The following is a 57063-nucleotide window of genomic DNA, read 5'->3' on the forward strand; positions in this document are numbered from 1 at the left end:
AGCTGCCTTGGTCATGGATGTGAAAGCCATGTACGCCAGTTGGTAAGCCTTTCAGGTTGGGTTTTACCACTAAACCCTTTGGGCTGTCTGATAATGTAATTGTGCCAACACTCATCCCCACACCTGCTTCGCTGATGGCGTTGATAGTGACAGTTTTTTCATCTGCATGTGCATTGATGCTAGCTAGTAGCAATGTGATCATTAGTGCGTGGCGTATTTTCATGGCGCTTAACTCCTTAATAAATGAATGGTATTAATTGCGAATGCTCATGCTTGGTATAACAATTGGTCAACGAGATGCGTATGTGGTTCACCAATTAAGAAAAATTGGCTTAATTGATGTATTTGGGTTGTGCTATCAAGACGCTGACTGCTAGCATGTAAGGCTTATGGAAAAACATCTTCACGATCACGACGAACACCATGATCATGGTGGTCATAAGCATGATAGCCACAGCCATGACCACCATGCACACAAGCATGACCACGATAACACGCTTGTATGGGTGTTATTGCTGACACTGGCTTTTGCCTTTGTTGAAGCGATTGGCGGCTGGTTCACAGGTTCGCTGGCCTTGCTGGGCGATGCTGGGCATATGTTTTCAGATTCAGCAGCGCTGGGGCTTGCTGCCCTTGGGGCTTGGTTGGCACGTAAACCAGCATCACAAAAGCATAGTTTTGGCCTCATGCGTTCTGAAGTTATCGTTGCCTTTTTAAACAGCATCTTCATGCTGGTGGTTGTAGTGGCCATTGTTTACGAAGCAATAGAGCGCATACAGACCCCGCAGCCTGTGCACGGCGGTGAAGTGATATTGATTGCACTAATCGGTTTAATCATCAATCTAGTGGTTGCCAGCAAACTGCACGGGCACCAAGAAACCATGAACCACCGTGCAGCCATGTTGCATGTGCTGGGCGATTTGCTTGGCTCAGTCGCTGCGATTGTCGCCGGTGGCGTGATCTACTTTACTGGCTGGTTGTTGATTGACCCGATACTTTCTATTTTCATCTCTTTGTTGATTCTGGTTTCTACCATACGCCTCTTGCGCGAGGCCTTGCATGTGCTGATGGAGGGCGTGCCAGCCCATATCAACCTGCAAGAAGTCACGCTGACCTTATCTCGATTACCGCATGTGCAAGAAATCCACAGCATTCATATCTGGAGTCTTTCTTCTGAAGTCACCGCGCTATCGGCCCATGTGGTGCTTGAAGATATGCACGCCTGGCACCCAGTATTAACCAATATTCGTGAGCTGCTGCACGAGCGTTTTGATATTGACCATGTGACCTTACAGCCTGAAACTGTCTCCGCACTTAAGCAGGGCGAAGTGGCTTGTTGGCTCACGAAAAAGCCAGATACTCCATTATCAGATTAAATCCCTATGCAGAGTTTTGACCTCAACTGTCGGCTATGCCCGCGGCTCAGTAATTTTTTAGATCAAGTAAAAATAGAGCAACCTACGTATTTTGCAAGACCAGTACCACCCTTTGGTAGCGCTAATCCCCAATTGCTGATTGTCGGTCTCGCACCTGGCATGCACGGAGCCAATAGAACTGGTCGCCCATTTACAGGTGACTATGCTGGTGTCTTGCTCTACGAAACCTTGCATAAATATGGTTTCGCCACAGCGCCAGTGTCAGTTTCCAGTGATGATGGATTGGAATTGATCAACTGCCGTATTACCAACGCAGTTAAATGCCTGCCGCCAGAAAACAAGCCTACAGGGCAAGAAATCAGCACCTGTAATCATTATCTGGCGAACGAAATCAAGGCATTACCAAGCAATACTTATATTCTGGCATTGGGCAATGTCGCCCACTTGGCCGTGCTCAAAGCCTTGCAATTGAAAGTCGGCCACTATAAATTTGGTCATGCAGCCCGCCATCAATTGCCTGATGGCCAAGTGCTTTACGACAGCTATCATTGCAGCCGTTACAATACCAATACCAGACGCCTGTCCGAGCCTATGTTTCATGAGGTGTTTGCAAGTATCAGGCAGGAACTGGCTCTCAACTAACCATTAGGAGATCAACATGCCTTATGTCGATATTAAAATTGCAGGCTCATTGAGCCGTGAGCAAAAAGCCGAAATCGCCCAAGAAATCACTGCAACCTTGCAGCGAGTCGCCCATAAACCGCCTTCATATACCTACATCACATTTAATGAGGTGGCTTACGAAGACTGGGCAATTGCAGGTGAATTGCTGGACGGCAAGTAAGCAATAAATGGATTGATAGTCATGTGTTGGTCATGTAAGATGACCAACTATAATTTTGTCTTTCTGGAGCCAAAAAATGAGTCAATTCAATATTGCTGAGGCTAAAGCGCAATTTTCCACCTTGGTTAAAAAGGCCATGATGGGTGAAGAGATCATTATTGCCAAAGACAACAAGCCATTGTTAAGGTTTTCGCCGATTGTGCCAGACGCGCCTAAACAGCCAGTTCCTGGCACTGGAAAACAAGATATTCTCTTTATTGCAGATGATTTTAATGCAATCCCAGAAGGGTTCGAGGATTACATTTAATGCGTTTGTTGCTCGATACTCATGTTTTTTTATGGTGGGTATATGACGATCCTAAGCTGTCTCAAACCGCAAGAGATGTGATTTTAGATAGTGCTAATACAAAATATGTCAGCGCAGTCACAGCCTGGGAGTTGGCAATAAAAGCTGGGCAAGGCAAATTAAAGCTGAATCAATCGGTGGCTGACTTTTATATTAAATACACCAATCAAAATTACTTTGAAACCATTCCGCTTGGTTTAAATCACTTGTTTATGGTTGAACGTTTGCCATCACATCATAAAGACCCGTTTGATCGATTACTGGTTGTGCAAGCGCAGGCGGAAAAGTTAAAAATTGTATCTGCAGATAATGCTTTAGATGCATATGAGATTGAGCGACTTTGGTGATATCCGAGTTGATATATCCAGATTAAAGAATATAAGTTTTGACTGCTATGTTTGATCCCAAGCCTATCCTGAAGACCTTGCCTAACTTGCCTGGCGTTTATCGCATGATCAACGCCACGGATGAAGTAATTTATGTCGGCAAGGCAAAAGACCTCAAAAAGCGGGTCTCGTCATACTTCAATAAGAATTTACCCAGTCCGCGTACGCGCATGATGGTGTCGCATATCGTCAAGATTGAGACGACGGTCACGCGCTCTGAATCTGAAGCGCTGTTGCTCGAGAATAACCTCATCAAGAGCTTTATGCCGCGTTACAACGTGCTGTTTCGCGATGATAAGTCTTACCCTTATATTGTTTTGTCTGGCGATGATTTCCCGCGAATTGCTTTTCATCGGGGTACGCAGCGTAAGGGCAGCACTTATTTTGGCCCATTCCCCAATACAAACTCGGTCAGGGAAAGTATTCAGCTTTTACAAAAAGTCTTTCGACTGCGCACCTGTGAAAACACCGTGTTTGCCAATCGGTCACGGCCCTGTTTGCTCTACCAGATTGAGCGCTGCACTGGGCCTTGCGTTGGCCATATTTCAGAAGAAAATTATCGTCACGATGTGAACCAAGCCACACTGTTCCTGCAAGGCAAAGAGCAGCAGGTGATGGAAGAGCTGGAAGAGCAGATGATGACCTCTGCTCAAGACCAGAACTACGAGTTGGCAGCCGTCTATCGCGACCGCATGCAGAGCCTGCGCCAAGTGCAGGCTAAACAGTTCGTCAGCGATTTCAGCCTGAGTGATGCTGATGTGATTGCTTGTGCCGAAGCGCAAGGGCAGCACTGCGTGAATCTGGTGATGATCCGCGGTGGCAGGCAGTTGGGCGACAAAAGCTTCTTCCCAAAAAATGCAGATGGCTGTGAAGTCGAAGCTTTGCTAGAGGCTTTTCTGGAGCAATATTATGTTGCGCAAAATCTGCCGCCTGTGATTATTGTCGGCGTGCCGATTGAAACAACGGCACTGGAAGAGGTTTTCACCGAGTTGGCGGGCAGAAAAGTACGTATAAACACCAACCCCATCAGTGATAAGCGTGTGTGGCTCAAAATGGCGCAGACCAATGCCGAGTTAGCATTGCAGCAACGTGCATCGCAACAGGCAAACCAGCAAGCCCGATTGCTTGCCCTGCGCGAAGCGCTGGATTTGAGCGATAGCACCGAACGTATTGAGTGTTTTGACATCAGCCACACCATGGGTGAAGCCACTGTGGCCTCTTGCGTGGTATTTGATAAAGGTGCCATGCAGAATTCAGAATACCGTCGCTACAACATCACTGGCATCACCCCAGGCGACGATTACGCCGCGATGCGTGATGCGCTCACCAGGCGCTACAAGAAGATCGCAGCAGGCGAGGGCAAAGTGCCCGACCTCATCTTTATCGACGGCGGCAAAGGCCAGCTTGGCGTCGCGGTAGAAGTCATGCGTGAAGTGGGTTTACCTGATATTCTCTTGGTCGGTATCGCCAAAGGCGAAGAACGCAGGCCCGGCCTTGAGCAGATGTTTTTCGCCGATAGAGAAACGCCAGTTGGTCTTAAGAAAGATAACCCTGGCTTGCACTTGCTGCAGCAGATTCGCGATGAAGCGCATCGCTTTGCGATTACAGGGCACAGGGCAAGGCGTGGCAAGGCACGCATGCATTCATCACTGCAAGATATTGCAGGCATAGGCGTTAAACGCAGGCAAAAAATCCTCACGCATTTTGGTGGCTTGGATGGCGTTAAAAATGCGAGTGTTGATGAGCTTGCGCAAGTAGAAGGTGTTAGCCAGATGTTGGCCGAAAAAATTTACCAGGAGCTTCATTAATGCTGTGGAATATCCCCAACAGCCTCACCGTATTGCGTATCTTCTTGATACCTGTATTCGTGGGGATTTTCTACCTGCCAGCCAGCGTGATTGAGCCGCATTGGATCAATTTTTCGGCAACATTAGTCTTTGCCCTTGCTGCGATTACTGATTGGCTTGATGGTTATCTTGCGCGCAGGCTTAACCAAACCTCTGCTTTCGGTGCTTTTCTTGACCCCGTGGCTGACAAATTGATGGTGGCTGCTGCATTGATTGTATTGGTTGAGCTTGGACGTACTGGCGCGATTACCGCCCTCATCATCATCGGCCGTGAAATTGCCATCAGCGCACTGCGTGAATGGATGGCAGGTACGGGTGATAAAGGTAGCGTAGCTGTCGCGACAATAGGTAAAGTGAAAACGGCGTTGCAGATGCTGGCGATATTGTTTTTGCTATATTCCGACCCAGTTGCCAATATAAATATTTATTTAATTGGTAAAGTGCTGATAGTGATTGCGGCATTTTTAACATTGCTGTCAATGGCTTACTATCTTAAAGCCGCCTGGCCGCGCATCAACCTGAAATAAGAAGCCAAAGTTAGCCTTGACACATGGCTGAAAATCCTTAGAATAGCGCCTTCTTTCGATGCGGGAATAGCTCAGTTGGTAGAGCGATACCTTGCCAAGGTATAGGTCGCGAGTTCGAGTCTCGTTTCCCGCTCCATACAAAATAAAGGGAAGGCACTATTCAAGTTGCTTTCCCTTTATTGCTTTAAACCAGTACCTGCACTTTCGGTAAAACGGTTCTGGCGCGATAGCAAAATGGTTATGCCGCGGCCTGCAAAGCCGTTTACGCCGGTTCGATTCCGGCTCGCGCCTCCAAAAATTCAAATCATCCCACATCAATAATCTCAAAACCCCTGTATTAAATCCAAATTCAGCTTATTGTTCGAATCACATCGCATCAACTCATTAAATTGTTTTATATTCGCTACTTTGCAGCAATCTGTTATTGCAATAGTCACATTTATCAACAGCCGCAATAAGTTAATAAATAAGGATGGAATAAAATGTTTGATAATGTTTTTGCGTTTTTTGAACAGTTACTTACAAACTTCACTTGGACAAGACTAACATTTACAATTGTTGTCCTATTTTTAGTTGGTAGTACATTCATTGGATATGAGTCTTATACACATCATTTCGCCTTAAATCGCATAAGCGAAGAAGCTAAGATTCTTGACCAGCTTGTAGCTATTTCTGAAAAAATAGATGCTAAAGATAAAGAAGTCTTAATTGACCAATCTTTTAGGTCTCTTGCAACAGCATACAACATTGAGCTTTCGCCAAATTCGTATTCAGATTCTGCAATACCACATAATTTAATTCCCCCCATTTCAGATCAGCTAAGCAGATCGTTATATGTTGCACTGCCTTGGTTCATGTTGAGTATATTTTTTGCCTTTACTATGACGGGAGACAAAGGCAACGCTATAGCAGGAGTCATCGTATTCGCTATAATTTTTATAGCGTTAGGAAATTGCCTTCCTGAATTTTCTCAGACATGGATAAATAAGTGGCTTTACCCTTGGGGCTCAATGCTAATTACAATTGCTTTAATTATGATTTGGGATAGAAGGAATAAAATTAGAATGTCTCAGGGAGCACATAGTTAATTATGATGCCAACAAAGAGTGTGATTGTATGGATAATTGTGGCAATTCCAGTTTTTATAATTGCTGCTCTGACAGGCATGATCTGGGCTATAAAATCTATTGGAATTTAGGATGGGAATACAATAAGAAATCGTACCTCTGGGTTAACTTCTGTGGGTTACTAAAATATCTAAAACTCTCGCTATCTATTGTCTTAATTTAATCATGTGGGCGGGGCTGACCTCCATACTCCCCAACTAAAACTGTTTCATGTAAAGTGCTTGCAAGCTTTGCTACCAAACAACTTAGCCGTAGTAAATTTAGTTGTTTAATAGTCACAATGTTGCTGGATTCAATCGTAGAGTTGAAAAGGGTTGTAGGTAAATAATGGGTGAAAATCGTTTTGATAAGTTCGTGGAATGGATTTTCTCCAAGGCGCCTTATGAGCTCAGCGCTATCGATGCTGCTGACAAATTTCACAAAAGCATGCGCACTACGGCCAAGTGTTGTTATATCGCTTCTGTGCGATTGCAGCGTCAGGCAAAACTCTCGTATTTCACTGCTGGGTTTCTTACCGTTGGCTTAATACTGATTCCCCTTATCCAGAATTCAAATTTCCAGATTGCCTTTGCGCCTAGTGTGCTGCATATGATGCAAATCTTTCTGGGCACTGCTGTTCTGGTCTATCTAGTGATGATTGCTTTGTCTAAATGTGATGTAAGGGCGAGGCAGTTTCAAGAATGTGAAGCCAAGATCAAAGCGTTGATTCAAGCGTTTAATAAAGAGCGTTCTTTGGGCTTTGAGCCTTTAACGCCAGCGCGGCTTGATGAGTTTCAGGCGCACTATGTTGCGATATTGGCTGAGCTTGAGAGCCATCACCCTAATGACTATCGATTCGCTACCTTAGAGATGTTTCGCGATTACTACATTACAGGCCTGCCAAGGCTGAAGCTCTATGCTAGCGCCCATATCATCAGGACTTTTGTCTTTATTATTCCTATTGTGTTGATGCTGATAGAAGTTATTTTTATCGCGGATATGCTGGGTGCAACGCAGGTGATTACGCCACATCTGGGCGCTAAAGTAATAGATACCAGGTTGAGCCACGCATTAAGTGAACTGCCTGCTGACGCACCTTAATGCGCTTGCTTGGCGGCTTTTTGCGGAATGAGCAATATGCAGGCAACGATCACTACTAATAGCGCGATAGAAGCTGAGTAGCGACTTAACTCTAAACCACCTTTGCTGAGCGGCTTATCAAGAAAATCGCCAACCACTGCGCCAAGTGGGCGAGTGAGAATAAAGGCAGCCCAGAAGAGTGCTGTGCGTGAAATAGTTGTCCAGTAATAGGCGGCTGCAATAGCCACTAACATCGCACTAAACACCATTGCCCCACCAACGTAGCCCAAGCCAGCGGTGTCGGCTGTCCAATCCCCCAACGCAGTGCCCAGTGTCTGTGAGAACATGATGGTGACCCAGTAAAATATCTCAGACTGACGAGAGCTGATGCTGCTGACGGCGATTGTGCCTAATGTTCTATACCAAATCAGCAGGGAAGCTATGAGTAGCGTAAACAAAATAGCGGTGCCGCCAGCATAGCCAATGCCCAGTGAGCGCGTGGCACAGTCTGCCAGGGTTGTGCCCACAGTGGTGGTGGCAATAATCGTTAGCCAATAAAGAAATACATGGAATTTCTTGGCCGAAACCTGGGCAGTGACTGCAATGGCAAAAATGACTGCAAATATGCCAGTGCTTACCAGATAGCCAAGATCCATAGACATCGAGACTGCATCACCACCAGTTTCACCAAGGGTAGTCGCCAGTATTTTCACTATCCAGAAAATCAGCGTGACCTCTGGTACTTTGCTTAATGCTTCTTGGTTTGTCATATTGGTTTTTCTAAGTTGATTCACTGCCTAGGTGCTTTGCGTACTATTTTCCGCCAAGCGCTTTTTCAATCTTTTGGTCGGTTTTATATTGGCTGAGCGCATACACAGACCATATTGCAGCGGGAATCCAGCCTATCAATGTAATCTGTAAAATCAGGCAGATGATGCCAGCGAAGGGGCGGCCAATGGTGAAAAATTGAAACCAGGGGAGCAGGATGGCAAGTAAAAGACGCATGAATTTTCCTCAAATATTGGTGTGTTTAAGTGTAACTAATCTTAGTCATTAGCGAACCCAATAGTGATTATATTCATTTCATCTTTTTATATAAATCCTTGGATTTTTTATTGGTGGCCGTCCAGCTTTCAAGCCATTTACCGAATTGATCGGCAGGCATGGGTTTGCTGATGAAATATCCTTGGCCAAAGTCACAACCCAAGCCTTCTAACGCCGTCCATACATTCTGGTTTTCTATACCCTCAGCGACGACTTTCAAGCCAAGGTTATGCCCGAGGTCAACTGTAGAACGGATGATGTTCACATCGGCTTTATCATTCTCCATATTGAGCACGAAAGATTTATCGATTTTTAGCTCGCTGACGGGCAGGTTTTTCAGGTAGCTGAGAGATGAATAGCCTGTACCAAAGTCATCAATGGATAATTTGAGCCCCATATCCGAAAGCACATTGAGTGTATTCAATGCGCGCTTGGGGTCGTCCATAATGCTGCTCTCTGTGATCTCGAGCGAGATGGCGTGGTTGGACAGCTTATTTGCCGTCAACATTTCCTGGATTTTATTAGGTAGCAAGTGATCAACCAGATCGCGCGCTGACAGGTTGATGGCAATAACAGGCGCGGGCAGATGGTGCTCATGCTGCCATTCGCCACTGAATCTGGCGACTTCAGCCAGCATCCACATACTGATTTTATTGATATTGCCGCTTTGTTCTGCAAAGGGGATGAAGCTATCAGGGTAAATCAGGCCTTTTTGCGGGTGATTCCATCTAATCAAAGCTTCTGCGCCAATTACGTGGCCTGTGCCTAAGTCGATTTTTGGTTGCAGGTAAAGCGCCAGTTGATTGGTCTCTACGGCTGATTTGAGCTCGCTGGCAAAAGTCAGGCTTTGCTGGCTGCTTACATCATGGTTGCTATCGTAGATCAAAGCACCTGCGCCGCTAGACTTAGTGGCATACATCGCCATTTCAGCGCGGCTCAACAGCAATTCAGCAGTGTCTGCATGCTCAGGGTAGCTGGCAACGCCTATGCCTGCACTTAAATCAATGGATTGGTCGTTCACCTCAATGGGTTTTTCCAGCAATTGCAAAATGCTCTTTGCAGTTTCTAAGGCTGCTTCAGCGCTGGTGTTTGGCAACAATATTGAAAACTCATCGCCACCAAATCTGGCCACCAGGTAATGCGTGGCATGCATGTTGGCTTTTAATCTTTCGGCAATTTTTTTCAGCAGTTGGTCGCCAGCTCTATGCCCGATGACGTTATTGATCTGTTTGAATCTGTTCAAGTCCATGACCAGAACAGATAAAGGTTTATTGGTATTTGCACCTTCGGCGATGGCTTGTGCAATCGATTGAATGAATGACGCGCGATTAGGTAAATCTGTTAGCTCATCCCAATACGCAAGTTTTGTGATGTGCTGCTCACGTATCGCAATCGCCTCGCGCATGCGGTTTAGTGCACGCCCCAGATTACCTATTTCATCTTTCCGTTTAACTTCTACCACTGTGGAGTAATCACCTTGCTCCAATTTCTCTGCACTTTTTGCCAGCTCAGTGAGCGGTTGGGTAATGCGTTTTGACGTGATCAAACTGCCAATCACAAAGACTATCGCGCCGAGTATGGTCAATATCAGCAGTTTAAATTGCAGTGCCCGGTAAGGCTCGGTTGCTTCACTAATAGAGCGTTGTAAAACGGCCACCATTGATTGGTCACCATGCGCGAATATATTTACAATACGGCTGCCGTAAGTGGATTCACTGACTTCAATTTCGGTGTTCATCGAGTTGCTCGGCAGCGCGCGGGGCATGCTCTGGGTGAGATCAAGCAAGGATGACCTGCCCAGCGTTGAGGTTTCTGACCGCCAGACATCGTCCTTATCTTTAATCAGGAAAGACACATCCAGCAGTGTCAAATTGCGTAAACGCATGGCCAGATTGTTATCAATCACAAAGCCCATGACCACCCAGCCGATGACTACTGGTGCTTTGACTGGCACAACCACCAATTGGTACGGGCGGTTGTTGAGCACGACGATTTCATTGGCATCGCCCTGTGAGCGAGCATTCATGAGGAGCTGTGAAATCTTGCTGTTATCCTCATTCATAGCATCTTCGCCAGCTGAGGCCACTTGCTCCCCATCATTATTAAAAAACATGGCGATATTGGCATTGATGCGGGATTGATGGTTAGCCAAGGCAGAGTTGATGGTTTCAATATCTTTACTGCTCACAGCCTGCCTGAAACCATAATCAGAGGCCAGAATACGTGCACTCAGGCTCAGGCTTTCTGCATTTTGATCCAGCAAATTATGGAAAATCTGCTCACCTACCTGCAATTGCTCGTTGATCGATGCGCGCGCGTTGGTGCCTATGCTATGACGAATAGCGATGAAGCCGATGAATTGAATCACCAGAATCAAAGTGAGAAAAACAAAAGTAATCCGCTTTTTTAAGCTATTGAATTGCATTGGGTCTGGGTCATTAAATTATTTGCTGATGATGAGTGCATTGGCTTGTATCTCTAGCTTAACGGCAGCCTGCTCGGAGCCTTTAACGCTGATGGTTTGCATATCCGTATAATTTTCTTTGGCGACTGCGTAATGCCATGTTTTAAGTTGATAACTGCCATTAGGTAAATCTGCCAATTTCGCTTTGCCATTCACATCCGTTTTCGTGAAATAAGGCGTATCGACAATATTCACATAGGCAATCATCTGGTCATGGATGTTGCAGCCAAGTACGGCAATGCCCGCTTTATCAAAGGTCACTGGCGCTGCGGGCACCCCTGCATATAGCTTGAGCTCAAATGTTTTGGCAGGGGAGAATGAATACACATGGTGCCTTACCGTATCGTTATTAGGGAAAGTAACACTGGCGCCTGTTTGAACCACCGTGACTAGCGGGATGAATCTACGACCTTTTTGCGCAATCATTGCAGTCGCGGCTGGTGTGGCAGTTTGTTTATTGGCTGGCTCGGCATATACCACAGCATCTTGCAGTGGGTTGCCAGCCATGTCCGTGACCGTAACGTTGATTTCGCCTGCGCAAGATAGGCTACTTGCCAGCAATATCCCTAACGTGCAGATGAGCCCAAAGGCTCCTCGGGGCTCAATCATGAAATAGTGGTTTGTGGGCTTGTTCATCAGTATCTTAAGGTTTGATTGTGTCGCCAGTCGCTGGGGTAGGCCCTGTCACAATGTCACGCTTCATTGGGGCTAATAGTTTCAGCATTTCATTTTTCTCGCGTGTGCCAACATGGCGGTTTAATGATTCACGTAAATCTTCTACCATCAGCTCAAACTCTGCTTGGGTAATGCCTGATTGCGAATGGGCTTTTTTCATCGTCTCGCCATCGTAAGTGCAAGGCCCACCGCTAATCACACAAAGCTGATTCACAATGCTTTGCTTCAGGGTTTTGAGCTTGATGCCTTCAAACGAGCGCTTGGTTTTTGGGTCTGTGGATACTTGGTTAATCGTCTCATCTACGACCACCGTAATGACAGGTAATCCACCCATGCGTTCAAAAAGAGAGGTTTGGGGTGGCTGGCTTGCGCAACCTTGCATCCATGCAATTGTCATCAGTAACGTTGAAGCTAAAAATAGCTTGGATATTGTTTTATTAACCAACATTTGAAATCCTTATAGTATTACGCAATATCATTTGCATGATATTTGCTATGTATTTAACGTAGCTAAAACCTTACATTTTTATAGTAGCAATAAGTGTTCTTAAACGGCTATTTTTAACAAATTTGAAGCTCATTAAAGAATATATTAAGGATACATATGGTCAAGTTTTTTACAAATTACATTACTCCAATATTGGTCGTACTTTGTGGCTTATTCATTACATCTACGTCCCAAGCGGGAGACAGGCTGCTTGCGACAGGCGGCGTCACGCAAATTGAAGGCGCAGCTGGGGGCGGTCTTGTTCCTTGGGCACTCATTTCTGGTTATGCGACACAAGACCAAATTGGTGGCTCAGCCTTTTTTACTAAAGCCAGAACAGACGGCGGTTTTGATTTACAGAGTGGTGGAGTGAGTGTGGGTTTCAACAACCGCGTTGAAATTTCGGCAAGCCAGATGCGCTTTGGCTTGAGTAATACCGTGCCAGGTCAGCATATCAATTTGACTACGCTAGGTGCAAAAGTCAGGCTATTTGGTGATGCTGTTTATGATCAAGATAATTGGATTCCCCAAGTCTCAGCAGGTATTCAATTCAAACATAATGAAGACTTTAATTCAGTACCCAAAGCCATAGGTGCAGTAAAAGCAGATGGTGTTGATGGTTATATTGCGGCTACCAAACTGTTTTTAGGCGCAGTGTATGGCAGAAATTTATTAGTCAACGGCACCCTGCAAGCGACTAAAGCTAACCAGTTTGGCTTGCTAGGTTTTGGCGGTGACAAAAATGATGATTATCTGCTGGAGCCTGCTGGTTCGATTGCATTAATGCTGACCGACAAAGTGTTTCTAGGCGCTGAATATCGCGCCAAGCCAGATAACCTCAGTGCATTCAAAGAGCAAGACGCCAAAGATATTTTTGTGGCTTGGTTCCCTAATAAATATCTAGGTATTACTACTGCCTATGTTGATCTAGGCAACATCGCCAACAAACCAGACCAAACGGCTTGGTATATATCAGGCCAGATTTCTTACTAAGGAAACTCTGCTTAAGCCTGACTTCGTCGCTATGCTTCGTTACTCACACAAAATTTCTCCTTACATATTACATATATGCCGCGTCAAAATTTTGTGTTCGTACCTCGCCTAGCTTAGAACTCAGACTTAATCAGAACCTCCTTAACTTGAGTCATAAAAGCCTGAAGATTACTTATTTAGGTTTATACGCCAAACAGAAATCTTTCCAGCAGCGAATCTTAAGTAGTAAAAAACCGTCACAAAGGTTAAAATACGCCCCGCTAATCAATTGGCGCTTAGCTCTAAGCGCTATCTTTTTTTAAGATTGCCCGGGTGGTGAAATTGGTAGACACAAGAGACTTAAAATCTCTCGCCTCACAAGGCGTGCCGGTTCGATTCCGGCCCCGGGCACCAATAAAATCAAGGCTTTCAGCCACTTCAAGAAGTTCCTGAATTTCGGCATTGCCAATCAAGTCACAATGGAATAATTTTCTCGTTTGCTTTCTGTTTTATTTTCTGATTAAGTCGGGTTTTAATAAGAAAAACAACATATGCGCTTACAAGGGAGGGTTACCCACTGGAATGACGACAAGGGATTTGGCTTTGTATATCCCATTGGCGGTGGGCAAAAAGCATTTGTTCATATAAAAGCATTCTCACAAAGTTCATACAGGCCTGTGGATGGCGACTTGATTTCGTATGATCTATCTAGCGATCAAAAAGGTCGTTACGTTGCAAAAGATGTTCGGTTCGCTGGTGGGGATGCGAAGCTGACTCGCGCTTATAAGTTAAAGCCCTTTGGAACCATATTTGTCTCTATGTTCTTTATTTCACTGGCCATAGCAACGATGGTATTTCACCTTCCACTTACCTTGATTGGACTTTATCTCGTTACAAGTATCGTCACTTATATTGTTTACGCAATAGACAAATCAGCTGCGCAAGATGGCAGAAGAAGAACTCCCGAAAGCACTTTGCATTTATTGAGTTTTGTTGGAGGTTGGCCTGGCGCTCTTCTTGCACAAAAGAAGCTACACCACAAATCTAGGAAGATGGAATTCCAAGTCGGCTATTGGCTTACTGTCATTGCCAACTGTTGGGGTTTGGGCTGGATGCTGACAACAAAAGCTGGTTATGACTTTCTAGGATATATTGCCAAAATGATCCCGTAAGAAGGTGCCAGTCATTTTAATTGGCGGCTAGTCGCTGCCAATCCTGCACTTTCTCACGGGACGGGAATATTGCCTCAGCTCACTGCTAATTATTTATTAGTAGTAGGAACGCTTTTCTCATTAGTCCGACGATCCTTACCAGAAAAGTCTTTAGGTTCGATATCTTTATCTCTTCTGTCTTGTTTGAGAGCTCGAAAGTTCGACAAATTTAATGCCCAAGGACTAACTTGTTGTTTCTTTGCATTTGTATTCATAACTAACTCCTTATAAACGTTGTGAAGAGACTAATACATGGTTCTAATAATAAGAAACTCCCGAAAACTTCGATGTAGGGAGCTTTCTTGATATCGTGTAAGAATTATCTTAAACCTAAAAATAAAAAATTGCTTAAATATTAAACAAATAAGCATATTTTAAAGTAATAGAGAAGCATATGATTTTGACTCATATCGACCTTCAAAGAGTGTCAACAGCATAAGCCTATAATGACTTATAGAGAGCCACGTCATGTCGTCGCTTATCTTGCAAATGGGAACCCCAAGGCCAGATAATTTCGCCTGATGGCGCCCCTTAATTCAAACGCTAGTTCTATTCAGAAAGGGTATCGAATGCCACACGTTTTAATCATTCATGAAGTCGAGTCATATCAGCCATGGAAGCTGGTTTTTGACCGAGCCGCGGACATTAGAAAGCGCGCAGGAGAAATTAGTTATCAATTGCTGGCAGATCAGGATGATGCAAACAATATTATTCACTTTTCTGAATGGAATTCGCTTGATAACGCTAAGCGTTTTTTCGAGTCTCCAGAGCTGGTGAAAATAAGGGAAGAAGCTGGCGTAAAGATGCCAGCTTTTCTTTATTTACAAGAGATAGAGCATGGAGTGCTCTAACTTTCGCTTAGGCTCATCAAAAACGAAAGATTGATTGCAACTCATTAAAGCTAAGCTTGTTCTAACTTCACAGAACTCGATTTTTTATGTCTTGTAACAAAACCGATAGCAGCAAAGCCAAGCAGCAGCATTGCTAGGTTACTCGGCTCAGGTACGGCTGATGTTAGTAAGAGCTGGTCTTGTTTATATAAAGAGTCAGCATATTTCAACTGATAAGCGCCAGTAGCCGTCCAAGTACCTGATGTGATGTTGTTGATGAAGCCGATGGCAAGGCTCTCTGCTGCTGCATTGTTGTATGGGAATGAGGCGGATGCGCCTGGTAGATAAAATGAGCCGCTGCCACTAGAGAGGCTGAGCGTGGTTGAGGTTTCTTCTGCAATTTCCCATACTGCTAGTTGAATGGCTAAGGCATAGTTGTTAGCGGCGGTTTTGTCAGCTGTGCCATACGTACTCAAGGTGCTCAGATAGGTATCACGCAGGCCGAGAAATGTGGGCATTGTGTTGCTCACGAGCAGGTCTATAGCTTCTATACGACTTGCGCTAAATCCAGCGCTGGATAAACCTGCCGTGACTGCAAAGCTGGTATCCCAACCACCGCCGATGCCTTTTTGCAGACAAAAACTGAAAGTTTGACCGCCAAGTGCAGAAATATCCCAAATACTGAGTACGCCCCAGTTGTAAGCGCTTGTGGCTCCGCTCTCTGTGACGTTGGTGTAACTTGAATAGGCCTCGCGGTCGGTAGCTGGGTCAGGCCAGCTAACCGTGGTGGATGCGTTTGCTGTGGATGTCATCGCTGCAAACAGCATGAAGCCTACAGCTAATAATTGGGAAATATGCTGCGTGATGACTGCTAGATTATTGTTAGTGTTTGGGCTAGCCAGCTGATTATTCATGGATCACTTTAATTGTTGGTTGATTACTCTGCATTTTTGCTATGCGTTATAAATATGCGCAAAAGGCCGATGTAAGCAGAATGCATGCCAAACGATTGTTGAGATCGATGGTTTAACCCAAGCCGCCAGTCATACTGTGAAAAAATAAGTTTTGAAAGATCGCGAGATAAAAGTTAGAAAGTCTTGGAAATGCGCGCATGTGCTCAGTAACTGAGCGCTAAAAGCTAAATGGCACTTAGCCGAATTATTTGGTGGAGTCACAAAAAATAAATTAAACGATTAGATTCAGTCAGCTTTTTTATATTGCGTGACTCCTTTATCATCGAGCCAGCATGTCACAACACAAACCACTGACCAAAGCACAAAAAGCCGCTGCCATTCTCAGGCTGCAAGATTACCTGTCGACCTTTCCACTTGCCCGCTCGCTCAAGCGTAAGATTCATTTCAATTTAGGGCCTACCAATTCAGGTAAAACGCATGAGGCGCTGGAGGTGTTGGCTCGCGCAGCTTCTGGTGTTTACCTTGCGCCATTACGTTTATTGGCGATGGAGATTCGTGATCGTTTGATGGATGCAGGCGTGCCTTGCAACCTGATCACGGGCGAAGAGCGCAATATCATCCCCGGTGCCCAGCACACAGCTTGTACAGTGGAGATGCTGAACTCTAGTCATCAGGTAGAAGTGGCGATTATTGATGAAATCCAGATGCTGCAGGATGAAAGCCGTGGCTACGCATGGACAGCTGCGCTGGTTGGCGCGCCAGCAAATGATGTGTTTGTCTGTGGTTCAAACGCAGTCACCGAGCCTTGCTTAAGGTTGATAGATTCGCTAGGTGAGGACTATGACATCACCTACATGGAGCGTAAAACACCACTGATATTGGAAACCGAGGGATTGAGCGGTGCACATTACAATCGGCAACGCTTGAGAAAACACTTACGTAAAGGCGATGCCGTGATTGCCTTTACGCGTAAAGATGTACTTACCTTAAGTGCCAGATTCAGGCTGTGGGGCTTTGGCGTTGCGAGTATTTATGGTGCGTTATCGCCTGAAGTGCGGCGTACGGAAGCCCGCAGATTCAGTAGTGGAGAGGCTGATATATTGGTAGCGACTGATGCTATCGGCATGGGGCTGAATTTGCCGATACGCCGCGTGGTATTTTCAGCGATTGATAAGTTCGATGGCGTTGCCAGCCGCATGCTGAATGCGACTGAGGTGCGCCAGATCGCAGGCCGAGCAGGGCGCTATGGCATTTACCCTACAGGCTATGTCAGCACGTTTGAGAATGATGAGCTGGTGCATATTGAACACATGCTGAGCACTTCGGATATTGCCACATTGACTAAGTTACCGATTTCGCTGAATCCATTTCACGTAGAAACCTTGTCGCACATGCTCAATACCGAGCGTATAGGCGAATTGCTGGAGTTTTTTGCCAGCAGTATTGCTATAGATAGCCCGCTATTCCAGATTGCAGGTATGCAAGGGCAGGTGGCACAAGGTCATTTAATTGAGGCACATGCGCCTGATCTCAGCCTTGAGGATAAATTCAGGTTTGCTTGCGCGCCAGTCTCTTTGGATAAAACACATGAGCGCGATTACTTCGTGAGTTGCCTCACCAGTTACGCGCAAGGTAAACAAATGCATTTGCCAGCAGAAACCTACTGGCTTGATTCAACCAGCCCGCAACATCTTGAGCAGGCCGAAGACTTGAGTAAAGATTTAAGTCTCTATGCATGGCTGGCGTTCAAGTACCCTGATATTTTTAACCAGAGCCATTTATTGCCTGCACTTCGTGACAGAGTGAGCCGTTATATTGAGCGTGCATTGCTCAGGCAAGCTGGCTTTAACGACACATCAAAAGAGCTTATGTACTACTCTGAAAGAAGATAGCGCCTGCTTAGTAAAGTCAATTAAGGTGCGCAACAACCAAAATCCCGTTCCGCAGCCACCCAATAATGATGTGGATGGTTTCTAAATCCATCTTTCTCGGCCATTAAATAGGCTTCAGTTTCTATTTTTCGCTGCATTTCTACCTCGTACCCCCAAGGTAAGGGATGCTCTGACGGTTTGCTTTTCCTGGATACTCTTTCTGATTTACGTTTTTCCATTTTTAACCCTTTCTAATTCAGCCGTTGTTTAAACCAATATCGTTTTATCTGCGACTAGCCAAAAATGACTGAGAAGAAGCTGATATAAGACATAACGATCAAAGCGATGACGATTGCCATTGGGAAGTTGTGAAAAGTGAAAATGTTTTTCATCGTGTCTCCAATCTGAGATTGCTTGTTGAGGGTTAATCATCAGGCAAAACAAATAAGAGGTTTTTGATCTATATCAATCAACTGATTTATTCGTGATTTTTTTACAGACTCAAAAAATTAGCCATTCAAAATGCGGTAATAGATTTGTTTATCAGAATGGTAGCAACTACATGCTGCACGCTCTAAGCCTTCACTATCATGAATTTTCATATTGCCGCGGCTGTAGCTGATGAGCGATTTGCGCTGTAATGAACGTGCAGCTTTAGTGACGCCAACACGGCGTACCCCAAGCATTTGCGCAAGAAACTCTTGTGTAATGTGAAACTCAGATGAATGCGCGCGATCTCGTGTCATCAACAACCAGCGTGCCATACGTTCTTCTACCAGATGAAACCGATTGCAAGCAGCGGTTTGTCCGAGCTGGCGCATGAGTACATATACATATCGCTTTAACTGACGTTCCAGAGAAAGGCTTTTGCCTAACACTTTTATAAAAGTGGATCTTTCTATACGCAATGCAGGCCCCGCACCTTGCACCTGTGAATGAAAGGGTGCGATATTCACACCCAATACCAGCGGAAGGCCATACATACCTTCATTACCTATCAAGCCCACTTCCAATCCTGTGCCGCTATCTAATGGCATGACGAGTGAGATGATGCTTTCGGTTGGAAAGTAAACGTGCTGTATAGGCTCGCCTACTTCACATAGCACATTGCCCAATACCAGCGTTACTGCTTCGCAAGATTCAATGAAACGCTTTCTGTCAGCTCCTGGCAGGCCAGAAAGCAGGTTATTCGTATCATCTGTAAATCCTAGTTCAGGCATTTCTGAGTCCTTTTGAATTTTGGACGCTGCCAGGGAAATAGCGGGTGATTTGGCAAAGCCGTAAAGATGTGGGCAATCTAAAATAGGGCAGACATCGTGACGTGTCTGAACGCTGGCACACCTAGTTCGATCTGTGACGAACATAAATTCTAGTTATGTGTGGTGTCAGACAGAACGCAGTGCCTAACCACCATACTCTTTATCTACTAAACAATATGATTATTTGTTGAGGCTATTAGCGTCTATGCTTTAGCGCACTTGCCGTGATGAATTACAGGAGTGAATTGAAGAACTAACTCGCGATGACATGCAGCGATGGCAATAGGCGATCAAACTCGGTTTTTACTACGGTATAACATTCACAACTGCGTTTTTCCAAACTGGGTCGGTCAAGCACTGTGATATGGCCTCGGCTATAGTCAATCAGCCCAGCACGTTGCAGCTTACCTGCGGCTTCAGTCACGCCTTCACGGCGAACCCCAAGCATGTTTGCAATCAGTTCCTGCGTCATGGTTAATTTATTACTAGACAGGCGATCGAGGCTTAACAACAACCAACGGCACAATTGCTGTTCAACCGTGTGGTGACGGTTGCAGACTGCGGTTTGCGCCATTTGGGTAATGAGTGCTTGTGTATAGCGTAGCAAGAGCCGCATCACTGGGCCTGCTCGGCTGAATTCTTCTTTAATGAGTTGTGCTTTTAGCCTGTAACCAAAGCCAGCGCTTTGTGTGACTGCTCGGCTAGGCGTGGTATTGCCACCCATAAACAGGGAGATGCCGAGTATGCCTTCATTGCCCACCACTGCAATTTCAGCTGATGAGCCGTTTTCCATCACATAGAGCAAAGAAACAATGGCTGATGTGGGGAAGTACACATGCTTCAACTGGCCGCCAGATTCGTATAGCACTTCACCTAATGGCATCTCGACCAACTCGAGCATGGGTAAAAGGCGCGTGTATTCGGCAACAGGCAGTGCATTAAGTAGATGGTTTTGCTTAGGGGAATGTTGATCGTGCATTGGCGTCTCTACAAGGTTATAAAGAACATCAAACACCAACGCGGGGTTTGAAGAGTCTTTTTATTTTTGCTGAATGTAGTATAGAACAACATCTCCAGTATGTGCGGTAACGCACATATAGAGCGATAAAGAATTAAGCGGGGTAGTGAATTTTGTATGGAGGGTACCGAACAGGTGGTGTATTCAATGAGAAATTAATACTGATTTTAGTGTGCCATACTGTACTTGACCTATCCAACCCAATAATAGTGATGTGCAGCAGCCGCTGAGATCATTTATCCAGGAGTAAACGCAATGAATAAAGAACAGAAAAGCAATAAGCTGGAGAAAAAGAAACCTTTGCTGACACCCAAAGAGAAAAAAGCTGCGAAGAAGACCAAGGAAGAATCCAAAGACTTTTTAACGCACGACAAGTCACGCTAATCGCTAAACCTTTACGGACTATGCTTAAGCTCTCCTACATGAAATTAAGCATAGACTGACATCATATGTTCATCTGAGTTACTACAATGAAAGCTCAGAATTCATTAATGATTAAAGGAATTAACATGAACAAAGTTAAACACTTGCTGCTAGTCGCAGTCGCCACATTTTCTATCTCGGCTTTCAGTAATTTTGCCAACGCAGCCACGGCTGAAGACTTGAATAAAGATGCTGAGCAAGCCCTGCAGAAGCTTTATAAAACCAACCCATTTGCAGAAGATGTTGCCAAAAAAGCTAAAGCGATTCTGGTATTCCCTAACATCATCAAGGCTGGTCTTGTGTTTGGTGGTAGTTACGGCGAGGGCGTGCTGACTGAAGGTGGGAAAGTGGATGGCTACTACAACTCAGTCTCTGCTTCATGGGGCTTACAAGCTGGTGCGCAATCTTATGGCTATGTGGTGTTTCTGATGAACGATAAAGCCGTGAAGTACATTCATGAGACCAAAGGCTGGGAAATCGGCGTTGGCCCAACAGTCGTGGTTGTGGATGAAGGCGTAGCCAAGAATCTGTCATCTTCTACTTTGAAAGATGATGCTTATGCCTATATTTTCGACCAGCAAGGTTTGATGGCAAGCTTGAGTATTGAAGGTACAAAAATCTCACGTATTAAGCGTTAAGAGAACCGTAGTACCACCACACTAGATTAGCCTCAATCTAGTGTGGTTTTGACCTAAATCAATATGGTGCAGCCTGCATCAATTATGGTTGGTGGTCAATAAAGGAGGCCTACATGTCAGACACCTTGTCACCCGCGTTGCTGCATAAAATGCATGCTTATTGGCGCGCCGCTAATTACCTCTCAGTCGGGCAGATATATCTGCAAAGCAACCCGCTGCTAAAGTCACCGCTTAAACTTGAACACGTTAAACCAAGACTACTTGGGCATTGGGGAACAACTCCCGGCTTGAATTTTCTTTATGTTCATCTAAATCGCCTGATACAAGAGAACGACCTGAATATGATCTATATTATTGGCCCTGGTCATGGCGGGCCGGGCATTGTGGCTAATACGTATCTCGAGGGTTCATACACCGAGTTTTATCCTGCGATTGAGCGCAATGAGCATGGCTTGGCACGTTTATTCCGCCAGTTTTCATGGCCGTACGGCATTCCCAGCCATGTTGCGCCAGAAACCCCAGGCTCTATTCATGAGGGCGGTGAGCTAGGCTATTCACTCGCCCATGCTTTTGGTGCTGCGTTTGATAACCCTGACTTGATTGTCAGTTGCGTGATTGGTGATGGCGAGGCCGAAACAGGTGCGCTGGCGGCTAGCTGGCATTCCAACAAGTTTCTAAACCCCGCGCGGGATGGCGCGGTCTTGCCGATTTTGCACCTGAACGGTTTCAAGATTGCCAATCCCACGATTCTGGCGCGGATCAGCAAGCAAGAATTAACCGAATTAATGCTTGGCTATGGCTATGAGCCTCATTTTGTTGAGGGTGATGACCCAATGTTGGTGCATCAACTGCTCGCTTCAACGCTGGATAGTGTGCTGGCAAAAATACGCGAGATTCAAAATAAAGCCAGAGCCAATAATCAGACAGAGAGTCATGAGCGCCCAAAGTGGCCGATGATCGTATTTCGCACCCCCAAGGGTTGGACAGGCCCGAAAACAGTCGATGGCAAGCCTATGGAAGGCACATGGCGTGCGCATCAGGTGCCAATTGCTGACTTTAAAACACCAGAACATTTGGCTTTGCTCGAAGTGTGGCTAAAGAGCTATAAACCCGAAGAGCTGTTTGACGAGAATGGCAAGTTTCTCAAGGAGCTTGCCGCGCTTGCGCCTACAGGTCATCGCCGCATGGGCGCTAATCCCCATGCCAATGGCGGCTTATTGATGCATTCGCTCACTATGCCGCACTTTCATGATTACGCCATTACAGTGTTGCAGCCGGGTAGCGTAAAAGCGGAGGCGACCAGAGTGTTGGGCAAGTTCTTGCGTGATGTCATGAAGCTCAATCTTGAAAAAGAGAATTTTCGATTGTTTGGCCCTGATGAGACGGCATCGAATCGGCTGGATGCCGTATTTGAGGTATCAGGCAAAGAATGGATGGCCGAAATCGACGGTGTAGATGTCAACCTTAACCAGCAGGGGCGGGTGATGGAGGTCTTGAGTGAACACCTTTGCCAGGGCTGGTTGGAAGGTTATCTTCTGACAGGTCGTCACGGGTTCTTTTCTTGCTACGAAGCATTTATCCACATTATTGACTCCATGCTCAACCAGCATGCCAAGTGGTTAAAAGTGACTAAAGATATCCCCTGGCGTAAGCCGATTGCGTCGCTTAATTATTTGCTTACTTCGCATGTGTGGCGGCAAGATCACAATGGCTTTTCGCACCAGGATCCTGGCTTTATCGACCATGTCGCCAATAAAAAGTCCGATGTTGTGCGTATCTATCTGCCGCCTGATGCCAATTGCCTGCTCTCGGTCGCTGACCATTGTTTGCGCAGTCGCCATTACATCAATGTGATTATCGCTGGCAAACAGCCTGAGTGGCAGTGGCTGGATATTGATGCAGCGGTCAGGCATTGCAGCATAGGCGCGGGTATCTGGCAGTGGGCGAGCAATGATGAGGGTAAGCCTGATGTGGTGATGGCCTGTGCTGGTGATGTGCCTACCCTAGAAACCATGGCAGCAGTCACATTGTTGCGCGAATATATTCCAGACATTCGCATCTGCGTGGTGAATGTGGTCGATTTAATGGTGCTGCAACCACAATCCGAACATCCACATGGCTTGGAAGACCATGATTTTGATGCGCTATTTACGCTAGATAAGCCCGTGATTTTTGCCTTTCACGGCTACCCCACCATGATTCACAAGCTGACGTATAGGCGGCATAACCACCACAATATCCATGTTCGCGGTTACAAAGAAGAGGGCACGACAACAACGCCATTTGATATGGTGGTGCTGAATGACCTTGATCGTTACAGGCTGGCACTTGATGCTATCACCCGCATACCAAGGCTCGCTGACCGTGTTGAGGCGGAAACGGCCAGATATTGGACAACGATGGAGCGCCACAAACTCTACGTGAGTGAACATGGTGACGACATGCCAGAAGTGAAAGATTGGCGCTGGAGCTCGTGAGCGCCATGCACATACTTACCCTCAACGTAGGCTCATCGACGCTTAAATTTGGTTTATACCGTGTGGATGGGCAAGCGCTTGAGGTCTTGCTGAGTGATACCGTGCACACCACAAACCCCCATCTGGTCATTCAAGAAGTCGCCGCAAAAATCACAGCCTTAAACTTACCCGCGCCAGATGCGATTGGTCATCGATTCGTGCATGGCGGTTTTAAGTTGCGGCAACATTGCCTGATCAACGACCAAGTCTTACAACAGCTCGAAGATGCCACAGCGTTTGCGCCGCTACATAACCAAAAAGCGCTGGGGGTCATACGCGCTACATTGGCACATTTCCCTGGCTTGCCAGAGGCTGTGTGCTTCGATACAGCTTTCCATGCTGACTTGCCAGAGGTCGCTCGCACGCTGCCAATAGATAAAACATTGCAGGCTGAAGGCATCCAGCGCTATGGCTTTCATGGTTTGTCGTGCGAGTCTATCTTGCAGCAGCTTGGCGACGCTTGCCCACCCAGGTTAATTGTTGCCCATCTCGGCAATGGTGCCAGCATTACGGCCATCAAAGACGGCAAGTCTATCGACACCTCCATGGGATTAACCCCCGCTGGCGGTGTGATGATGGGGACGCGTAGCGGTGATATTGACCCAGGCGTACTGATTTATCTGATGCGAGAAAAGCATTATGGCGTAGCCCAGATTGAAGGCCTGATTGACCACAATTCAGGTTTGCTCGGCGTTTCTGTCGTGAGTAGTGATATGCGGGATTTACACAAGATTGCAGATTCAAACCCAGATGCAAAGCTAGCGATTGAGATGTTTTGTTACTCAGTTCGCAAACAAATTGCAGGCATGATTGCAGCGCTCAAAGGCATAGACATGCTGGTATTCACAGGCGGCATAGGCGAACACGATGTACCACTAAGAGCCACAATTTGTCGCGATTTAGCTTGTTTTGGCATTGATGCTGAAAGTGATTATGGCAGCAATGTACAGGTGCTAAGCTCTCAAGAAAATGAACAGATTGCCCGTCATACACAGGCTTTGCTTGAAGCAGGTTTATGACTTTAATGCACAGACTTTTTTGATTAAAGTAGAACCATCTTCAATATAGCCTCTCTCAACGTAGGGGCAATTGAAAATGCGTCATTTAGATTTATAACTTAATGAAAGTTAACGTATCATTTAGCCATGTTATTTAGCAAAATCAAAAAGCTATCATATCAATTAGTCATCGTGCTTGCCCTCTTGCAAGTGCTGATGCCATTGATTCACGGCCACCCTGCAGGTTCTCCTGTTAGCGCGGTAACAGGCTTTCATATCCATGAAATGGATGCGGATGATGCAATACATGGCATGGATCAAGCGCCTACAGTAAGAGCCCAGCATATTCACGAGCAAGTGATTGGGGTGGCAGGCGGTTTCGAGCCTGATACTTTGCGCTTACTTACCCCGTTTCTATATTGTTTATTTTTTATTGCATTTACTGATTTTGTTCTCAAAAACAAGCAACGATTTGCATCACCTGAATCTCGTATTTTTCTAAGACGATCCCCAAGCCAACGCCCGAACTCCCCCCGCGCACCACCTCTGAAATAAATATCTAGGCGAACTCCGCCATGTAATTTTTACTGACGAGTCACGCTCGCCAGTATCAACGTATTTAAATTTAGAGGTGTTCCCATGCCACTGTATAAACTGATTCAGTTATGCATTGCCATTAGCTTTAGCTTGATAAGCATCGCCATGGCAGAGCCAATTACTGATGTTAAGCACCACGATGAGTTGACGGTAAATCCAGCCCTCACGCTACATGACGTGCTTGAAAAAACCTACGCACGTAATCCCCAGCAATACATGCTGCAAGCCATGGATGGCGAAGTACAGGCACGCTATATCCAGGCACGCAGCTTGTTGCCAGCAGCGCCCGCTGTCATCGTCAGGCATATCAACGATACGGTTGGGAGCAACAGGGGTGAACGCCAGTATGAGGCTGGTCTTGAGCTCCCTATCTGGTTACCTGGCCAGCGCGATGCCCGCAAAAATGTCGCCGATAATGCAGAAAATACCCTGGCGGCTAGTCGTGATGGCTTGCTGCTGCAAGTCGCCGGGGTGCTCCGTGATGCTGTGTGGGATATCAGCATGAATGCCAATTATGCTGATTTAGCCAAAGCGCGTTATGAAACTGCTAAAAATCTGCAGCATGATGTTGAACGTCGCTACCAGGCTGGCGAGCTGGCAAAGACTGACTTTATGCTGGCACAGAATGAAACCCTCAAAGCACAAGATGCGCTGGTACTCGCCGAGGCTGAGCTAGCGCATGCCAAGCATCGCTATACGGCGCTGACAGGCTTGGAGGAAATCCCCGCTAATTTGCTTGAGACGCTATCCACGATTACTGAGTTAAGTGATGGCCATCCCCTGATACGTGAAGCAGAAAGCAGAATCAGCCTGGCGCAGAGTGAATATGGTCTAGTGAATTCAGAACGGCGCGAAAATCCACAACTAACGCTTTCTACCATCAGCCTGCGCGGTGGTTTTGATCCAGCCTACAACAATAGTCTTGGCTTGAGTTTGCGCGTGCCACTTGATAGCGAAGTCCGCGCCAGACCCCTGATGGCGGCCTCACAGAAAAACCTGGCACAAGCCATGACGGATCGAGAGCGTCTGCGTATGACGATGGAAACCATGTTGCACGAGGCAGAGCACAATCTCGAAGTCACGCGCGCAGAACTCACCATCGTCACCGAACAAAACACTATCGCGCAAGAAAGCCTGCGCTTGTCACGCAAGGCATTCACATTAGGTGAAATCGACCTGGTTGCCATGATGCGCAACCAAGCGCTCGCCTACGATGCTGAGCGTGCCTTGACCAGTAAACAAATTCAATTGCAGTGGGACACCGCGCGATATAACCAAGCTGTAGGAGTTTTACCATGAACAAATTTTTAAACATTGCAGCAGCATTAGCGCTTGCTTGCACTATATCTTCAGTCGCTGCTCAAGACCTAGCCAGCATTGCAATGACGGCTAAACAGCAGCAGGTATCAGGGATCACCGTTGCCGCCATTAACCTATCAAGCAACACAGAAAGCCGACTGATTCCTGGCGAAATTGTCGTACCCGTTGGCCAACAACGCGTGGTCGGGGCGGCCCAATCTGGCCTGATCGACGCGCTTTATGTAGCAGCAGGCGAACAAGTCAAAAAAGGCCAGGCTTTAGGGCACATCAGCAGCCCTGATTTGCTTGGTTTGCAACGCGATTATTTACAGGCTTTGACGCAAAATAGGTTGGCAAAAAATACCTACGATAGAGATGCTGAGCTGTTCAAAGACGGCATTATTGCCGAGCGGCGTTACCTCACTTCAAGAAGTGCGTTTGAAGAAGTAAATGCATTGCTTAAGCAGCGTGGTCAAGCACTTAAGCTCAGTGGTATGCCAGATACTGCGATATCTAGGCTAGGTAAAACTAGTGAATTGACCAATGGCTTGACGATTACTTCTCCCATTGATGGTCAAGTGCTAGAGCAGCTAGTCACAACAGGTCAGCGCATAGATGCCATGATGCCCATGTTCCATATCGGCAGCCTGACACCGCTCTGGCTGGAAATGCATGCACCTGTGGAGTCGTTTAAGTCTTTAGCGCTGGGGATGAAAGTCAGTATTCCGCAATATCAAGCTGAGGGAAAAATCATTGCAATCATTCGCAATATCAATAAAAACGATCAAACCATGACGGTGCGTGCAGAGATCAACCAACATGCTGAGCGCTTATCGCCAGGGCAATTTGTTGAAGCTAAAGTTGTCAGCGATAGCACGAATGCAAAACAATTCAGTTTGCCTAGAGTGGCTGTCGTCAGACAGGGCACAGATAGTTATATATTTGTGCAAACCGATCAGGGCTTCACGCCATTAAAAGTGCAAGTGTTGTCTGAGCAAGCCAATCAAGTCGTGATTGCAGGCGCATTATCTGGCGCTGAAAAAGTGGCGGTGTCTGGCACCTCCGCCATCAAAGCTGCCTGGCTTGGCGCAGGGGGCGAATAAATCATGCTTTTACGCATCATCCAGTTTGCCCTTACGCAACGCCTGCTCATGCTGTTAATTACCCTGCTGCTGGTCATTGCAGGTTCGCTAGCTTTTAAAACCTTACCGATTGATGCCTTCCCTGATGTTTCAACCACGCAGGTGAAAATCATCATTAAAGCAGCAGGCATGACACCAGAAGAGGTCGAGGCGCGAATCACGGCACCTGTTGAAGTCGAAATGCTCGGCTTGCCGCATCAAACCATGCTGCGCTCAGTCGCCAAATATGCGCTCACCGATATTACCGTTGATTTTGCGGATGGCACTGATATCTACTGGGCGCGCCAACAGGTCGCCGAGCGCTTGAACAGTATCTGGAGTAGTCTGCCCGCTGATGCTACGGGAGGTATTGCGCCCATGACTACGCCGCTTGGCGAGATGTTTATGTTCACCATAGAAGGTGGAGGACTTTCACTGCAAGAACGTCGCAGCTTGCTTGATTGGGTGATACGCCCACAATTGCGCACCGTGCCTGGCGTGGCGGATGTGAATTCATTGGGTGGCCTGGTTCGCAGCTTCGAGATTGTTCCCGATAACGCGCGCATGTATGCCCGAGGGGTTTCGCTAGACCAGCTGCAGCAAGCACTGGAGATGAATAACAAGAACGATGGCGCTGGCAGGTTAAGCGATGGTGAAGAATCCCTACTTGTAAAGGCAGAAGGCCGATTTAAGACGCTTGATGATGTGCGTAACACCGTGATTAAAACTGAGCAGGGCATGCCAACGCGTATTGGCGATGTGGCTCTCGTGCAAATCGGTTCACTCACGCGATATGGCGCAGTGACCAAGAATGGAGAGAGTGAAGCGGTTGAAGGGCTGGTGCTCGGCCTTCGTGGCGCCAATGCGAAGCAGGTGGTTGAAGGCTTACGGGCAAAAATAGCGGAAATAGCACCAACTCTACCCAGTGGCGTAAAAATCGAAGTGTTTTACGACCGCAGCAATCTGGTTGAGCGCGCGGTTGCCACAGTCACGGAAGCCCTGCTGGAAGCTATTGTGCTGGTGGTTATCCTGCTTATCTTGTTTCTGGGGAATTTGCGCGCAGCACTGACTGTGGCATTAGCGTTGCCACTGGCGGTGCTGGTGACGTTTATTTTGATGAATCAGTTCAATATGTCGGCCAACCTCATGAGTTTGGGCGGCTTGTCGATTGCAATTGGTATGCTGGTAGATGCCGCAGTGGTGGTGGTCGAGAATATGGTGTCTCACCTCGCTAGTGCCGAAAAGTCTAAATTACCCAGATTGCATTTAATTTATCGCGCAGTGAAAGAGGTCAGCCTGCCAGTTGCTTCGGGGATATTGATTATTATCATGGTATTTCTGCCCTTGCTCACATTGCAGGGGCTGGAGGGCAAACTGTTTAGCCCAGTAGCCATGACAATAGTCTTTGCGCTCTCAGGCTCACTGATTTTGTCTTTGACCGTGATCCCCGTGATTGCTTCGTTCCTGCTAGGCAAGGTCAGTCATGATGAACCCTGGCTGGCACGCAAAGCACTCGGCATTTATACGCCAGCGCTGGCGTGGTCGCTTGACCACAGCAAAACCATCGTCATTGGCGCCATCGTTGCGCTGCTGATGACTGGTGTTGTCTATCTGCAGATTGGCAAAACCTTTATGCCGACCATGGATGAAGGCGACATCATCATGCAGGTTGAAAAACTGCCTTCTATCAATCTGGATAAATCAACCCAGACTGATATGGTGGTACAAAAAGCCATACTCGCCAAAATCCCAGAAGTGAAAGGCATTATCTCCCGCACTGGTTCCGACGAGTTAGGACTAGACCCCATGGGTTTAAACCAGACTGATAACTTTCTGGTGCTAAAGCCGCGCTCTGAATGGCGGTCTCCCAATAAATCGGTGTTGATTGATCAAATGCGCATTGTGATGCAAGACATGCCCGGGCTCAGTTATGCGTTCACGCAGCCGATTGAGATGCGCGTGAATGAGATGATACTGGGCGTGCGTGGCGATCTTGCCATCAAGATATTCGGCAGCGACCTCGACAAGCTGGATGAGGCGGCGCAGCAAACGGTACGCATCCTCAAATCCATCTCGGGTTCCGAGGATGTATACACCCCGCAAAACAGCGGTGTGCAGTACCTGCGTATCGATGTGGACAGGTTGGTAGCGGGCAGGCTGGGCTTTAACGTCAACCAGATTGAGGCCATCCTGCGAGCGCAGCTTGAGGGCAATCAACTCGGTATTGTGCAAGAAGGGCAGCGCCGCACACCAGTCTTATTGCGGGGCGCTGACAGCTTGCGATTGTCGCCGCCAGACTTCAGTAACCTGATGCTCACGCTGCCAAATGGCGTCAATGTGCCGATCTCAACCATCGCCAAACTGGAGCGCGTTGAAGGGCCAGTAAAAGTAGATCGTGAACGCGGCATGCGCATGGTCGTAGTGGTGGCAAATGTCCGTGGCCGCGATCTGGTGGGCTTTGTTGAAGAAGCCAAGCAAAAGGTTGGCGCATCAGTGAAACTGGGCGAAGGCTATTCCATGAAATGGGGCGGTCAGTTTGAAAACCAGCAGCGCGCTGCTGCTAGGTTAGCCATTGTGGTGCCTGCGGCCATAGGCCTCATTTTCTTGTTGTTATTCGCTACTTTCCGATCCGTTCGGCAATCGGTGTTGATACTCTCCAACATTCCATTTGCCATGATAGGTGGCGTATTTGCCTTGTGGATTTCAGGGGAGTTTTTATCCGTGCCAGCCTCGGTTGGCTTTATCGCGCTATTGGGCATAGCCGTGTTGAATAGTGTCGTCATGATGAGCTATTTCAATCAGTTGATCGATCAAGGCATGCCGATTGCACAGGTGGTGGTTGAGGGTGCAAAACGCAGATTAAGGCCAGTATTGATGACAGCCAGCATTGCCGCCTTTGGGTTATTGCCCCTGCTTTTTGCAACAGGCCCTGGCTCAGAAATTCAGCGTCCATTGGCGATTGTAGTCATTGGTGGCTTAGTTACTTCTACTGCGTTGACCCTGATTCTTTTACCCATTTTATACAGACGTTTCGGAACGGAAGCTGCCAAATGAGCCAACATTTATTGACCATCATTACCCTGCCCAGGATGCAAGATGCCATGATTGACTGGCTACTTGAACAAGATAACCTGAGTGGTTTTAGCACTGCCGAAATCTACGGCCATGGCGCCAGACACACAGGGATGAGTTTGCTGGAGCAAGTCACTGGCCGACAAAAAAGGACGCAGTTTACGGCGCATGCTGATGAGGCGGTGATTAATTCTGTTCTGGAAAAGTTGAAGCTTGATTTTGCAGGCAGTGGCTTGCATTACATGGTCACGCCATTGCTAGAAGCAGGCGCGCTGTAAAAGAGGTTTTATTGGGTCATTGATATTTGTGAATTGTGCTGAGAATAAAGGGCGTTGATATGGTTTTAATTTTTAACCTGAGCTAAACCGCGTAATTCAAACTCAAGCGTTCTGATGCGTTCCAGAAAAACCAGTGTCAATGCAAAGGCGTTTGGCTCTAATTCAAAATCTTGCTTCAGCCTTGAGAGGGTGTGTATAGAAACTAAGTAATGGCTATTAAAATGCCATATTGCCTCCTCTTTGTTATTCGGCACCAGCACGCCGCTTTCTAACAAGTTTTGTAGCTCTTTGATGGATAAGCCTGAGAGCTCAATCAACTCATCCATCGAAACTTGATGGTGTTCATCCAGCCACATTGAATCTTTTTGTTGGGTATTCATGAGGTTCTCCTATTCAAAACGCTTATTCAAAATGTAGGCGTGGATCAAATGTGGATATTTGCGATAACTCTTTGAACAATGCCTCTTCTTGCTCGCTGAGTTTGGGTGGTAGAACAATTTGCGTCACAGCAAACAGGTCACCAAATTCTTCGTTCTTTTTAGGCATGCCGCGCTTGGCTATGCGCAGCTTTTGACCGCTGCTGGTGCCTGCGGGTATCTTGAGATTAACTGCCCCAGAGAGTGTCGGCACTTTGACGGTTGCGCCTAAGCCTGCTTCCCAAGGGCTCAGTGGCAGGTCAATCAGCAAGTCATGATGTTTGGCGCGGAATAAACGGTGGGGGATGAAATTGACGGTAAGGTAAAGATTGCCATCCCGTCCGCCATTAAAGCCTTTACCGCCTTTGCCTCGCAGTAGCATCTTTTGGCCATCGGTTATCCCTTTAGGGATGCGCGTTTTGAAGGTATGTGGCACACGCTTTATTTGTCCCTGCTGGTTTTGCTCTTGTACGGTGAAGTTGAGTTCGGCGGTTGTGCCTGTGTAGGCATCCTCAAGCGATATTTCGGTGGATAGTTCATAATCCTGGCCTGCTGTAGGGGCGCGCTGGCCTTGTTGTTTGCCACCTGAGAAACTGGCAAATAAATCGGAGAGATCAATATCGTCGAATGAGTATCCTTGAGAATTGCCATTCGCAGAGCCTGAGCTTTGATTACCCCAATTGGGTGGTGGCCTGAACTCTTGCCCAGCAGGGTGGCGGCCTAATTCATCATACGCTGCCCGTTTTTCTGGGTCTTTCAGCGTGCTGTAGGCTTCGGCGACTTCTTTAAATTTCTCTTCGCCTTTTGGGTCTTTTGAAACATCAGGGTGGTACTGATGGGCGAGTTTACGATAGGCTTTTTTGATCTCATCTAAGTTTGCCGTGGGTTTAACGCCGAGTGTTTGGTAATAGTCTTTAAATTTCATGTGCGAAACCCATCCATGCGTTAACCGGCGATGCGTTAAAAGTCACTTACGCAATCTACACCTCGTGATTTTGTCGATGAAACTTGGTGCCATGACATTTACCGCAGGGTGGGATATGGCTGGGCTGGTGAAAGTGCAGATTGGTTTGGCAGTGGTCACAGACCAGAGTGCCAAGCCCTATCATCTCGCCTGTAGTGTATTGAGCATCGGCCGCAGTGCTTTTGATCTTAATCAACTCTAGCGTGGTTTTATCGGTGGCTTCTATGAACTTTTGCCATAACTCAACTTTAATCAGCTCAAGATCAAAGCCCAGCCAGGATTTAAGCTCTTGGTTGGATGCCTTTAAGTGCTGGGCAGCATCGCTCAAATCACGCTTGAGGGCATGTTTTAAATGGGTGGTTTCCTCAACGGTGAGTTTGCCAAGGGCGGCCAAGTCATCTTGAACCGAATCAATAGTGTGATGAATGCTAGTCACGGTTTGATGTAGCGCCTTATCTAGCACGCTTTCATATGCTGTTGCCAGCTGCTTGATTTTATCTTCTGAAGTCGGAGTTTTGCTCATGGTGGATTCCTTATCAAAACTTAGGGGGTGAGTTGTTTAGTGCGTTGAATAGGTTTTTTTGCATGATGCTTACTTGCTAATAGATAGTCCCAGAATCCGCTGGTCACGCCATAGTATCCAGGCTGGTTAACATGGTGGTGCAAGGCATGCCAGCGCTTACGCTGCTTAAGCCACGCGCTATCACTGCGCCAATGGTGAATCGCGTGATGTGTGACTGCGTAAGATAGATAACCCGTCATTACCCCAAGTGTTAGCGCAGAAGCGCGTAAAACATCAGTTGCAAATAAAGCAGGCATAAAAATCAGTATCACGATGAGTGATGCACTCAATATCGTAGGCGCGCAAATTAAGGCGGTAGGTCGCTGGTGATGTTCTGCATGCCAGCGGTTAAATGGGCGCAGCCCATGCAGTACGAACCGATGCAAAATATATTCAATAACAGTCCAGCCAACTAAGCCCAGAAATACTAAGCCAAATACCGGCAGCTCGCAGCCCGAAGGCACAAACGCAATCAGATAAGCCAGCAGCCCCAATACTGTGAGGCTATACAGCGCAAAATCAGTCACATAAGCAAGCTTGCTGTGCTCTAGTTTAAAAAGACCCATGCATTTCCTCGGTTTGTTATTTAGCGGAGTAGCCGACTCAGTATGCGCGTAATAACACTAAAGGTGTGTTCGTTGCCGTACTTACTCGATTTAAAAGATGGGTGAATGGATTGCTATTGATGCAGTATTTTTAAATTGATGAATATTTACAGATCGTGTCAACAAACATAGATAGACCTTCGTTAAAGCAGTTACCCAGTAGCTTTAAAGCTGGCAACTTACTCTTGGAGATATACATCATGAAAAAAAGTATCGCTGCTATCACCGCAATGTTAGTTCTGTTGGCTTTTTCATCTGCTTACGCTGACGAATCAAAAGCACCTGTAAAACATGTACATAAACATCATATGAAAAAAGCTGCAGCTGCAGCCAAGTAATACAAGCAAGTTGTAGAAGAAATAACCCGATAAGGGTTTGAATAAAAGGCCTCGTGTATGCGAGGCTTTTTGTTTTTTATGATTTGAGTTGGTTGTTTGGTATGACAAACTGCCGATTAGTCATGAATATTTAACCTGAACTTCATAAAATACGGGTTAAAGCATTTTAAATAATAAGATGCTAATAAATAACAAAGCACTAGGGGCTGGGCGTGTATCAAGATATCAACCAAAAAATTTCAGCAATCTCCACTCTGTTTTTCGTGTTGCTGGCCACAGCTGTTTCTTCAGCCTATGCTGAGGGCGAATTGTCAGCAAATACCGAGGAAGCATGGAATGCCAAGTTCCAATCCACAGTAGTTTGGCAAAAGAAAAATGGCTTTAACGCGCCATACTCTGGCCCTAATAGTTTGATCACTGCGCCTGAGCGCAGCTATTCATGGACTTCAACACTTTTTCTGGGCTTCAGGCCGTGGCAGGGTGGTGAAATCTACTTTAATCCTGAAATGGCACAAGGTTTACCTTTGTCTGACCTTACTGGGTTGGGAGGTTTAAGCAATGGTGAAATGGCGAGAACCTCTGGTGCCAAGCCTACGATTTATCGAGCACGACTTTATCTAAAGCAAACTTGGAATTTTGGCGGTGAGCAGGATTATGTGGCCTCTGACCAGAATCAACTGGCGGGTTACGTCGATAGGCGCAGACTCGTGCTGAGTGTGGGCAACATGTCAGTGATGGATACTTTTGATGATAACGCCTATAGCCATGACCCGCGTACCCAGTTTATGAACTGGTCGCTGATGGCAAATGGCGCTTACGATTATGCAGCTGATTCCCGTGGATATTCCTGGGGAGCAGTGGCTGAGTATTTTTATGATGATTGGGCGATACGGGCTGGGCGTTTTGAGCAGCCAAGACATCCTAATCAGTTAGCGCTAGATGCGAATATCTTTAAACACTATGGCGACCAAGTGGAGTTTGAGCAGGGCTACCAGTGGCGCGGTCAGCCAGGTAAATTCAGGTTGCTCGGGTTTCGTAATCGCACTGTGATGTCTAAATTTACAGATGCCTTAAACGAGGCTGCCTTGAGCGGTGGCGTACCCGACATCAATAAAGTGCGTGATGGCGAGCAAACCAAATACGGATTTGGCTTTAGTATGGACCAAGCGCTCAGTCATGATTTTGGTGTGTTCGCCAAAGCCAGTTGGGCCGATGGCCAAACTGAAACCTATGCATTTACCGAAATCGATAATGCCATGTCTGCAGGCTTTGCCCTTAAAGGCGGTCAGTGGAAACGCCCTGACGATACATTTGGCTTAGCCCTCATGCGCAACGGGTTATCTTCAGCCCGCCAAGACTACCTAAGGGCTGGTGGTATCAGCTTCTTTATCGGCGATGGTGCCTTGAATTATCACCCTGAGCAAATCGTTGAGACCTACTACAGCTTGAAGGCGACTGAACATGTATGGCTGACGGCAGATTACCAGCATATTCAGAACCCAGCCTATAACGCAGACCGTGGCCCAGTTGATTTGATCGCGTTTCGCGCACATGTTGAGTATTAATTTCGGTACTTACCATTGTCGATAATCAATGTGTGTAAATTACTGATTCATTGAGTAATATCACGTATTTACTTGACACGATTTTTGGAAGTAGTATGGTATTTATGCAACTGTAAATTAATAACAACAAAGTATGCTGAGGTTTCGAGGGGAGATGTTGAGTGCCCGCCTTAAAAACAAAAAAAGATATGCTCATCTCAGCAGGTATTGTTCTGGCATTTGTTCTGCTCGTTGTTATTTCCTTCATTACCTACACCCGCACCAGTCAGTTTATGGCGAGCTCTCGCTGGGTTGATCATACCTATACTGTACTTTCTCAAATCAATCTCCTACTCTCTGAATTAAAAGATGCAGAAACCAGCCAGCGCGGTTTTTTACTGACTAATGATGAGAAATTTCTTGAGCCATATAACAAAGCGGTCTCAAACCTACCAAATTCAATCCAGCGTCTTAAATCCCTCACAAAAGATAATTTCGATCAGCAAGACGATATTGCGTTATTTGAAGAGTTAGCCAATCGCAAATTACTTTTCCTCGAGCAAGCCATCAATATGCAGCGTCAGCATGCTTGGAAAGGCAATGAGGATATATTGCAGACCTTGCAAGGCGGCAAGATGACTATGGATGAGTTGCGCTTGCATATTCAAACCATGACATTGCGAGAAGAACGGCTTTTAGATCAGCGCGCTGAATCAGAAAAAGCGCATGCGGTTTCAACCCAGCGCTGGATTTTATTCGGAAATTTAGGTGCCATACTGTTGATTTTGACTTCATTTTTGCTGCTCAGGCAGCAGATCAAACAGCGTATTGTCGCGCAACGCCGAGCCGAAAAAACTGCACTGCAACTTGAGATCACTAACAAAGAACTAGAAAGTTTTAGCTATTCCGTTTCGCATGATTTGCGCTCTCCATTGCGTGCGATTGATGGCTACTCACGCATGTTTGAAGAAGACTATGGTGACAAAGTCGATGAAGAGGGCAGGCGCCTGCTTGGTGTGGTCAGGGCTAATAGCAAAAAAATGCGCATGCTGATTGATGACTTGCTTGATTTTGCACGCACAGGCCGTCAAGCCATGGATCGTCAGGAGGTGGATATGAACCAGCTAGTTGATGAGGTATGGGCTGAAGTGCTTGTTGCAGAACATCCTAACCCTACCTTGCAATTCTACAAACATAGCTTGCAGCCAGTTTGGGGCGATCCAGTATTACTGAAGCAGCTATTAAGTAATTTACTTTCTAATGCCGTTAAATACAGCAGCACTAGAGAGCAGCCTAAAGTAGAGATTTCATCCAGAGAAAAAGATCGAGAAATAATCTACCAAATACAAGATAACGGAGTAGGGTTTGATATGCGTTATTACAAAAAACTCTTCGGCGTGTTTCAACGATTGCATACAGCTGAGGAGTTTCCTGGCACTGGGGTTGGCCTAGCCATCGTGCAACGCATCATATTGCGCCACAACGGGCGCGTTTGGGCAGAGAGCGAGATCGAGGTTGGTAGCACGTTCAGCTTTAGTCTGCCAGTTAAGGAGGTGTAATCATGCCAAATTCACAATTAGTCCATATTTTGCTGGCGGAAGATAGCGAGACTGATGCCGAGATGACCATGCGTGCTTTGCGCAAAATCAATCTCAAGAATGAGATTGTCTGGGTGAGGGATGGTCAAGCGGCACTTGACTATGTTTTTCATGAGGGTGAGTTCGTCGATAGGCCAAAACGTGTGCCTAAACTGATATTGCTGGACCTGAAAATGCCCAAGGTGGATGGTATAGAGGTCCTGCAAAAGCTAAAAAGTACGGCATCTACCAGGCAAATTCCAGTGGTGATGCTGACCTCAAGTGCAGAGGAGCAAGACATTGTGAGAAGTTATGAACTCGGTGTGAATAGTTATCTCGTGAAACCAGTGGAGTTTGACCGCTTTGTTGAAGAGGTTTCTAAAGTTGGTTGCTATTGGGGGATATTGAATAAAATCCCCAGCAATATATAGCCATAAAATATTGATGGTTAATTAAAAAGAACCGCTGCCAGTATGAAACTACTAAAAATATTATTAGTGGAAGACAGCCCAACTGATGCCGAACTGACGCTCAGGGAGTTAAAGCGGGGCGGGGTGGTGTGCGACATTAAACATGTAGATACCGAGCATGACTATCGTCATCAATTAAGCCATTTTCAGCCAGATATTATCCTCTCAGATTACTCCTTACCAACCTTTGATGGCCTGAGGGCGCTTGAGATAGTCAAGGCAGAACAGCCGGATATTCCATTCATCTTTGTCTCAGGCACCATGGGTGAAGAAACTGCAATTGAGTCCTTGAAGCAAGGCGCGATGGATTACATCATTAAAGGTAATTTGTCGCGATTACCCACTGCGATCAACAATGCACTAGACCGAGTGCAAAAACGAGAAGCGCTCAAGCAGGCTGAAGAGGCTCTGCTACTGCATAATCACGCAATAGAGGTGAGCGCAACGCCTACCTTGATCGTGGATGTGAGTGCGTCTGGCATGCCTATAATCTACATCAACCATGCATTTGAGCATGTGACTGGCTATTCAAAAGAGGAAGTCATCGGCCGCAATTGGAATTTCCTGCAGGGCGACGATACGAATCAATTAGAGCTTGAGAAATTGCGCCAGGCGATTGAAGAAGGTTCTGCCAGCTCAGCCGTTTTACGTAACTATCGCAAAGATGGTAGCCTGTTCATTAATGAGCTTTATCTCTCCCCCGTACTCACTAACCCGAATGGCAAAGTGCAGTATTACGTGGGTGTGCAAAATGATATTACCCAGATTCGACAATATCAGGAGGCGCTGGAACGACAGGCTAATTACGATTTATTGACTGGCCTTGCTAACCGTAACTTGCTGAAAGAGCGTATCAAGCACGCGTTTAATGAAGGGCGCCGCAGTGGCAAGGTATTTACGGTCGCATTTATCGACATTGATAACTTCAAACGAGTGAATGATAGCTTGGGGCACAGCATCGGGGACGAGCTGATCAAAATGGTAGCCGAGCGTCTGCAGCACTGTGTGCGCGAGGGCGATACAGTCGCGCGGGTAGGTGGGGATGAGTTTGTCATGCTTCTGACTAGTCAGTCTTCAGAAGAGAGTACGCATGTTGTTTTACAGCGCATCAATATTGAAATGGGTAAACCATTTCCATTGACTAAAAAACAACTCACAGTGACTTGCAGTATCGGTTTGGCAAGTTTCCCGCGTGATGGTGATAATGCAGAGACGCTGATGGCTAACGCCGATAGTGCAATGTATAGAGCCAAGGCTAACGGCCGTAATAACTTTCAGTTTTATGCAAAAGAGATGAATGCAGAGCTGGGCGAGCGTTTATCACTGGAAAACGATTTGTGGCATGCACTTGAACGAGACGAATTAATACTACATTACCAGCCCCAAATTAACATGTTCACTGGTGAAGTGATTGGGATGGAAGCGCTCGTCCGTTGGCAGCATCCAACGCGAGGGCTCATTCCACCCATACAGTTTATTTCAATCGCTGAAGACGATGGTTTGATCATTCCTATAGGCGAATGGGTATTGAGGAAAGCCTGTGAAGATAATCAGCAATTACAGCTAGATGGTTTTAAACCCATTCGAGTAGCAGTCAATCTATCGGCACGACAGCTGGTGCAGAAGAGTTTGGTACGCACCGTGAGCCAGATTCTGGCACAAACGCGCATGCAGCCACAATATCTTGAGCTTGAGATTACGGAAAGCATGATTATGCACAACGTAGAAGACTCCATCAGCTTGCTCAGTAAAATCAATAAACTGGGAGTACAGCTGTCGCTGGATGACTTTGGCACTGGCTATTCAAGCCTCGCTTATTTAAAGCGTTTTCCTATCAAACGCTTAAAGATTGATAAATCGTTCATCCGTGACATAGCTACAGACCCCAATGATGCGATTATTTCACGTTCAATTATAGCTCTGGCGCATGCCTTGCAGGTTGAATCTATAGCCGAAGGTGTAGAGACGGTTGAGCAATTTGAATTTTTGAAGGCTAATGGCTGTAATGAAGTACAAGGCTATCTGTTCAGCAAGCCTCTGCCGATCGATGCGCTACGTATTTTTCTTGCATCAAACCCAGTTAGAACGACTATCCCCAGCGCAGCATTAGATTTCTAGTGCTGCCTCAAATATCTAGTGCAGCGTTGGATTTTTAGTGGGCGCTTTCACCAGCTCGGTAAAAAGCTTTCTGTATGCCGCAATGCCATCTTTGATGTGGTAACGCTCCACCACTGTTTTACGTGCGGCGGTTCTTAAATATTGCATCTGGTCTGGGTGTGCGAATACGCTATCAACCGCATCAGCAATCGCGTCAGGAGAGAAGAAATCAACCAGCAATCCGTTGCTTCTATGGTTAATCACTTCTTTCACAGGAGCCGTATTCGAACCTATGACCAAACACTCGGCAGACATGGCCTCCAGCATGGACCACGAAAGCACGAACGGCACAGTGAGATAGACGTGGGCAGATGAAACTTGTAGCACCTTGAGGTATTGCTGATAGGGGATTTTGCCTAAAAATATTACGCGTGCTGGGTCTATTTTCACCTGCTTCAGCATCTGTGCGCGATAGGTTTCACCAGCAGGTAACTTACGGCCGTAACTGACATCATCGCCGCCGACTATCAAAATGTAAGTATTGGGGCGGCGCTCGCAGATTTTCTCGGCGGCTCGCATGAATTGGTGAAAGCCGCGATACGGCTCAAGATTGCGCGAAACATAGGTGATGATTTCATTCTCACGCGTCAGTTTAAGGCCGGAGCCGAATTCCAGAGTCGCAGTGCTGTCAGGTACGGCCAAATCAGTATTCACACCTTCATGCGCCAGCCTGATTTTGCCGCGATATTCTTCAGGGTAAAGATTGCGCTGCCAAGCCGTAGGGCTGATGCCCATATCAGCTGCCTGTAGTGAGAGCAAGTTGGTGATGTTTTTGGTGCGAATACGCAAGTGGTCATCCAGCCCAACTGGGTACTCTGGGTCAAAGCCCGCGTCAGCTCCAGCGTTTTGGTAAAAAAATTCGAAGAAAGTCAGCAACGGCACATTGGGGTAAATATCTTTCGGGTATATGGCTTCACCCCAACCCATGTGAGCCACCATGATGTCCGGCTCAAAGCCTGTTTTTTTGAGTTCCAGCAGGGCTTTTGCCACACCTTGGCCTCTTAGCACATGCGCTTCAGTATCCGCGATATACGGGTGAATGCCTGTAGTCACTTTGCGTGCAGGGCTATGATTGATGCGCTGAACACCTTGCATGCCTGGCGCATGGGGCTCGCACAAGGTGACAATCTGGTGGCCGCCTTCAGTCAGTAAGTCTTGGACGATATGGCGAAACTGCCCGGGGAAGTTTTGATGGATAAAAATAATTTTCATAGCGCATGATTAAAACATGAGGCCGCATTTAAGCAAAGTCGCGCAATCAAACCGAGGCCATGCTTATTTCAGCAAATTATGGCTTGCAAGCAAAATGCATGAGACGTTTCTGGGTGACCAGGTTCTCTTCTTTGCTCATGGTGTCATAGCCGCTTTCACATAACCTTGCTGCTTTGGCATCACATACCTGCCAGTCGGCAAAGCCACTACAGTTCACTTCTTGTGAAGGTCGATTGACTGGTTTTGTAGAACTGAATGCACCACAACCTGTGAGGGTTAAAGAAATGAGCATAGCGCTAACATAAGCAGAAGATTTCATGAGGTATAAGATTCCATTGAGTAGGGTGCGATTTATATCAGTTTTTTCAAGTCGTCGATAATTTCTTGCGAATGGCGTGAAGTGTCTACGCTTTGGTAGATTTTAGCAATATTACCCTTGGGATCGATCAAAAAAGTATAGCGTTTTGCAATCTTGAATAAGCCTAGGTTGGTCAATGCGCCATAACTATCCGCGACTTTGCCATCAGCATCCGCCAGTAAAGGGAATGGCAGGCTATATTTTTTGGCAAAGGCAGCATGTGAGTCACTGGTATCTACACTGATGCCAATCACCTGAGCCCCCAGTTTATCCAGTTGCGACATATCATCCCTGAAACTGCAGGCTTCTTTTGTGCAACCTGGCGTATCGTCTTTGGGGTAAAAATAGAGCACGACCCATTTGCCTTGGTAATCCGAAAGTTGGTGGGGCTGTGCCTTTGCATCCTCCAGTTTAAATCCAGGCGCTGGCTGACCTATCTTTGGCACGTCAGCCGCGATAGCAACCGACTGCATCAACATTAGTAAGCTGGATAAGAGTGTGACTAATCTTAATTTCATGGTGACTCCGTTGAATGTTACTAAATCATATCGCTTATAAGCAGCACAGATGCTCGTTGTATAGAGCAGTATATTTGAGCAGCGTTCCATAATAATAAGGTTTGGGCAGAATCACCTTTAGCGAGTGGAAGATGCTGGCCATTTTCTTGTAAATAGCCAGATGCCTAAAAATGCAGTGCAAAGATTACCCAAGACAAACAGTGCCACCAGAATATCGCGGAAATCTTTGTTGTAATTGGCAAACTCCCATTTGTGTAAATAAGCGAAACTCCAGCCTTCAGTGGCATCAATATCCGTGATTTTTGCTGCAAGTGCGCCAGTCTCTGGCTCAATATAGAGGCGCAAGTGATCTTTGTTTTTAAACTGTACCTTGATCACTGGCAATCGCTTGAATACAAAGCCATATTCGCCACCAAACTGGCTAACGACTGAAGTGGCGGTGATGTCGTCGATTGGTAATTGTGCATAATGTGTGGCTTGCACTTTTGCCAGTTTGATGAGGTCCGGTGCTGCCTCGCTACTGCCATTTGCATTGATCAGCAAGCTTGAAGATGGCTCTTGTGCTGGTGTTGCATGGTGGTGCTCATGCGACATCATCGCGACTTGTGCCATTGGTGCATCAGTATCTTTGGCCAACATCCAGAGCGGGGTTTCACTTTCACTGATCAAGCGTAGTCGTGACATCGTTTGCGCGCTGAGTTCTGACCATACCTGGTCAGAGAGCTGCTCCACATCGACCAACTTGAGCGCTAAATCAGGCGCTGTTTGCCGAGCTTGCTGAAAACTCATGATGAGGTGAAATAGCCCGCTGCCAGCAAATAGCAGTGTGGATGTTGCCACCAGTAGCCCGATGCGCTTGTGCCATCGCCGCGCGGGTTGATTGGCCAGCCTGTTTGCAGCATAGCGGCCACGTTTCACATACAGTATGAGTCCAGAAATGCCCGAGCTGATTGCGATTACTAGCACAAACGTCATTAACGACACTTGCAGGCGCGGCGTACTATCAAGAAATGACCAGTTGTGGCCAAATCGAAATACTTTAGTCAGTTGGTAACGCCAGTCGTTGGAGAGCGTTGCCAAGCGCGCCTGGTCCGTATCAATAAATGCCCGCAAGTGGTCGCTACCAGCAAACTCGATTCGCCAGACAGGCAATAAGCGATTGACCTCTGGATATTCATCACTGAACTGGTTGATGAGGCTGCTGTTTGTCACTGCCAGTCTATTGCGCCCGCTGTAATGGCTGGCGAGATATTCAGCATATAAGCGGTCACCATCCTTAAGCTCCCTTCCATTAGCACTATCAAAATAGCGAGCGGGCAGGCTTGCGTCTGTGGAGACTCTAAACAATTGCTGGCCATCATATTCAATCAGGCTCACACCTGAAACGAATGGAATGTGATGCATGGCCAGCAATTTAACAGGGCTTAGGCTATGACTCAGATCCAGGTGCTGTGGGGGCGGCGTAAATTGTGCAGGCACTGGCTGCAGCCTTGTCATGATGGGGTGTGATAACCCAGATAACCCCCAGAGTAAGAGACCAATACAGGTGATTAACCCTAGCCAGCGATGCCAGAAAAGCCAGCCAGTTTTTTTAAATAGATTTATTTGCATCATTTCCCCATTAGTAGCGGTATTGCACACCGGCATACACAGAAACTCCATCACCCGGATAAAACGGGCGATCTGACGTGGGGTCGTAAACTTTGAGTACATCAGTGCCCGCTGCATATTTCTTATTGGCAAGGTTGCGGCCTTCCACAAACCAAGATAAATGCTCGTCATACTGCTGACCGACTTTCAGGCCAACAATGGTGTATGAGTCCACATATAGCGTTTGGGCAAAATCTACAGCATAGCTTTGTGGTGACACCTCAAACGTAGGGCCTGCGTAAAAGCCATTGTTCCGGTAAAGCAACTCACCGCGTAATAGCGTGCGCTGTATGCCTGGTAGATGGTTATTGCCAAATGTCGGATCATTTTCCAGCCTGAAATCATTCAACAACAAGCTGTGGCGCCATACAAGATGTTGCGGCAGGCGGGCTGTCATGCCCATCTCAAGCCCATCTCAAGCCCTGTATGGATGGTATTGCCAGCATTGATGGTGTCAGTAACGCCTGGTGTTGGCGAGACGCCTAATAGCTCGTTTTGTAACCTGGCATGGTAAACAGCAACATCCCAATCTACATACTGGCTATTGCCACGGCTACCGATTTCATAAGTGGTGCCTTTTTGTGCTTTCAGGGTTTTGGCCATGGCAGGTGTGGTCAAGTCACCAAAGTCAGGCGGGGCAAAACTACGCGAGACATTGGCAAATAGCTGGATTTTAGGCTGTAACTGATACAGCACGCCAAGCTTTGGATTGGTTTGCGTATAGGTTTGGCTGTAGCTTTCATCACCAGTGCTGGTAATGAACAAATCCTTGGTTTCGCGTTTTGAGCGTGCGTATTGCAAGCCCGCAATCAAGGTTAAATCTGATGTCAGCGACAAGCGATCTTCTGTGTACATTTCAATATTCGAGGCGGTTTGTGCGTAATGATTAGTCAGCGCGCCGCGTTGCCCCTGAATATTCCTGAAGCGCTTATCGTCGGTTTCACCATAAGTCGGGCTGATACCAGCGATGATTTCGTTCTTCAGGCCGAATAGCGTGTTCTGGTGTTTAAGTCGCGCGGTCAAGCCGTAATCATCGTTATGCTGGTCGATTACACCAACAGTGCTGGTGATAAACGGGCTGTAATAAAACAAATCGACAATGGGGTGGTACAAGTCTTTATTGGCGTAATACGCGCCAAGCTCAAGCGTCGTGTTGTCGAACTTGAACGTGGTTTTGTTAGCGATGCGCCACAAGTCTATATTACGTTTCCACTGGCCTGTGCCTTGCAGCGCAGGATCAAAAGGGTTTGCTTGATACTGCGATTGACGTGGATTTTGCTGCAACTCGGCCTTGGTAAGTTGCCCTGGCAGATCCGAGTCGTTGGTCACATAGCCTAAGTAAAAACGTGTTTCTGCATTGTCATTGATTTTGTAGCCCAGATTAGCATTCAGGCGCTGCGCCGATTGGTCTGCGTTATGGCGAAAACCGTTCTGACCACCGCTGGATGCACTCACGTAATAATCAAGCGCATCGACCACGCCTGCGGTGCTCAAGCCTAGCTTGTAATAACCAAAGCTACCCGCTTCGGTGCGCACTTCAAACTTTGGCGCCGTATAGCCAGTGGGCGAAATGAAATTGATCGCGCCACCCAGATTGCTCGCACCGTACTGCAGGGCGTTGGCACCACGGAATACTTCTACATATTGCGTAGAGAGCGGGTCAATTGAAGGGAAATCAAAGCTGCCATCGGCCTGATTCACGGGGATGCCATCTTGCATGAGCTTGATACCGAGACCGTGGAAGTTACGCTGCAAGCCTGAGCCACGAATCGAGAGTCTGCTCTCTTCAGTACCAAACCGTGATTGAATAAACACGCCAGGTGCCAGCCCTAATGTGTCAGTGAAGGTGGATACGCGGCCTTCGCGGTACTGTTCTGCATCTACTACGGTGACACCCCCAGCAGTTTTGTTGATTTCTTTAACTGCTTTTTTAATGTCAGGTTGTGTGATCGAAGAGGGAGCCGGCAAATATTGGTCGGTCACATTCACCACTGGTAACACTAATGCTTCGTTATTATTTGTTTCTGCCGCACAAACCTGATGCGTGAATGTTGCAGCAACAGCCGCGCACAGCATATGGATTTTGAATTGCATGGTATTTCTCCAAAACTACAGTTGGAGAAGGTGTGATATTCATCATCACCTGCTCCCGATTAGATTAAGCCAGCGTTAATCACTGGCGAATTGATAATCAGGAGAAAACAGGCGGTGCGCGGGGGTTAGATGATGCCCAAACGAATAACTTGCCTGGGGCATGGTAGAAAAGATATGGCAGGGAATACGATAAATCAAGGTCTGGCAGATTAAGCGCAAGCTGATGTGTCATGCCAAATGAACCCGCATGATTCAAGCAATAACCGCAGTCTTCCATGCTCATGGGGCGGGAGTCATCTGATTTATTACTGCCCTGTTTATTTGAGGCATCAATCAGATTGAGGGGGGTGGTATTGGATTGACTACAGATTTTGAGCCATGGCACTTGGTTGCCATGTGCGACTGCAGTTGCATGTGAAATGGCAGGTGCAAGCGCGTTTAACAAAATAGTCAGGCATGCGAATAACGCAATGGCACGACGTTTTTGTCTAAAAATTCTCATGCCCAGAGCATAACAACTAATGAGAGGCGGTTCAATTTGAATTTTTTGAATGGTGTCCCCGTCAGGACTCGAACCTGAAACTGACCCTTAGGAGGGGCCGGTGATATCCGTTTCACCACGAGGACAGCCAGATGGTATTCTACCGTTTATGCCAAGTTTACGAAACGACTGGCTTTAGAAGCTAGCAATGACAGGCTTTTTCATTCATATTTTAAAAGAGTAAATCATGACCAATCAATTGACCATGTACCAAGCATCAGTGCCTGTGTTCATCAAAATGCTGAACAATCTATCTGCGATTATCACTAAGGCTACAGCACACGCTGAGGCCAAGAAAATCGAGCAGTCGGTATTCATCAATGCCAGGCTATCGCCTGATATGTTTGCATTTGCGCGACAGGTGCAAATTGCCACAGATACTGCTAAGGGTTGTGTTGCCAGATTAGCGGGAAATGAGGTGCCGAATTACGCTGATACTGAGACTACATTTCAAGAGCTGCAAGACCGCATTCATACCACTGTAGCGTATCTGCAGAGCTTTAAGCCCGAACAGATTGATGGCAGTGAAGACAATACCATTACGCTTAAATTGCGCGGCAACCCCGTGGTTTTTACAGGTAAGAATAATTTGTTAGGTTTTGCACTACCTAATTTTTTATTCCATGTTACGACTGCATACGCGATATTGCGACACAATGGTGTGGATATAGGTAAGCCAGATTTCCTTGGAAACCTCACTTAACTTAGGCCTTAATATTCAGGCTTGATAGCAAAAGCTGTTTTGTTTTAAAATTGATTCAGCACAGGAAATGGCATGCTTCCTGATATAAACCGCTGTGCTCCAGCAGCTAATGATGCCTACGTGAACCCGATTCGGGCGCGTAGGCTTGCGTCCGAAAAGGTTAACTTTTAAATAGCGTTGATTGTTAACAATTTAAGGACTTCTAACATGCTCTATTCCATTTTTCTGATTTGTTGCGGTGCCTCTGTTGGCGCATTGATACGCTGGCAGCTCGGCATTCAGTTGAATCCACTATTCGTCAATATTCCCTTGGGTACTTTGATTGCCAACTTAGTTGGTGGCTATCTGATAGGGCTTTCAGTAGGCGCTTTTAGTAGTTTTCAATCAGTGCCGCAAGAGGTGCGTTTGCTTGGGGTGGTTGGGTTTCTTGGTGGGCTAACGACGTTCTCAGGGTTTTCTGCCGAGGTCGTAGTGTTGATTCAGCGTGAGCAGTTATCTTGGGCGCTGGGGCTGGTTTCACTGCATGTCATTGGATCACTCATCATGACATTCCTTGGTATTTTTACTATTCAGTTTTTGCGTGGGGTCTGATTAATTAAGCTGTTAAAAGCAGTGAGTTATCTCACTGCTTTTAACAGCTTTTCAAATTCGTCTGACTTGACTGGCCGCGAGAATAAAAATCCCTGTGCATAGTCACAGCCTGCTGCAAGTAGTAAATCACGCTGGGAAATGGTCTCTACACCTTCAGCAATCACTTTGATATTAAGCTTATGCGCCATCACGATAATTGCCTCGCAGAGGGCAAAATCTTCAGATTCTGCAGTCAGATTACGCACAAACGATTGATCTATTTTTAGGTAATCAATATCGAATTTCTTGAGGTAAGAAAGTGATGAATAGCCTGTGCCAAAGTCGTCTAGCGACACTTGCATGCCAGCATCCCTGAAAGCCAGCAGCTTATCAATAATGTTATTGCTGGCATCCATCAGCAGCCCTTCAGTGATTTCGATGGTGATACTTTGGCCTGGCATGTCTAGCGATGCCAAGTAGTCAAACCAGTTGGCATGGTTCTCATGCATGTCGTAAAACTGCACAGGTGATTTATTGATGCTGATTTGAAATTGTGGATGATATAGTTCGCGCCATATTTTGACTGTTTTTGCCGCCTCTTCAAACACAAACTGGCCAATATCAACAATCAGCCCAGTTTCTTCTGCGATTGGAATAAAGTCTGCTGGGCTGACCAGTCCACGGGTTGGATGTTGCCAACGTACCAGTGCTTCAGCCTTATGTATATCGCCACTCGCTAATTCAACAATCGGTTGGTACACCACAAACAGTTGCTCGTGCGAGAGTGCAGTGCGCAAATCGCTGGTTAGGCGCATACGCGTTTGCGCAGCCTCTTGCATGTAAAGCGTGAAGTAACTATAGCGATTGCGGCCAAGGTTTTTGGCGGCATACATGGCTTGATCCGCGCTCTTTAATAGCGCTTGTATGTTGTCGGCATCGGTTGGGTAGAGCGTCATGCCAATGCTGACTGAAACATAGACTAGCTCACCATCCAGATTAAAAGGCTCTGCTAGCTTCTGCAAAATCTGTTTGGCAACGCGCTCTACGCTGCTAATGTCTTCAAGGTCTCCCAGTACAATGGTGAATTCGTCACCACCAAAGCGCGCCACTGTGTCACTTTCACGTATGCAACCCAGCATACGCTTGGCGGCTTCTTTTAAGAGGTTATCGCCACTTTGGTGGCCGAGCGTGTCATTCACTTCTTTGAAATGGTCAATATCAGTAAACATCACCGCAAGCGGTAAACCTGTACGCTTTGATTTTTTGATCTCTTGCTCAAGTCTATCCATGAGCAACACACGATTTGGCAATCCAGTCAGTACGTCAAACTGGGCAAGCTCCAGTATGCGCATATCAGAAGCTTTTCGATCTGTGATATCAGTGTTAGTCCCCAGAATGCGCAATGGTTTACCATCTGCGTCGCGGCTCATGACCATGCCACGGCCTAATATCCATCGCATGCTGCCATCTTTACACCATGTCCTGTATTCGTGGGTGAACGCGGGCGTTTTGCCTTCCATATGGTCACGCATCATTTGCAATGTTGGTTCTATATCATCAGCATGGACTAGTTTTTTCCAGCTTTCTAAGCCATTGGCGTTATCTTCATGCGGGTAGCCCAGCATCTCGTTCCAGCGTTTCGAGAGAAAGAGTTCTCCATTTTGCATATCCCAATCCCAGACCGCATCACCTGACCCCTCAAGTGCATATTTCCAGCGCTCTTCACTGAGTCTCAAGCTCTCTGTCATATTTTTAGCAATGTTAATTGCTCGTACTCGACTGGTGGCGAGTATCCAGGTCAGTGTGGCTAGCAACAGACTAAATAGGGCCCCTGTAATGGCTATAAAACGGGGCTCATTTTTCTGAACACGTGCTTCAAATGCAGGTAGTGAGTTAACGATCAGTGTCCAACGATGACCGGATATTTCAATATGCTCAAGCTTTTTCATCAGTGGTACATGAGGTTTTTTATCAGGCGTTTTTGATGCATACATTAAAGTTTGCGCTGATATAGTGTCGCCATCGTATATCTTGACATCAAGATCGTTGCCACGCTCACCGCCTATTCCACTCATCAGGTCATTCATCCTGAACGGTGCATCTACCCAACCAACGATGTTGGCTTGCCGTTCTGCAACATTGGTGTGTATAGCACCTTTTTTATAAAGGGGGAAATACATAATAAAGGCTGGCGTTTCTGGTTCACCTTTGTCTTGCAGTAGCTGCATTTTTCCAGAAATGGTCGCGATATCCTGATTGCGCGCTTTATCCATGCTTTGCCGGATCATTGCTTGAGGATAGGGGTCATAGCCAAGTACAACCTGATTTTTATCTTTAAAGGGTTCCATTTGCGTGATGACGACATAAACATCACGCTTACCTTCGGGGTGAATATTGTATTCAGGAAAGCCTAGGCCACGCATGTGGGTAATATGCTGATCTTTATCAGCATCGTGAACAATCTCTGCTAGCCCCACGCCTTGAATACCAGGGAAGTTGGCATCAAGTTGCAGCGAATCAACATAGTCAGCAAATTCTTCACGTGTGACTTGGTCAGAGGCGCGAATCAGGCCTTGCACACCTCTCAAAACCTGCTCATAGGTGTTCATGCGTTGATTGATACGTACAATCAGGTCTCGTACTCGAAAGTCAAAGCTGGACTCAAGGTAGTGTGTGGCATTGTTTTTAGCAATGAGCCAGCCTGCAAAAGTGAGTGCCAGCAAGATGGAAAGAACGGTGGCAGAGAGTGCGAGAGGTTTTACCCAGCGATCAACTAGATCAGTTTCTAATAATAGCGCATCCGGCAATGTTTGATGACTGCCAGTTTCTCTAACAACATCTATCTTGCCAAGATCGATTGCCATGTTGCCTTTGACGATACATAGAGGGTTGCATGTATGATGCTCACATTCAGTATATGCCAATCAGTAACAGTTTATTAACATGTTTTGAATTTCACTAAATAAGGACTATGTATGGCAGGAGCCAGTTTATTAACCCTGATTGATGATATCGCCAGCGTATTGGACGATATCAGTGTCATGACCAAAGTCGCCGCCAAGAAAACAGCGGGTGTGCTTGGTGACGATTTGGCATTAAATGCACAGCAAGTATCAGGGGTGAACGCTGATAGAGAGTTACCCGTAGTCTGGGCAGTGGCTAAAGGGTCGATTAAAAACAAATGTATTTTAGTGCCAGCTGCATTAGCCATCAGTGTGTTCGCAAATTGGGCTATCACGCCTCTGTTAATGCTGGGTGGCCTATTTCTTTGCTATGAAGGTTTTGAGAAATTAGCCCATACTTTTTTTCATCATCCAACGCCTGCTGAATCAAATAAAAATCATGCTTCAAGCGGTAAGACGGAAGATGTTCTGGCAATTGAACAAGAAAAAATAAAAGGTGCGGTGCGCACAGATTTTATTCTGTCCGCTGAGATTATTACGATTACGCTCGGCACTGTTGCCACGGCTTCATTGTATGACCAAGTGGCAGTCATGGTTGCCGTCGCCATCATCATGACAGTGGGCGTCTATGGCTTGGTTGCAGGCATTGTAAAGTTGGATGATGCAGGTCTTTACCTGCTGCAATTGCCCGGTGAAAGTCGCGTAAGAAAAATTCAACACATACTCGGGCGTGGCATTCTGGGGTTTGCCCCGCGCATGATGAAATCGCTCTCAGTGATTGGCACAGCCGCTATGTTCATGGTGGGCGGCGGCATATTGGCACATGGTTTACATGCAATAGATGTTTGGATTGAGCATGGCGTTAACGTCGTGGTAGCTATGCTGGCGGGTGTTCAATGGTTGGGCGCGGTTGCTACAGCTATTTTGCCAGCAGTGTTGCATGGATTGCTAGGTGTATTAGCTGGGGCATTAGCCTTGTTGTGTGTGACCTTAGTTAGCAAACTTATCAGTAAATTAAGAAGCTAAATTTAAAGCCCCACTCCAAGTTGACTGGAGCGTAACCTACATCAAGAGCTGCAAGAAAGGCTTGAGCAGCCTGCTTTATGCCGTGCCCAATCAGGCCGTTTTTCGCTATAGCGTTCGCGCCCTGGCTGTTCGTCATAAGGTTTGCGCATCACATCCAGTAGTTCAATAATCATGCTGTTATCACCGCTCTCAGCAAGGTCGATGGCTTGCTGTGCCAGGTAATTACGCAGTACATAGCGTGGATTGAATTGGTGCATGCTGGCAATGCGCTCAGCGTTTGGTCTAGCATCTTGGCGCAAGCGCTCAACATAACTTGAAAGCCATGCTGAGAACGCAGGGTGGAACTCGTTATATAAATCCTCACGGTAAAACGCATTTTTCAACGCTTCTGGTGTTGGGTTATCTATATCAATCACTGCAAGGCGGCGGAAGAAATCGGTCATATCCACCTCAGCCTGATACATGAGGCCAAAGATGTCGTTGATTAACGCGCCGTCATTCTCTTGCCATGAGTTAAAGCCAAATTTGCCTGCTAATACGCGCGTCCACTCAGCGTTATAGACCACATCGTAGTGACGCAATCCACTTTCCAGTATTTTGCTATCTACTAACAGAACGCCAATTGCATCGGCTAAACGCTCAAGATTCCAACGCGCGATCTCAGGTTGACGGCCAAAACAGTAACGACGACCTGCAGCATCGGTGGTATTGGGCGTCCAGCCTGGGTCAAAGTTATCTACCCAGCCGTAAGGACCATAATCAATCGTTAGGCCAAGAATCGACATATTGTCGGTATTCATCACGCCGTGTACGAAACCCACCTGCATCCATTTTGCGATCATCTTGGCTGTGCGTTCACAAATTTCAGTAAACCATGCAACAACACATTTTTCTGAGATGGTTTTTGACTCATCTAACAAAGGCTCAGGAAGTACAAGGTCAGGAAAGTCGCGCTGAATGGTAAATACGATTAACTGCTGCAGTAATGCATGGTCGCCACGCGACGCTGGCAATTCAAAATGCCCAAAGCGCGTGAATGAAGGCGCAACGCGGCAGACGATAGCGCCCAGTTCTGCTTTTGGATTGCCATCGTAAAACATGTCGCGGACAACTTGATCTCCCGTCTTAACCAAACTCAATGCGCGCGTGGTTGCTATGCCAAGGTGATGCATGGCCTCGCTACATAAAAACTCGCGCACTGAAGAACGCAATACAGCGCGGCCATCTGCACGGCGAGAGTAGGGCGTGACACCTGCGCCTTTTAGCTGTAATTCCCAGCGCTGGCCTTGTTTATTGACGGTTTCGCCCAGAAAAATCGCACGGCCATCGCCGAGTTGGCCAGCCCAATGCCCAAACTGATGACCACCATAGCAAGTTGCATAGGTCTGCATGCCTGCTAACAAGCCATTACCTGATAATGCTTTGAGCATCTCTGGCGATTGCATTTCAGCATCATCTATGTCAAGTAGCTTGGCCATCTCTGGCGAATAGGCAAGTAATTCTGGGGCGGCTACGGGCGTTGGTGTAACAGCCGACCAGCTAGCACCGACGACTTGCCGTAAGTGATTGTGGGTTTCGCTATCCCCCGGCAGTTCACGCAATAATCGATTGTCGAAATTCAGCATTTAGCTTGGTTAAGCATCCATGTTGTTGAGGAGTAATGCATCAAAGCTACTGGCAATGACTGGCCTTGAGAATAGATAACCTTGGCCGAAATCACAGCCAGCCTGTATCAGTAATTTGCGTTGGTCTTCGGTTTCTATACCTTCGGCAATGACTTTGATCCCCAGTTTATGCGCCATCACAATAATGGCTTCACACAGCGCCATGTCATTAGAGTTCAGCTTCAGGTTGCGTACAAAAGATTGGTCAATTTTCAGGTAATCAATATCAAATTTCTTCAGATAAGAGAGTGATGAATAGCCTGTGCCAAAGTCATCAATCGCTACCTGTATGCCAGCATCGCGATATTGCAGTAATCGAGTAGTGACATCGCTGGCAGCATCCAGTAGCAAACCTTCCGTAATCTCAACCACGATACCTTGGCCGGGCAAATCTAGCTCTATTAGTTGCGCAATCCAGTCAACAGATGTCTCGCCATTATTGCGAAACTGTACCGGTGATTTATTGATGCTAATTTGAAATTCAGGGTCATGCAATGCCCGCCATAGTGCTGCCTGCTTGGCGGCTTCTGCAAATACCCAGTCGCCGATCTCAACTATTAGCCCAGTGTCTTCAGCAATCGGGATAAATTCGGCAGGGCTTATTAGGCCATGTTTGGGGTGTTGCCAGCGTATGAGCGCTTCAGCTTTGAATATATTGCCTGTAGCGAGCTCAACGATAGGCTGGTAATGCAATAAAAGCTCGTTTCTGGCGAGCGCTACCCTTAAATCGTTGGCAAGGCGGATTCTGCTTTGCGCAGACTTTTGCATGTCTGCGGTGAAATAATGAAAGCGATTGCGCCCATTCTCTTTGGCGGCATACATGGCCTGATCAGCATTTTTAAGTAGATTGTCAATGTCAGTCGCATCATCTGGGTAAAAAGTAATACCTATGCTGCCCGATACATAGCTCATGTCATCACTCAACGCAAAAGGCTGTGAAAGACTGTGCAAGATGTTATGAGCGATACGCTCAACGTTGGTATGGTCATGTAAATCAGACAGGATGATGGTGAATTCGTCGCCACCTAACCTGGCTACAGTATCTGATTCGCGTACAGCGTTTTTGATACGTTTTGCTGCTTCAATTAGCAATATATCGCCCATACCATGACCCAGCGTATCGTTCACTTCTTTGAATCTATCCAAGTCGATAAACAGAATAGCCATCGGTAAGCCATCTCGCTGGCTTCTGATAATCTCGTGCTCCATTTTTTCACGGAACAAGCGGCGGTTGGGCAGCTGGGTCAATGTGTCAAAGTTGGCCTGTTGCCAGATGAGTTCTTCTGACTTCTTCTTTTCGGTAATGTCTGAGAACAATGAGACGTAGCGCTCAATATTGCCCTGACTATCATGGATGATGTCGATGCTCATCAATATCAAATACTCTTGACCATTTTTATGGCGGTTCCACAACTCGCCTTTCCAGCGGCCATTGGCTTTTAGTGCTGCATTGATCTTGTCAAAAAAGGCTGCATCGTGCTTACCAGAGCTTAATATGCGGGGATTTTCCCCTAGTGTAATATCTTCCGAGTACCCTGTGATTTCAGTAAAAGCAGCGTTGATGGCAACTATATTTTTGTTGGCATCAGTCACTAGCATGCCCTCGCTTGCATTTTGATAAACCAATGAAGCCAGTTCCAGCTGTTCCTTCGCCAAGGTTTTTTCAATGGCAATGCCTGCCAGGTTTGCGTTTTGCTCAATGAGTTGTATATCAGCCTCTTTGGGCGTGCTGGGCTCATGATGATAAATGGCGAAACTACCCAGCACTTTGCCTGTAGCGCTTTTAATCGGCTCAGACCAGCAAGCCCCTAGATTGGCTTTTTTGCCTATTTCTTTGTAATTTTCCCAATATGGGTGCGTCTGTATGTTTTCAGCAATCACACGCTCGCCTGTGTAACAAGCTGTCCCACAACAACCAACGCCTACCCCAATAGCCAGCCCATCGATTGCCTGAGAGTAAAACGCAGGCAGACTGGGCGCTGCAGCCGTGCGCATATGCAGGCCCGTATGGTCGATCAATATAATGCTGCAGATCATGTCGGGATTTTGCTGTTCTACGCTGTTGACCAATACCTGCAAAATATTATTGAGTGGCGCGCCGTTGGCTAATAGCTCCAAGATGTGATTACGAGCGGTTTCACGCATTTGGGCGCGCCGTTTTTGCGTAATATCCGTATGTGTGCCAACTATACGGGTAGGCTTGCCATCCTCGTTTCTATCGATCACCATGCCGCGTGATAGTACCCAAAGATATTCGCCTGAATTTACTTTTGAGCGGTATTCAGCTTCATATGTGCCTATGTTTCCAGCGACATAATCTTGCATCTTCTGGATTGTATTTTGATAGTCATCGGGGTGAATGAATGCTTTGATCGAATCAACTGGATTTTTGAGTCTACTGCTAGGTATGCCATATTTTTCAGCGAGTTGATTTGAATAGGTCACTTCGTCAATGGCGATGTTCCAATCCCACACCGCATGATCAACCGCTTCAAGGGCAAATCTCCAGCGCTCTTCACGTTTGGCAATACTCATATAGCGATACGCAGTCACGCTAGTCACAATCAATGCCGCGAGTAATAACAACACCATAATGACAATCACTGCCAGATAAGTGGTGCTCAAATAATCGAGTCGTGCTGGCAATGGAATATCACTTTTAATGAAATAGGCTGCTGAAGTGGCGGTGTAATGCATGCCAGAAATAGCCGCCCCCATGATCAGCGCAGCCACTAGATCTCGGCTCTTTGCGAAGTTGCTCAATCTGGCTCTACATTCGAGCGCGATGAATGCCAGTAAGATTGCCACCACAATTGATAAGCTAAATAAATAAGGATTGTAGCTAACATAGCCAGGCAATCGCATGGCTGCCATGCCTGAGTAATGCATGGCACCAATACCAGCACCAAGTAGTGTGCTAGAGCCAAACAGGCTGAGGTTGCTAGAATTCTTTCTGGCGATGAACACTAATGCTACAGCGCTTGCCAAAACCGCAGGAATCATCGAAGCCAGCGTAGTTAAAGGCTCATATGAAACCCCGCAAGGTAACTTTAATGCCAGCATGCCAGTGAAATGCATGGACCACACTGAAATGCCCATCGTGAGGGCACCGACTAATATCCAGAACACTTTAAAGGCTTTGGTTTCAGCAATCTGGATGCGCGGTATGACCTTGAGCGCCATATAGACACCAATGACCGCCACTAAAATAGAGATGCAGACCAATACAGGCTGTATGGATACTGCATATAGTGTCCCAGTGTCGGCTATGTCAGTCGAGAAGTGAACAAAATCAGAAAGCTTCAATACGGCTGGTTCCTAAAGTCATGTATTTCAGGTGTGAGCCCTCTAAAAGCGAGGGTTGAGGCAGGGTGGTGTTGATTAATATAGCAATTAATATGCCGTATCTTTGTATTTAACTAACGGCAGAAGATGACATTTTCTTAAACGAAAATTGGATTACCTGAGTCGTTTTTTAGTTCAGATTGCAGCGTAATCTGATCAATGTTTTTCAATCGACTCGGCAATCTTATCCATCACTGCGAAAAGTACGCCAGAAATAATCAGGGTGAAGTGGATACCTACCATCCAGGCAAGTTGGGTATTCGAAAGCGCTGATGTGCCAATGTCTGATTGATGCATAAACGCCTTGAGCAGATCAATTGCCGAGATAGCCACAATCGACCCAATTAGCTTCATCTTGAGGCCTGAGTAATCCACCTTGCCCATCCAGTCTGGCCTATCTACATGCTGCGCCACATCAATCTTGGAAACAAAGTTCTCATAACCACTAAATATCACCATGATGAGTAGGTTAGCAACCAATGTGATATCAACTAAAGCGAGGATGGACAGCACAACATCACGTTCTGGCGTATCAATGATATGCGTCAGAATATGGAAAAACTCCTGCCCAAACTTGACCAACATAAACAGCAAACCACCTACCAGACCCAGATACATCGGGGCGAGTATCCAGCGACTGCCAAAGA

At 46.6% G+C, this 57063-nt stretch carries 56 protein-coding genes, 4 tRNA genes and 1 riboswitch (2 of these 61 running past the window's edge); of the genes, 33 read left to right on the plus strand and 27 right to left on the minus strand.

What is annotated here, in order from left to right; genetic code table 11:
- On the minus strand, nt 1-223 hold the beginning of the coding sequence (gene sodC, locus ZMTM_RS04765) for a superoxide dismutase family protein (RefSeq protein WP_221765169.1). 299 nt of this gene lie to the left of the window's left edge; 223 of the gene's 522 nt are visible here — the first part of the coding sequence; its start codon is at nt 221-223; its stop codon lies beyond the left edge, outside the window.
- A 166-nt stretch (nt 224-389) separates the two neighbouring features.
- On the opposite strand from sodC, the gene ZMTM_RS04770 reads away from it, so the two are divergent.
- From ZMTM_RS04770 to ZMTM_RS04820, 11 genes are all read left to right on the plus strand, one after another.
- Nucleotides 390-1376 (plus strand): cation diffusion facilitator family transporter, encoded by a 987-nt coding sequence (locus ZMTM_RS04770; protein WP_221765170.1) that lies wholly within the window; start codon nt 390-392, stop codon nt 1374-1376.
- A gap of 6 nt (nt 1377-1382) precedes the next feature.
- Nucleotides 1383-2018 carry a uracil-DNA glycosylase gene (locus ZMTM_RS04775; RefSeq protein WP_221765171.1) on the plus strand — a complete coding sequence of 212 codons (636 nt, stop codon included), beginning with the start codon at nt 1383-1385 and terminating at the stop codon, nt 2016-2018.
- A 16-nt stretch (nt 2019-2034) separates the two neighbouring features.
- On the plus strand, nt 2035-2220 hold the full coding sequence (locus tag ZMTM_RS04780; protein ID WP_221765172.1) for a tautomerase family protein: 186 nt from the start codon (nt 2035-2037) through the stop codon (nt 2218-2220).
- 76 nt (nt 2221-2296) lie between these two features.
- Entirely contained in the window at nt 2297-2527 is a 231-nt protein-coding gene (locus ZMTM_RS04785) for a type II toxin-antitoxin system Phd/YefM family antitoxin (protein ID WP_221765173.1), read from the plus strand.
- Nucleotides 2527-2913 (plus strand): type II toxin-antitoxin system VapC family toxin, encoded by a 387-nt coding sequence (locus ZMTM_RS04790; protein ID WP_221765174.1) that lies wholly within the window; start codon nt 2527-2529, stop codon nt 2911-2913. Before ZMTM_RS04785 ends, ZMTM_RS04790 begins: the two co-directional genes overlap by 1 nt.
- Nucleotides 2914-2960: 47 nt before the next feature.
- Nucleotides 2961-4760: an excinuclease ABC subunit UvrC gene (gene uvrC / locus ZMTM_RS04795; RefSeq protein ID WP_221765585.1), complete on the plus strand. Its 1800-nt coding sequence runs from the start codon at nt 2961-2963 to the stop codon at nt 4758-4760.
- Nucleotides 4760-5326: a CDP-diacylglycerol--glycerol-3-phosphate 3-phosphatidyltransferase gene (gene pgsA, locus ZMTM_RS04800; RefSeq protein ID WP_221765175.1), complete on the plus strand. Its 567-nt coding sequence runs from the start codon at nt 4760-4762 to the stop codon at nt 5324-5326. Before uvrC ends, pgsA begins: the two co-directional genes overlap by 1 nt.
- A gap of 60 nt (nt 5327-5386) precedes the next feature.
- Nucleotides 5387-5462: transfer RNA gene (locus ZMTM_RS04805), tRNA-Gly, on the plus strand.
- A gap of 84 nt (nt 5463-5546) precedes the next feature.
- Nucleotides 5547-5620: transfer RNA gene (locus ZMTM_RS04810), tRNA-Cys, on the plus strand.
- A gap of 188 nt (nt 5621-5808) precedes the next feature.
- Nucleotides 5809-6414 carry a hypothetical protein gene (locus ZMTM_RS04815; RefSeq protein ID WP_221765176.1) on the plus strand — a complete coding sequence of 202 codons (606 nt, stop codon included), beginning with the start codon at nt 5809-5811 and terminating at the stop codon, nt 6412-6414.
- Nucleotides 6415-6780: 366 nt separating this feature from the next.
- Nucleotides 6781-7533: an SLATT domain-containing protein gene (locus ZMTM_RS04820; RefSeq protein ID WP_221765177.1), complete on the plus strand. Its 753-nt coding sequence runs from the start codon at nt 6781-6783 to the stop codon at nt 7531-7533.
- Here the strand turns inward: ZMTM_RS04820 and ZMTM_RS04825 are convergent.
- The 5 genes from ZMTM_RS04825 to ZMTM_RS04845 form a co-directional block, all read right to left on the minus strand.
- Nucleotides 7530-8282 carry a COG4705 family protein gene (locus tag ZMTM_RS04825; protein ID WP_221765178.1) on the minus strand — a complete coding sequence of 251 codons (753 nt, stop codon included), beginning with the start codon at nt 8280-8282 and terminating at the stop codon, nt 7530-7532. The genes ZMTM_RS04820 and ZMTM_RS04825 overlap by 4 nt on opposite strands.
- A 43-nt stretch (nt 8283-8325) precedes the next feature.
- Nucleotides 8326-8517 carry a YqaE/Pmp3 family membrane protein gene (locus ZMTM_RS04830; protein ID WP_221765179.1) on the minus strand — a complete coding sequence of 64 codons (192 nt, stop codon included), beginning with the start codon at nt 8515-8517 and terminating at the stop codon, nt 8326-8328.
- Between the two features lie 73 nt (nt 8518-8590).
- Nucleotides 8591-10981: a bifunctional diguanylate cyclase/phosphodiesterase gene (locus ZMTM_RS04835; protein ID WP_221765180.1), complete on the minus strand. Its 2391-nt coding sequence runs from the start codon at nt 10979-10981 to the stop codon at nt 8591-8593.
- Nucleotides 10982-10999: 18 nt separating this feature from the next.
- The gene (locus tag ZMTM_RS04840; RefSeq protein ID WP_225907101.1) at nt 11000-11656 is read right to left on the minus strand and encodes a methylamine utilization protein; all 657 of its coding nucleotides are present in this window, start codon (nt 11654-11656) and stop codon (nt 11000-11002) included.
- 7 nt (nt 11657-11663) lie between these two features.
- A complete protein-coding gene (locus ZMTM_RS04845; RefSeq protein ID WP_221765181.1) occupies nt 11664-12143 on the minus strand; it encodes a group I truncated hemoglobin in 480 nt (159 codons plus the stop codon).
- Between the two features lie 156 nt (nt 12144-12299).
- On the opposite strand from ZMTM_RS04845, the gene ZMTM_RS04850 reads away from it, so the two are divergent.
- From ZMTM_RS04850 to ZMTM_RS04860, 3 genes are all read left to right on the plus strand, one after another.
- The gene (locus tag ZMTM_RS04850) at nt 12300-13175 is read left to right on the plus strand and encodes a DUF3034 family protein (RefSeq protein ID WP_221765182.1); all 876 of its coding nucleotides are present in this window, start codon (nt 12300-12302) and stop codon (nt 13173-13175) included.
- A gap of 306 nt (nt 13176-13481) precedes the next feature.
- Nucleotides 13482-13568 (plus strand) — tRNA-Leu (locus tag ZMTM_RS04855).
- 137 nt (nt 13569-13705) lie between these two features.
- Nucleotides 13706-14326: a cold shock and DUF1294 domain-containing protein gene (locus ZMTM_RS04860; protein ID WP_221765183.1), complete on the plus strand. Its 621-nt coding sequence runs from the start codon at nt 13706-13708 to the stop codon at nt 14324-14326.
- An 89-nt stretch (nt 14327-14415) separates the two neighbouring features.
- Here the strand turns inward: ZMTM_RS04860 and ZMTM_RS04865 are convergent, their stop codons facing one another.
- Nucleotides 14416-14580 (minus strand): hypothetical protein, encoded by a 165-nt coding sequence (locus ZMTM_RS04865; RefSeq protein WP_221765184.1) that lies wholly within the window; start codon nt 14578-14580, stop codon nt 14416-14418.
- Between the two features lie 354 nt (nt 14581-14934).
- Here ZMTM_RS04865 and ZMTM_RS04870 point away from each other — a divergent pair, with 354 nt between their 5' ends.
- Nucleotides 14935-15216, plus strand: coding sequence for an antibiotic biosynthesis monooxygenase (locus ZMTM_RS04870; RefSeq protein ID WP_221765185.1), 282 nt, complete (start codon nt 14935-14937; stop codon nt 15214-15216).
- A 50-nt stretch (nt 15217-15266) separates the two neighbouring features.
- Here ZMTM_RS04870 and ZMTM_RS04875 read toward each other — a convergent pair whose 3' ends face one another.
- Nucleotides 15267-16109 carry a PEP-CTERM sorting domain-containing protein gene (locus ZMTM_RS04875; protein ID WP_221765186.1) on the minus strand — a complete coding sequence of 281 codons (843 nt, stop codon included), beginning with the start codon at nt 16107-16109 and terminating at the stop codon, nt 15267-15269.
- Between the two features lie 332 nt (nt 16110-16441).
- Between ZMTM_RS04875 and ZMTM_RS04880 the strand changes: the two genes are divergently transcribed.
- Nucleotides 16442-18001 (plus strand): helicase-related protein, encoded by a 1560-nt coding sequence (locus tag ZMTM_RS04880; protein WP_221765187.1) that lies wholly within the window; start codon nt 16442-16444, stop codon nt 17999-18001.
- A 20-nt stretch (nt 18002-18021) separates the two neighbouring features.
- Here the strand turns inward: ZMTM_RS04880 and ZMTM_RS04885 are convergent, their stop codons facing one another.
- From ZMTM_RS04885 to ZMTM_RS04895, 3 genes are all read right to left on the minus strand, one after another.
- Complete coding sequence (locus ZMTM_RS04885) at nt 18022-18219, minus strand: DUF2934 domain-containing protein (RefSeq protein ID WP_221765188.1); 198 nt, start codon at nt 18217-18219, stop codon at nt 18022-18024.
- 270 nt (nt 18220-18489) lie between these two features.
- Nucleotides 18490-19200: a Crp/Fnr family transcriptional regulator gene (locus ZMTM_RS04890; protein ID WP_221765189.1), complete on the minus strand. Its 711-nt coding sequence runs from the start codon at nt 19198-19200 to the stop codon at nt 18490-18492.
- A 292-nt stretch (nt 19201-19492) separates the two neighbouring features.
- Nucleotides 19493-20218 carry a Crp/Fnr family transcriptional regulator gene (locus tag ZMTM_RS04895; protein ID WP_221765190.1) on the minus strand — a complete coding sequence of 242 codons (726 nt, stop codon included), beginning with the start codon at nt 20216-20218 and terminating at the stop codon, nt 19493-19495.
- Between the two features lie 294 nt (nt 20219-20512).
- Here ZMTM_RS04895 and ZMTM_RS13500 point away from each other — a divergent pair, with 294 nt between their 5' ends.
- From ZMTM_RS13500 to ZMTM_RS04935, 9 genes are all read left to right on the plus strand, one after another.
- Nucleotides 20513-20641, plus strand: a complete 129-nt coding sequence (locus ZMTM_RS13500; protein ID WP_264081918.1) for a hypothetical protein — start codon at nt 20513-20515, stop codon at nt 20639-20641.
- 125 nt (nt 20642-20766) lie between these two features.
- On the plus strand, nt 20767-21318 hold the full coding sequence (locus tag ZMTM_RS04900) for a lipid-binding SYLF domain-containing protein (protein ID WP_221765191.1): 552 nt from the start codon (nt 20767-20769) through the stop codon (nt 21316-21318).
- Between the two features lie 113 nt (nt 21319-21431).
- The gene (locus tag ZMTM_RS04905) at nt 21432-23795 is read left to right on the plus strand and encodes a phosphoketolase family protein (protein ID WP_221765192.1); all 2364 of its coding nucleotides are present in this window, start codon (nt 21432-21434) and stop codon (nt 23793-23795) included.
- Nucleotides 23796-23800: 5 nt separating this feature from the next.
- On the plus strand, nt 23801-24853 hold the full coding sequence (locus ZMTM_RS04910; RefSeq protein ID WP_221765193.1) for an acetate/propionate family kinase: 1053 nt from the start codon (nt 23801-23803) through the stop codon (nt 24851-24853).
- Between the two features lie 126 nt (nt 24854-24979).
- Nucleotides 24980-25387: a hypothetical protein gene (locus ZMTM_RS04915; RefSeq protein ID WP_221765194.1), complete on the plus strand. Its 408-nt coding sequence runs from the start codon at nt 24980-24982 to the stop codon at nt 25385-25387.
- A gap of 84 nt (nt 25388-25471) precedes the next feature.
- On the plus strand, nt 25472-26728 hold the full coding sequence (locus ZMTM_RS04920) for a TolC family protein (RefSeq protein ID WP_221765195.1): 1257 nt from the start codon (nt 25472-25474) through the stop codon (nt 26726-26728).
- Nucleotides 26725-27831, plus strand: a complete 1107-nt coding sequence (locus ZMTM_RS04925) for an efflux RND transporter periplasmic adaptor subunit (RefSeq protein WP_221765196.1) — start codon at nt 26725-26727, stop codon at nt 27829-27831. Before ZMTM_RS04920 ends, ZMTM_RS04925 begins: the two co-directional genes overlap by 4 nt.
- A gap of 3 nt (nt 27832-27834) precedes the next feature.
- The gene (locus tag ZMTM_RS04930; protein WP_221765197.1) at nt 27835-30903 is read left to right on the plus strand and encodes an efflux RND transporter permease subunit; all 3069 of its coding nucleotides are present in this window, start codon (nt 27835-27837) and stop codon (nt 30901-30903) included.
- A complete protein-coding gene (locus tag ZMTM_RS04935) occupies nt 30900-31199 on the plus strand; it encodes a DUF3240 family protein (RefSeq protein WP_221765198.1) in 300 nt (99 codons plus the stop codon). The genes ZMTM_RS04930 and ZMTM_RS04935 overlap by 4 nt, the downstream gene beginning before the upstream one ends.
- Nucleotides 31200-31264: 65 nt before the next feature.
- On the opposite strand, the gene ZMTM_RS04940 is transcribed toward ZMTM_RS04935, so the two are convergent.
- Genes ZMTM_RS04940 through ZMTM_RS04955 form a run of 4 tightly spaced genes read right to left on the minus strand, consistent with a single transcriptional unit; the run spans nt 31265 to nt 33707 of the window.
- Nucleotides 31265-31579, minus strand: a complete 315-nt coding sequence (locus ZMTM_RS04940) for a chaperone modulator CbpM (RefSeq protein ID WP_221765199.1) — start codon at nt 31577-31579, stop codon at nt 31265-31267.
- 22 nt (nt 31580-31601) lie between these two features.
- On the minus strand, nt 31602-32540 hold the full coding sequence (locus tag ZMTM_RS04945) for a DnaJ C-terminal domain-containing protein (RefSeq protein WP_221765200.1): 939 nt from the start codon (nt 32538-32540) through the stop codon (nt 31602-31604).
- A 55-nt stretch (nt 32541-32595) separates the two neighbouring features.
- Nucleotides 32596-33102: a zinc ribbon-containing protein gene (locus ZMTM_RS04950; protein WP_221765201.1), complete on the minus strand. Its 507-nt coding sequence runs from the start codon at nt 33100-33102 to the stop codon at nt 32596-32598.
- A 20-nt stretch (nt 33103-33122) separates the two neighbouring features.
- Nucleotides 33123-33707 (minus strand): sterol desaturase family protein, encoded by a 585-nt coding sequence (locus ZMTM_RS04955; protein WP_221765202.1) that lies wholly within the window; start codon nt 33705-33707, stop codon nt 33123-33125.
- 239 nt (nt 33708-33946) lie between these two features.
- Here ZMTM_RS04955 and ZMTM_RS04960 point away from each other — a divergent pair, with 239 nt between their 5' ends.
- From ZMTM_RS04960 to ZMTM_RS04980, 5 genes are all read left to right on the plus strand, one after another.
- Entirely contained in the window at nt 33947-34084 is a 138-nt protein-coding gene (locus ZMTM_RS04960) for a hypothetical protein (protein ID WP_221765203.1), read from the plus strand.
- A gap of 212 nt (nt 34085-34296) precedes the next feature.
- Nucleotides 34297-35649: a carbohydrate porin gene (locus tag ZMTM_RS04965; RefSeq protein ID WP_225907102.1), complete on the plus strand. Its 1353-nt coding sequence runs from the start codon at nt 34297-34299 to the stop codon at nt 35647-35649.
- 161 nt (nt 35650-35810) lie between these two features.
- The gene (locus tag ZMTM_RS04970; RefSeq protein ID WP_225907103.1) at nt 35811-37187 is read left to right on the plus strand and encodes a sensor histidine kinase; all 1377 of its coding nucleotides are present in this window, start codon (nt 35811-35813) and stop codon (nt 37185-37187) included.
- A 2-nt stretch (nt 37188-37189) separates the two neighbouring features.
- Nucleotides 37190-37636, plus strand: a complete 447-nt coding sequence (locus tag ZMTM_RS04975; protein ID WP_221765204.1) for a response regulator — start codon at nt 37190-37192, stop codon at nt 37634-37636.
- A gap of 42 nt (nt 37637-37678) precedes the next feature.
- On the plus strand, nt 37679-39793 hold the full coding sequence (locus ZMTM_RS04980) for an EAL domain-containing response regulator (protein ID WP_221765205.1): 2115 nt from the start codon (nt 37679-37681) through the stop codon (nt 39791-39793).
- A gap of 15 nt (nt 39794-39808) precedes the next feature.
- Here the strand turns inward: ZMTM_RS04980 and ZMTM_RS04985 are convergent, their stop codons facing one another.
- The 8 genes from ZMTM_RS04985 to ZMTM_RS05015 form a co-directional block, all read right to left on the minus strand.
- Nucleotides 39809-41044 carry a glycosyltransferase family 4 protein gene (locus tag ZMTM_RS04985; protein ID WP_221765206.1) on the minus strand — a complete coding sequence of 412 codons (1236 nt, stop codon included), beginning with the start codon at nt 41042-41044 and terminating at the stop codon, nt 39809-39811.
- 76 nt (nt 41045-41120) lie between these two features.
- On the minus strand, nt 41121-41363 hold the full coding sequence (locus ZMTM_RS04990; protein WP_221765207.1) for a hypothetical protein: 243 nt from the start codon (nt 41361-41363) through the stop codon (nt 41121-41123).
- A 32-nt stretch (nt 41364-41395) separates the two neighbouring features.
- Nucleotides 41396-41920 (minus strand): peroxiredoxin, encoded by a 525-nt coding sequence (locus ZMTM_RS04995; protein WP_221765208.1) that lies wholly within the window; start codon nt 41918-41920, stop codon nt 41396-41398.
- Nucleotides 41921-42037: 117 nt separating this feature from the next.
- Complete coding sequence (locus tag ZMTM_RS05000) at nt 42038-43534, minus strand: PepSY domain-containing protein (protein ID WP_221765209.1); 1497 nt, start codon at nt 43532-43534, stop codon at nt 42038-42040.
- Nucleotides 43535-43541: 7 nt separating this feature from the next.
- Complete coding sequence (locus ZMTM_RS13505; protein ID WP_264081919.1) at nt 43542-43967, minus strand: TonB-dependent receptor; 426 nt, start codon at nt 43965-43967, stop codon at nt 43542-43544.
- The gene (locus tag ZMTM_RS05005) at nt 43964-45664 is read right to left on the minus strand and encodes a TonB-dependent receptor family protein (RefSeq protein ID WP_264081920.1); all 1701 of its coding nucleotides are present in this window, start codon (nt 45662-45664) and stop codon (nt 43964-43966) included. Before ZMTM_RS05005 ends, ZMTM_RS13505 begins: the two co-directional genes overlap by 4 nt.
- A gap of 97 nt (nt 45665-45761) precedes the next feature.
- Nucleotides 45762-46166 carry a DUF2946 domain-containing protein gene (locus ZMTM_RS05010; RefSeq protein ID WP_221765210.1) on the minus strand — a complete coding sequence of 135 codons (405 nt, stop codon included), beginning with the start codon at nt 46164-46166 and terminating at the stop codon, nt 45762-45764.
- A gap of 50 nt (nt 46167-46216) precedes the next feature.
- Nucleotides 46217-46291, minus strand: a tRNA-Arg gene (locus ZMTM_RS05015).
- A 101-nt stretch (nt 46292-46392) separates the two neighbouring features.
- Here ZMTM_RS05015 and ZMTM_RS05020 point away from each other — a divergent pair.
- Together ZMTM_RS05020 and crcB are read left to right on the plus strand one after the other, a co-directional pair.
- Nucleotides 46393-46908: a DUF1993 domain-containing protein gene (locus ZMTM_RS05020; RefSeq protein ID WP_221765211.1), complete on the plus strand. Its 516-nt coding sequence runs from the start codon at nt 46393-46395 to the stop codon at nt 46906-46908.
- A gap of 54 nt (nt 46909-46962) precedes the next feature.
- Nucleotides 46963-47034: riboswitch (Fluoride riboswitch) on the plus strand.
- Between the two features lie 81 nt (nt 47035-47115).
- Nucleotides 47116-47499, plus strand: a complete 384-nt coding sequence (gene crcB, locus ZMTM_RS05025) for a fluoride efflux transporter CrcB (RefSeq protein WP_221765212.1) — start codon at nt 47116-47118, stop codon at nt 47497-47499.
- Between the two features lie 26 nt (nt 47500-47525).
- On the opposite strand, the gene ZMTM_RS05030 is transcribed toward crcB, so the two are convergent.
- Nucleotides 47526-50342 carry a bifunctional diguanylate cyclase/phosphodiesterase gene (locus ZMTM_RS05030; protein WP_225907104.1) on the minus strand — a complete coding sequence of 939 codons (2817 nt, stop codon included), beginning with the start codon at nt 50340-50342 and terminating at the stop codon, nt 47526-47528.
- Nucleotides 50343-50453: 111 nt separating this feature from the next.
- On the opposite strand from ZMTM_RS05030, the gene ZMTM_RS05035 reads away from it, so the two are divergent.
- Nucleotides 50454-51407: a DUF808 domain-containing protein gene (locus tag ZMTM_RS05035; RefSeq protein ID WP_221765213.1), complete on the plus strand. Its 954-nt coding sequence runs from the start codon at nt 50454-50456 to the stop codon at nt 51405-51407.
- 41 nt (nt 51408-51448) lie between these two features.
- On the opposite strand, the gene ZMTM_RS05040 is transcribed toward ZMTM_RS05035, so the two are convergent.
- The 3 genes from ZMTM_RS05040 to ZMTM_RS05050 all read right to left on the minus strand — a co-directional run.
- Nucleotides 51449-53032 (minus strand): protein adenylyltransferase SelO, encoded by a 1584-nt coding sequence (locus ZMTM_RS05040; RefSeq protein WP_221765214.1) that lies wholly within the window; start codon nt 53030-53032, stop codon nt 51449-51451.
- A gap of 9 nt (nt 53033-53041) precedes the next feature.
- Entirely contained in the window at nt 53042-56377 is a 3336-nt protein-coding gene (locus ZMTM_RS05045) for an EAL domain-containing protein (protein ID WP_221765215.1), read from the minus strand.
- A gap of 195 nt (nt 56378-56572) precedes the next feature.
- On the minus strand, nt 56573-57063 hold the 3' portion of the coding sequence (locus tag ZMTM_RS05050) for a TIGR00645 family protein (protein WP_225907105.1). The gene runs 25 nt beyond the window's last position; 491 of the gene's 516 nt are visible here — the last part of the coding sequence; its start codon lies beyond the right edge, outside the window; its stop codon occupies nt 56573-56575.

This window comes from Methyloradius palustris, assembly GCF_019703875.1.
Lineage (GTDB): Bacteria > Pseudomonadota > Gammaproteobacteria > Burkholderiales > Methylophilaceae > Methyloradius > Methyloradius palustris.

Bases quoted from the DNA above. Each gene is read 5' to 3' on its own strand.
- ZMTM_RS04770 (WP_221765170.1), top strand. From the start codon at position 390: ATGGAAAAACATCTTCACGATCACGACGAACACCATGATCATGGTGGT.
- ZMTM_RS04775 (WP_221765171.1), top strand. From the start codon at position 1,383: ATGCAGAGTTTTGACCTCAACTGTCGGCTATGCCCGCGGCTCAGTAAT.
- ZMTM_RS04780 (WP_221765172.1), top strand. From the start codon at position 2,035: ATGCCTTATGTCGATATTAAAATTGCAGGCTCATTGAGCCGTGAGCAA.
- ZMTM_RS04785 (WP_221765173.1), top strand. From the start codon at position 2,297: ATGAGTCAATTCAATATTGCTGAGGCTAAAGCGCAATTTTCCACCTTG.
- ZMTM_RS04790 (WP_221765174.1), top strand. From the start codon at position 2,527: ATGCGTTTGTTGCTCGATACTCATGTTTTTTTATGGTGGGTATATGAC.
- uvrC (WP_221765585.1), top strand. From the start codon at position 2,961: ATGTTTGATCCCAAGCCTATCCTGAAGACCTTGCCTAACTTGCCTGGC.
- pgsA (WP_221765175.1), top strand. From the start codon at position 4,760: ATGCTGTGGAATATCCCCAACAGCCTCACCGTATTGCGTATCTTCTTG.
- ZMTM_RS04815 (WP_221765176.1), top strand. From the start codon at position 5,809: ATGTTTGATAATGTTTTTGCGTTTTTTGAACAGTTACTTACAAACTTC.
- ZMTM_RS04820 (WP_221765177.1), top strand. From the start codon at position 6,781: ATGGGTGAAAATCGTTTTGATAAGTTCGTGGAATGGATTTTCTCCAAG.
- ZMTM_RS04825 (WP_221765178.1), bottom strand. From the start codon at position 8,282: ATGACAAACCAAGAAGCATTAAGCAAAGTACCAGAGGTCACGCTGATT.
- ZMTM_RS04830 (WP_221765179.1), bottom strand. From the start codon at position 8,517: ATGCGTCTTTTACTTGCCATCCTGCTCCCCTGGTTTCAATTTTTCACC.
- ZMTM_RS04835 (WP_221765180.1), bottom strand. From the start codon at position 10,981: ATGCAATTCAATAGCTTAAAAAAGCGGATTACTTTTGTTTTTCTCACT.
- ZMTM_RS04840 (WP_225907101.1), bottom strand. From the start codon at position 11,656: ATGAACAAGCCCACAAACCACTATTTCATGATTGAGCCCCGAGGAGCC.
- ZMTM_RS04845 (WP_221765181.1), bottom strand. From the start codon at position 12,143: ATGTTGGTTAATAAAACAATATCCAAGCTATTTTTAGCTTCAACGTTA.
- ZMTM_RS04850 (WP_221765182.1), top strand. From the start codon at position 12,300: ATGGTCAAGTTTTTTACAAATTACATTACTCCAATATTGGTCGTACTT.
- ZMTM_RS04860 (WP_221765183.1), top strand. From the start codon at position 13,706: ATGCGCTTACAAGGGAGGGTTACCCACTGGAATGACGACAAGGGATTT.
- ZMTM_RS04865 (WP_221765184.1), bottom strand. From the start codon at position 14,580: ATGAATACAAATGCAAAGAAACAACAAGTTAGTCCTTGGGCATTAAAT.
- ZMTM_RS04870 (WP_221765185.1), top strand. From the start codon at position 14,935: ATGCCACACGTTTTAATCATTCATGAAGTCGAGTCATATCAGCCATGG.
- ZMTM_RS04875 (WP_221765186.1), bottom strand. From the start codon at position 16,109: ATGAATAATCAGCTGGCTAGCCCAAACACTAACAATAATCTAGCAGTC.
- ZMTM_RS04880 (WP_221765187.1), top strand. From the start codon at position 16,442: ATGTCACAACACAAACCACTGACCAAAGCACAAAAAGCCGCTGCCATT.
- ZMTM_RS04885 (WP_221765188.1), bottom strand. From the start codon at position 18,219: ATGGAAAAACGTAAATCAGAAAGAGTATCCAGGAAAAGCAAACCGTCA.
- ZMTM_RS04890 (WP_221765189.1), bottom strand. From the start codon at position 19,200: ATGCCTGAACTAGGATTTACAGATGATACGAATAACCTGCTTTCTGGC.
- ZMTM_RS04895 (WP_221765190.1), bottom strand. From the start codon at position 20,218: ATGCACGATCAACATTCCCCTAAGCAAAACCATCTACTTAATGCACTG.
- ZMTM_RS13500 (WP_264081918.1), top strand. From the start codon at position 20,513: ATGAATAAAGAACAGAAAAGCAATAAGCTGGAGAAAAAGAAACCTTTG.
- ZMTM_RS04900 (WP_221765191.1), top strand. From the start codon at position 20,767: ATGAACAAAGTTAAACACTTGCTGCTAGTCGCAGTCGCCACATTTTCT.
- ZMTM_RS04905 (WP_221765192.1), top strand. From the start codon at position 21,432: ATGTCAGACACCTTGTCACCCGCGTTGCTGCATAAAATGCATGCTTAT.
- ZMTM_RS04910 (WP_221765193.1), top strand. From the start codon at position 23,801: ATGCACATACTTACCCTCAACGTAGGCTCATCGACGCTTAAATTTGGT.
- ZMTM_RS04915 (WP_221765194.1), top strand. From the start codon at position 24,980: ATGTTATTTAGCAAAATCAAAAAGCTATCATATCAATTAGTCATCGTG.
- ZMTM_RS04920 (WP_221765195.1), top strand. From the start codon at position 25,472: ATGCCACTGTATAAACTGATTCAGTTATGCATTGCCATTAGCTTTAGC.
- ZMTM_RS04925 (WP_221765196.1), top strand. From the start codon at position 26,725: ATGAACAAATTTTTAAACATTGCAGCAGCATTAGCGCTTGCTTGCACT.
- ZMTM_RS04930 (WP_221765197.1), top strand. From the start codon at position 27,835: ATGCTTTTACGCATCATCCAGTTTGCCCTTACGCAACGCCTGCTCATG.
- ZMTM_RS04935 (WP_221765198.1), top strand. From the start codon at position 30,900: ATGAGCCAACATTTATTGACCATCATTACCCTGCCCAGGATGCAAGAT.
- ZMTM_RS04940 (WP_221765199.1), bottom strand. From the start codon at position 31,579: ATGAATACCCAACAAAAAGATTCAATGTGGCTGGATGAACACCATCAA.
- ZMTM_RS04945 (WP_221765200.1), bottom strand. From the start codon at position 32,540: ATGAAATTTAAAGACTATTACCAAACACTCGGCGTTAAACCCACGGCA.
- ZMTM_RS04950 (WP_221765201.1), bottom strand. From the start codon at position 33,102: ATGAGCAAAACTCCGACTTCAGAAGATAAAATCAAGCAGCTGGCAACA.
- ZMTM_RS04955 (WP_221765202.1), bottom strand. From the start codon at position 33,707: ATGGGTCTTTTTAAACTAGAGCACAGCAAGCTTGCTTATGTGACTGAT.
- ZMTM_RS04960 (WP_221765203.1), top strand. From the start codon at position 33,947: ATGAAAAAAAGTATCGCTGCTATCACCGCAATGTTAGTTCTGTTGGCT.
- ZMTM_RS04975 (WP_221765204.1), top strand. From the start codon at position 37,190: ATGCCAAATTCACAATTAGTCCATATTTTGCTGGCGGAAGATAGCGAG.
- ZMTM_RS04980 (WP_221765205.1), top strand. From the start codon at position 37,679: ATGAAACTACTAAAAATATTATTAGTGGAAGACAGCCCAACTGATGCC.
- ZMTM_RS04985 (WP_221765206.1), bottom strand. From the start codon at position 41,044: ATGAAAATTATTTTTATCCATCAAAACTTCCCCGGGCAGTTTCGCCAT.
- ZMTM_RS04990 (WP_221765207.1), bottom strand. From the start codon at position 41,363: ATGAAATCTTCTGCTTATGTTAGCGCTATGCTCATTTCTTTAACCCTC.
- ZMTM_RS04995 (WP_221765208.1), bottom strand. From the start codon at position 41,920: ATGAAATTAAGATTAGTCACACTCTTATCCAGCTTACTAATGTTGATG.
- ZMTM_RS05000 (WP_221765209.1), bottom strand. From the start codon at position 43,534: ATGATGCAAATAAATCTATTTAAAAAAACTGGCTGGCTTTTCTGGCAT.
- ZMTM_RS13505 (WP_264081919.1), bottom strand. From the start codon at position 43,967: ATGACAGCCCGCCTGCCGCAACATCTTGTATGGCGCCACAGCTTGTTG.
- ZMTM_RS05005 (WP_264081920.1), bottom strand. From the start codon at position 45,664: ATGCAATTCAAAATCCATATGCTGTGCGCGGCTGTTGCTGCAACATTC.
- ZMTM_RS05010 (WP_221765210.1), bottom strand. From the start codon at position 46,166: ATGAGAATTTTTAGACAAAAACGTCGTGCCATTGCGTTATTCGCATGC.
- ZMTM_RS05020 (WP_221765211.1), top strand. From the start codon at position 46,393: ATGACCAATCAATTGACCATGTACCAAGCATCAGTGCCTGTGTTCATC.
- crcB (WP_221765212.1), top strand. From the start codon at position 47,116: ATGCTCTATTCCATTTTTCTGATTTGTTGCGGTGCCTCTGTTGGCGCA.
- ZMTM_RS05030 (WP_225907104.1), bottom strand. From the start codon at position 50,342: ATGGCAATCGATCTTGGCAAGATAGATGTTGTTAGAGAAACTGGCAGT.
- ZMTM_RS05035 (WP_221765213.1), top strand. From the start codon at position 50,454: ATGGCAGGAGCCAGTTTATTAACCCTGATTGATGATATCGCCAGCGTA.
- ZMTM_RS05040 (WP_221765214.1), bottom strand. From the start codon at position 53,032: ATGCTGAATTTCGACAATCGATTATTGCGTGAACTGCCGGGGGATAGC.